General features: G+C 45.9%; 49 protein-coding genes and 3 tRNA genes (2 of these 52 cut by a window edge). 21 read left to right on the top strand and 31 right to left on the bottom strand.

Going from position 1 to position 57671, the window contains the following annotated elements; all coding sequences use genetic code 11:
- Positions 1-834, top strand: the 3' portion of a protein-coding gene (gene codA / locus K5620_RS01460; protein WP_016399810.1) for a cytosine deaminase. The gene continues 423 nt to the left of window position 1, outside the view; 834 of the gene's 1257 nt are visible here — the last part of the coding sequence; its start codon lies off the left edge, out of view; its stop codon occupies positions 832-834.
- 95 nt (positions 835-929) lie between these two features.
- Here the strand turns inward: codA and K5620_RS01455 are convergent, their stop codons facing one another.
- From K5620_RS01455 to K5620_RS01410, 10 genes are all read right to left on the bottom strand, one after another.
- Complete coding sequence (locus K5620_RS01455) at positions 930-1475, bottom strand: lipid-binding SYLF domain-containing protein (protein WP_016399811.1); 546 nt, start codon at positions 1473-1475, stop codon at positions 930-932.
- Positions 1476-1574: 99 nt separating this feature from the next.
- Entirely contained in the window at positions 1575-2606 is a 1032-nt protein-coding gene (gene galM / locus K5620_RS01450) for a galactose-1-epimerase (protein WP_016399812.1), read from the bottom strand.
- A 259-nt stretch (positions 2607-2865) separates the two neighbouring features.
- Positions 2866-3747, bottom strand: coding sequence for a substrate-binding periplasmic protein (locus K5620_RS01445; protein ID WP_016399813.1), 882 nt, complete (start codon positions 3745-3747; stop codon positions 2866-2868).
- Between the two features lie 148 nt (positions 3748-3895).
- Positions 3896-4762: a type 2 periplasmic-binding domain-containing protein gene (locus K5620_RS01440; protein WP_016399814.1), complete on the bottom strand. Its 867-nt coding sequence runs from the start codon at positions 4760-4762 to the stop codon at positions 3896-3898.
- Positions 4763-5185: 423 nt separating this feature from the next.
- Positions 5186-5262: transfer RNA gene (locus K5620_RS01435), tRNA-Pro, on the bottom strand.
- A gap of 252 nt (positions 5263-5514) precedes the next feature.
- Positions 5515-5590: transfer RNA gene (locus K5620_RS01430), tRNA-His, on the bottom strand.
- Between the two features lie 30 nt (positions 5591-5620).
- Positions 5621-5697: transfer RNA gene (locus K5620_RS01425), tRNA-Arg, on the bottom strand.
- Between the two features lie 163 nt (positions 5698-5860).
- A complete protein-coding gene (locus K5620_RS01420; protein ID WP_016399816.1) occupies positions 5861-7399 on the bottom strand; it encodes a glutamate synthase-related protein in 1539 nt (512 codons plus the stop codon).
- A gap of 133 nt (positions 7400-7532) precedes the next feature.
- Complete coding sequence (locus K5620_RS01415; RefSeq protein WP_016399817.1) at positions 7533-7985, bottom strand: DUF3291 domain-containing protein; 453 nt, start codon at positions 7983-7985, stop codon at positions 7533-7535.
- A complete protein-coding gene (locus K5620_RS01410; RefSeq protein WP_016399818.1) occupies positions 7976-8485 on the bottom strand; it encodes a GNAT family N-acetyltransferase in 510 nt (169 codons plus the stop codon). The genes K5620_RS01415 and K5620_RS01410 overlap by 10 nt, the downstream gene beginning before the upstream one ends.
- Before the next feature lie 439 nt (positions 8486-8924).
- Here K5620_RS01410 and K5620_RS01405 point away from each other — a divergent pair, with 439 nt between their 5' ends.
- Positions 8925-10262 carry an MATE family efflux transporter gene (locus tag K5620_RS01405; protein WP_016399819.1) on the top strand — a complete coding sequence of 446 codons (1338 nt, stop codon included), beginning with the start codon at positions 8925-8927 and terminating at the stop codon, positions 10260-10262.
- A 56-nt stretch (positions 10263-10318) separates the two neighbouring features.
- On the opposite strand, the gene K5620_RS01400 is transcribed toward K5620_RS01405, so the two are convergent.
- From K5620_RS01400 to K5620_RS01390, 3 genes are all read right to left on the bottom strand, one after another.
- Positions 10319-11290 (bottom strand): aldo/keto reductase, encoded by a 972-nt coding sequence (locus K5620_RS01400; protein ID WP_016399820.1) that lies wholly within the window; start codon positions 11288-11290, stop codon positions 10319-10321.
- 141 nt (positions 11291-11431) lie between these two features.
- Positions 11432-12709: an NAD(P)/FAD-dependent oxidoreductase gene (locus tag K5620_RS01395; protein ID WP_016399821.1), complete on the bottom strand. Its 1278-nt coding sequence runs from the start codon at positions 12707-12709 to the stop codon at positions 11432-11434.
- A 39-nt stretch (positions 12710-12748) separates the two neighbouring features.
- Positions 12749-14119, bottom strand: a complete 1371-nt coding sequence (locus K5620_RS01390; protein ID WP_016399822.1) for a glutamine synthetase family protein — start codon at positions 14117-14119, stop codon at positions 12749-12751.
- A 234-nt stretch (positions 14120-14353) separates the two neighbouring features.
- On the opposite strand from K5620_RS01390, the gene K5620_RS01385 reads away from it, so the two are divergent.
- From K5620_RS01385 to K5620_RS01355, 7 genes are read left to right on the top strand one after another with little or no spacing between them, the layout of a single operon-like run.
- Entirely contained in the window at positions 14354-15685 is a 1332-nt protein-coding gene (locus K5620_RS01385; protein WP_016399823.1) for a glutamine synthetase family protein, read from the top strand.
- A 32-nt stretch (positions 15686-15717) separates the two neighbouring features.
- Entirely contained in the window at positions 15718-17076 is a 1359-nt protein-coding gene (locus K5620_RS01380) for an aspartate aminotransferase family protein (protein ID WP_016399824.1), read from the top strand.
- Positions 17077-17122: 46 nt separating this feature from the next.
- Complete coding sequence (locus tag K5620_RS01375; protein ID WP_016399825.1) at positions 17123-18232, top strand: extracellular solute-binding protein; 1110 nt, start codon at positions 17123-17125, stop codon at positions 18230-18232.
- A 60-nt stretch (positions 18233-18292) separates the two neighbouring features.
- Positions 18293-19432 carry a putrescine ABC transporter ATP-binding subunit PotG gene (gene potG / locus K5620_RS01370; RefSeq protein WP_016399826.1) on the top strand — a complete coding sequence of 380 codons (1140 nt, stop codon included), beginning with the start codon at positions 18293-18295 and terminating at the stop codon, positions 19430-19432.
- The gene (gene potH, locus K5620_RS01365) at positions 19429-20352 is read left to right on the top strand and encodes a putrescine ABC transporter permease PotH (RefSeq protein ID WP_016399827.1); all 924 of its coding nucleotides are present in this window, start codon (positions 19429-19431) and stop codon (positions 20350-20352) included. Before potG ends, potH begins: the two co-directional genes overlap by 4 nt.
- A complete protein-coding gene (locus tag K5620_RS01360) occupies positions 20352-21197 on the top strand; it encodes an ABC transporter permease subunit (protein WP_016399828.1) in 846 nt (281 codons plus the stop codon). Before potH ends, K5620_RS01360 begins: the two co-directional genes overlap by 1 nt.
- 27 nt (positions 21198-21224) lie before the next feature.
- A complete protein-coding gene (locus K5620_RS01355) occupies positions 21225-21767 on the top strand; it encodes a cupin domain-containing protein (RefSeq protein ID WP_016399829.1) in 543 nt (180 codons plus the stop codon).
- Between the two features lie 69 nt (positions 21768-21836).
- Here K5620_RS01355 and K5620_RS01350 read toward each other — a convergent pair whose 3' ends face one another.
- Both K5620_RS01350 and K5620_RS01345 read right to left on the bottom strand, forming a co-directional pair.
- A complete protein-coding gene (locus K5620_RS01350) occupies positions 21837-24923 on the bottom strand; it encodes an efflux RND transporter permease subunit (protein WP_016399830.1) in 3087 nt (1028 codons plus the stop codon).
- The gene (locus K5620_RS01345) at positions 24920-25990 is read right to left on the bottom strand and encodes an efflux RND transporter periplasmic adaptor subunit (protein WP_425514908.1); all 1071 of its coding nucleotides are present in this window, start codon (positions 25988-25990) and stop codon (positions 24920-24922) included. The genes K5620_RS01350 and K5620_RS01345 overlap by 4 nt, the downstream gene beginning before the upstream one ends.
- Before the next feature lie 258 nt (positions 25991-26248).
- Here K5620_RS01345 and speB point away from each other — a divergent pair, with 258 nt between their 5' ends.
- Together speB and K5620_RS01335 are read left to right on the top strand one after the other, a co-directional pair.
- Positions 26249-27172, top strand: a complete 924-nt coding sequence (speB, locus tag K5620_RS01340) for an agmatinase (RefSeq protein ID WP_016399832.1) — start codon at positions 26249-26251, stop codon at positions 27170-27172.
- Positions 27173-27288: 116 nt separating this feature from the next.
- A complete protein-coding gene (locus K5620_RS01335) occupies positions 27289-27492 on the top strand; it encodes a hypothetical protein (protein WP_016399833.1) in 204 nt (67 codons plus the stop codon).
- On the opposite strand, the gene K5620_RS01330 is transcribed toward K5620_RS01335, so the two are convergent.
- Positions 27470-28987 (bottom strand): aldehyde dehydrogenase, encoded by a 1518-nt coding sequence (locus K5620_RS01330; protein ID WP_246612305.1) that lies wholly within the window; start codon positions 28985-28987, stop codon positions 27470-27472. The two genes, K5620_RS01335 and K5620_RS01330, sit on opposite strands and share 23 nt — an antisense overlap.
- Before the next feature lie 114 nt (positions 28988-29101).
- Between K5620_RS01330 and K5620_RS01325 the strand changes: the two genes are divergently transcribed.
- The 4 genes from K5620_RS01325 to K5620_RS01310 all read left to right on the top strand — a co-directional run bounded on the left by K5620_RS01325 (position 29102) and on the right by K5620_RS01310 (position 35707).
- Complete coding sequence (locus K5620_RS01325; protein ID WP_016399835.1) at positions 29102-29824, top strand: glutamine amidotransferase-related protein; 723 nt, start codon at positions 29102-29104, stop codon at positions 29822-29824.
- 113 nt (positions 29825-29937) lie between these two features.
- Positions 29938-31344, top strand: coding sequence for an efflux transporter outer membrane subunit (locus K5620_RS01320; protein ID WP_016399836.1), 1407 nt, complete (start codon positions 29938-29940; stop codon positions 31342-31344).
- A gap of 8 nt (positions 31345-31352) precedes the next feature.
- A complete protein-coding gene (locus tag K5620_RS01315; protein ID WP_016399837.1) occupies positions 31353-32516 on the top strand; it encodes an efflux RND transporter periplasmic adaptor subunit in 1164 nt (387 codons plus the stop codon).
- A 47-nt stretch (positions 32517-32563) separates the two neighbouring features.
- Complete coding sequence (locus K5620_RS01310) at positions 32564-35707, top strand: efflux RND transporter permease subunit (protein WP_016399838.1); 3144 nt, start codon at positions 32564-32566, stop codon at positions 35705-35707.
- 72 nt (positions 35708-35779) lie between these two features.
- Here the strand turns inward: K5620_RS01310 and K5620_RS01305 are convergent, their stop codons facing one another.
- Positions 35780-36604, bottom strand: a complete 825-nt coding sequence (locus K5620_RS01305; RefSeq protein WP_016399839.1) for an HDOD domain-containing protein — start codon at positions 36602-36604, stop codon at positions 35780-35782.
- Positions 36605-36776: 172 nt separating this feature from the next.
- Between K5620_RS01305 and K5620_RS01300 the strand changes: the two genes are divergently transcribed.
- Positions 36777-36989: a hypothetical protein gene (locus tag K5620_RS01300; protein ID WP_016399840.1), complete on the top strand. Its 213-nt coding sequence runs from the start codon at positions 36777-36779 to the stop codon at positions 36987-36989.
- Here K5620_RS01300 and K5620_RS01295 read toward each other — a convergent pair.
- Positions 36981-37637, bottom strand: coding sequence for a TetR/AcrR family transcriptional regulator (locus K5620_RS01295; RefSeq protein ID WP_016399841.1), 657 nt, complete (start codon positions 37635-37637; stop codon positions 36981-36983). The genes K5620_RS01300 and K5620_RS01295 overlap by 9 nt on opposite strands.
- A gap of 252 nt (positions 37638-37889) precedes the next feature.
- Between K5620_RS01295 and argA the strand changes: the two genes are divergently transcribed.
- Positions 37890-39221, top strand: coding sequence for an amino-acid N-acetyltransferase (gene argA, locus K5620_RS01290; protein WP_016399842.1), 1332 nt, complete (start codon positions 37890-37892; stop codon positions 39219-39221).
- A gap of 123 nt (positions 39222-39344) precedes the next feature.
- Here argA and K5620_RS01285 read toward each other — a convergent pair whose 3' ends face one another.
- The 6 genes from K5620_RS01285 to K5620_RS01260 all read right to left on the bottom strand — a co-directional run bounded on the left by K5620_RS01285 (position 39345) and on the right by K5620_RS01260 (position 44529).
- On the bottom strand, positions 39345-40364 hold the full coding sequence (locus K5620_RS01285) for a porin (RefSeq protein ID WP_016399843.1): 1020 nt from the start codon (positions 40362-40364) through the stop codon (positions 39345-39347).
- A 211-nt stretch (positions 40365-40575) separates the two neighbouring features.
- A complete protein-coding gene (locus K5620_RS01280) occupies positions 40576-41169 on the bottom strand; it encodes a hypothetical protein (protein WP_016399844.1) in 594 nt (197 codons plus the stop codon).
- A gap of 58 nt (positions 41170-41227) precedes the next feature.
- A complete protein-coding gene (locus K5620_RS01275) occupies positions 41228-41422 on the bottom strand; it encodes a DUF4250 domain-containing protein (RefSeq protein ID WP_016399845.1) in 195 nt (64 codons plus the stop codon).
- A 165-nt stretch (positions 41423-41587) separates the two neighbouring features.
- Positions 41588-41845, bottom strand: a complete 258-nt coding sequence (locus tag K5620_RS01270; RefSeq protein WP_016399846.1) for a GrxA family glutaredoxin — start codon at positions 41843-41845, stop codon at positions 41588-41590.
- A gap of 140 nt (positions 41846-41985) precedes the next feature.
- Positions 41986-43284 carry a condensation domain-containing protein gene (locus tag K5620_RS01265; RefSeq protein ID WP_084681670.1) on the bottom strand — a complete coding sequence of 433 codons (1299 nt, stop codon included), beginning with the start codon at positions 43282-43284 and terminating at the stop codon, positions 41986-41988.
- Between the two features lie 45 nt (positions 43285-43329).
- A complete protein-coding gene (locus K5620_RS01260) occupies positions 43330-44529 on the bottom strand; it encodes an MFS transporter (protein ID WP_016399848.1) in 1200 nt (399 codons plus the stop codon).
- Between the two features lie 101 nt (positions 44530-44630).
- Here K5620_RS01260 and K5620_RS01255 point away from each other — a divergent pair, with 101 nt between their 5' ends.
- The gene (locus K5620_RS01255) at positions 44631-45527 is read left to right on the top strand and encodes a LysR family transcriptional regulator (protein WP_016399849.1); all 897 of its coding nucleotides are present in this window, start codon (positions 44631-44633) and stop codon (positions 45525-45527) included.
- Positions 45528-45565: 38 nt separating this feature from the next.
- On the opposite strand, the gene K5620_RS01250 is transcribed toward K5620_RS01255, so the two are convergent.
- The 3 genes from K5620_RS01250 to K5620_RS01245 all read right to left on the bottom strand — a co-directional run bounded on the left by K5620_RS01250 (position 45566) and on the right by K5620_RS01245 (position 47811).
- Positions 45566-45985, bottom strand: a complete 420-nt coding sequence (locus K5620_RS01250) for an Hsp20/alpha crystallin family protein (RefSeq protein ID WP_016399850.1) — start codon at positions 45983-45985, stop codon at positions 45566-45568.
- A 272-nt stretch (positions 45986-46257) separates the two neighbouring features.
- Positions 46258-46383 carry a hypothetical protein gene (locus K5620_RS21780; RefSeq protein ID WP_016399851.1) on the bottom strand — a complete coding sequence of 42 codons (126 nt, stop codon included), beginning with the start codon at positions 46381-46383 and terminating at the stop codon, positions 46258-46260.
- 984 nt (positions 46384-47367) lie between these two features.
- Positions 47368-47811: a hypothetical protein gene (locus tag K5620_RS01245; protein WP_016399854.1), complete on the bottom strand. Its 444-nt coding sequence runs from the start codon at positions 47809-47811 to the stop codon at positions 47368-47370.
- A gap of 412 nt (positions 47812-48223) precedes the next feature.
- Here K5620_RS01245 and K5620_RS01240 point away from each other — a divergent pair, with 412 nt between their 5' ends.
- Positions 48224-49783, top strand: a complete 1560-nt coding sequence (locus tag K5620_RS01240) for a Re/Si-specific NAD(P)(+) transhydrogenase subunit alpha (protein WP_016399855.1) — start codon at positions 48224-48226, stop codon at positions 49781-49783.
- 14 nt (positions 49784-49797) lie between these two features.
- On the top strand, positions 49798-51195 hold the full coding sequence (gene pntB, locus K5620_RS01235) for a Re/Si-specific NAD(P)(+) transhydrogenase subunit beta (protein WP_016399856.1): 1398 nt from the start codon (positions 49798-49800) through the stop codon (positions 51193-51195).
- Between the two features lie 96 nt (positions 51196-51291).
- On the opposite strand, the gene K5620_RS01230 is transcribed toward pntB, so the two are convergent.
- From K5620_RS01230 to K5620_RS01220, 3 genes are all read right to left on the bottom strand, one after another.
- Entirely contained in the window at positions 51292-52227 is a 936-nt protein-coding gene (locus tag K5620_RS01230; protein ID WP_016399857.1) for a hypothetical protein, read from the bottom strand.
- 1170 nt (positions 52228-53397) lie between these two features.
- Positions 53398-53919 carry a DUF2058 domain-containing protein gene (locus tag K5620_RS01225; protein WP_221075631.1) on the bottom strand — a complete coding sequence of 174 codons (522 nt, stop codon included), beginning with the start codon at positions 53917-53919 and terminating at the stop codon, positions 53398-53400.
- A 122-nt stretch (positions 53920-54041) separates the two neighbouring features.
- Positions 54042-54569: a RodZ domain-containing protein gene (locus K5620_RS01220; protein WP_016399861.1), complete on the bottom strand. Its 528-nt coding sequence runs from the start codon at positions 54567-54569 to the stop codon at positions 54042-54044.
- 95 nt (positions 54570-54664) lie between these two features.
- On the opposite strand from K5620_RS01220, the gene recG reads away from it, so the two are divergent.
- Complete coding sequence (gene recG / locus K5620_RS01215; RefSeq protein WP_016399862.1) at positions 54665-56746, top strand: ATP-dependent DNA helicase RecG; 2082 nt, start codon at positions 54665-54667, stop codon at positions 56744-56746.
- 17 nt (positions 56747-56763) lie between these two features.
- Here recG and K5620_RS01210 read toward each other — a convergent pair whose 3' ends face one another.
- A protein-coding gene (locus tag K5620_RS01210) for a LysR family transcriptional regulator (protein ID WP_016399863.1) crosses the window boundary here: on the bottom strand, positions 56764-57671 show its 3' portion. 34 nt of this gene lie beyond the right edge of the window; only the last 908 of its 942 coding nucleotides appear in the window; the start codon falls outside the window, past its right edge — the gene reads right to left on this strand; the stop codon is at positions 56764-56766.

Genomic DNA, 57671 nt, shown 5'->3' with positions numbered 1-57671 from the left:
CTGTCTTCAGCAATTAATTTACAAATTGTTGCCTTTCCCCAAGAAGGGATCTGGTCTTTTCCCAATGGCAAAACCTTAATGGAGCAAGCCATTAAAGAGGGAGCAGACGTAATAGGCGGAATTCCCCATTTCGAATTTACCCGCGAATATGGGGTAGAGTCGATGCGCTGGGTGGTGGAGCTCGCAAAACAACATGACCGATTGGTAGATGTACACTGCGACGAAATAGACGACGAAGCATCGCGCTTTTTGGAGGTGCTAGCCACCGCAGCCTTAGAGCTTGATATGGGTGAGCGCGTTACCGCCAGCCACACCACCGCGATGCATTCTTACAACAACGCCTATTGTTCTAAATTATTCAGGCTGCTTAAAAAGTCTAAAATAAACTTTGTCTCTTGCCCAACCGAGAGCATTCACCTGCAAGGCCGCTTTGATACCTACCCTAAACGACGCGGCGTAACTCGAGTGAAAGAGCTATGCGAAGCCGGCATGAATGTCTGCTTCGCCCAAGATTCTATTCAAGACCCTTGGTATACCTTAGGCAACGGTAAACTGCTACGAGTATTAGACGCGGGTTTACACATCTGCCACATGATGGGTTACAAAGAGCTATCTAAAGCCTTAGATCTTATTACCAACAATGGCGCCAAAACCCTACAGGTAGAAGCTGAATACGGTATTGAAGTAGGCAAACCTGCAAACTTTATTTTGCTGGAAGGAGAAGACGATTTATCGGTGATTCAACGCCAAGGCGAAGTATTGTTATCGGTACGAAATGGCGAAATACTGATTCAGCGTCAACCAGCTAAGCTAATTAAACGCTGTTCCTTTTAGGCTGACTAAACAACAAGTAATCGGCTAGAAGGTGCTTAACAGCTTACAAAAAACGGACCTAGTAGGTCCGTTTTTGGATAACTATAGCTATATGTTTATTCGGCAGTAAAGTTAAACTTCTGTCCGCCAATACTGGCTTCATACATTAAACCACCTTTAGCTAAGGTAAATACTGCATAACCACTTACATAATGCGCTTTAGATTGAGTTTCGCCCGCGGCTGCTCCAGTACCAGAAGTACCCGCTTGAGCGGAAGCGCCAACGGTTAGAGCCACTGCGCTAGCTTGAGCACCAAACTCGAAGCTACCGCTAGTAAACTCGTCGTAAGCGCGTTTATCTTGAAGGAAAATGATTTGGCTAAACGCTTGCCCACCCAGCTGGAAACCAAGTGTAACTTGGCCCATATTCACGCTGCCTGTAGATGCTCCGCCTCGGTAAACTTTACCTTCGCCGTAAGCGCCACCAATGCCAATGCCACCCTTACCAATGGTAGGAAACACCGCATAGCCATAAGCATTGTTAAAAAATGGGGTAGTTCGATCAGATTTTTTAAACTGCTGAATCGTAGCTTGATAATCGTCTGCGACGGCTTGAAAGCTTAATACAAGCACACCAACGCACAGTGCCAACCATTTCTTCATAAATAAACATCCCTAGATTTGGAGTATGGTGCAAGCAGCATACACGATGTATGTGAAAATCGGTACGCTGCCTAGAAAAACTTCAATATTTAGGAAAGTTTATGCCGTGGGTTGATACAGGCGATAACAGGTTTGATATTGATAACGTTCACCTGGCTTTAACCAACAGCTTTGGTGTGGCCAATCTGGGCGGTTGGGAGAGTCTGGCAGGAATTGGGTTTCTAAAGCAACGCCACTATGAGCCTGATACACTTCGCCATTGTGCCCCGGATTACCAGTTAAGAAGTTACCAGTATAAAGCTGGATCGCAGGTTTATTGGTATACACTTCCATTGCTAACGACGCGTCATCGGCAATAATACGAGCGACTGGCTTGCCTTCACTCACTACCTGCTCTTGCAGCAAGTAACTATGGTCGTATCCGCCCACTAGCTGCTGATCGGGATCTTTCTTAAGGTCTTTAGCAATCAGCTTAGCTTGCCTAAAATCAAAGCCAGTACCTTCTACAGGTTTTAAGCCATCAACCGGAATACCATCTGCTGCTACCGGTAAGTAATGATCTGCTGCAATGTATAAGTGGTGCTGTAATACCGTTGAGCTAGCGGCATTCAAATTAAAATAACTATGGTCGGTAAGATTTACCGGACAGGCTTTATCTACAGTAGCTGAGTAATCCAGTACTAACTGATTATCTTCATCTAAGGTGTAATCAAGCTGCGCTTGCATATTACCAGGAAATCCACACTCTCCATCGGCTGAGCTAATAGTAAAGCGAACTTTGTTGTCTGCCAGCTGCTCACCTTGCCAATCGCGGTGGCTAAAATCGTTGGCGCCATGTAATTGATGCTCATCTTGATTGGCACTTAAGGCATAAACCTGCCCTTGGTACTCAAAGCGCGCTTGCTTGATGCGGTTAGCATAGCGCCCCACCGTAGCACCTAAGTAAGCGTCTTGTTTTAGGTAATCCTCAAAGCTGTCACAACCCAGAACCACTTCACGTAACTCACCGCTACTAAGTTTTATTTTCAAACTGGCTAGAGTGGCTCCCCATGCTAGTACGGTGGCCTTACTCCCCTTAGCATTCCTAAGGGTAAACGTTTGCACTTTTTTATCTTGCTGTGCGAAAGGCATGAAAAACTCCTAAAACTAATTCAATACAATGAGAGTAACAAAAAGGTGGAAAACCTCTGCAACCCGCTAAATAAAGCGATACTAGCCTAGCTTAACGGAAGATTTTTGATGCAGTCCACAGTTCAACATAAGACGCAAAAAACGTAATAGCCTTAACAACAAAAAAGTGAAGTTCATCACCTTTCATACTAGGCGAAATGACAATGTTTTCACAACCAATATTGCTGTTTGAATTAACTAAACAGCCAAATACATGCGCTTACCGCAAATTTTTAACAAGGTTGGGGAGTACCCAAAGTTTATCTTCATCAATCGGCGTCTTTGGATGTAAAGACGGGTTGCGTAGTTTAAACACCAAGCGATTTTCCATTAAATCTGCCAATTTATGGTAATTAAACTTTCTAAATAGTGCGTCGAAACTGCCATCATCAATGGCCAGCCTTAAGCCTTGCTCTAAACGCTCTGCTAAGGCGGTGTTTTCTGGGTTTACGAAGTAATAAATGGGTGCGGGATAACTGAGTAATATTCTTGGCTCTGCAACAAAACCTTCCCGTTGATGCTGTTTTAATTCAGCGTCTATTTCACTAATACCTCGAGGGAAATAATCAAAACGACCACGCTCCAACATGCCAAACAAACCTTCATAGGTTTTGCCCTCAATTACTGGCAAACGATTGTATTCTAGTATCTCGATATCAGGCCAGCCCATACCTTGCCCTGCGCGCATCTGGCCCAATTCACTAAGCTGTTGAATGTCCTTAAATCGACGTAGGTCTTCTCGGCGGATCATCAATACCCGCTGGCCTAATAAGCCCTTCAATAAAGGAATGCGTACAGCCAGCAGTTTTGACTCACGCTCAAGGCTGGTCATTGTCCAAACAATATCGATACAACGCTTACGCTGAACTTGCTGTAAGGCTCGGTCTTGCATCATCCTAACAGCGCAAGTTTGAGTGGTGTAAGAACCGTGGCTCGCTTCTGTTTTGCTTAAGGCTAGCTCTAACAACTCAATGAAGTATTGATGTCGCTGATCTTTGTCGCTTTCTGGCTGAACGTGTCTCACCACTAGGTTTGCCGCATTGGCCCCAGTAACGAGGGTAAAAATCACTAACAGCATTAAACAGCGACGCAGCATTGGCATTATTCACAATTAACTTATCAAGTTAATTGTATGTAATGGATTTACTTAATAACAAATGATTAGATCAATAAAACATCAAAGCATGTAAAACTTCCAACATCCAGCTGATGCTCAGCGCGATTGAACAATAAAAGGGACAACAAGTGGGTTAGTTAAACTTAAGCCAAAGCGGGCTTTGCTCGCTAGGGGTGCTAGCGTGTAAATAGGGGTTATTTAATTTAATCACCGTGCGAGATCTCAGCTCGTTAACGAGATTGTCGTATTGATAGCGAGAAAACAGTGCATCAAAGCTACCATCGCTAAAGGCGATCCATAAACCTTGTTCGATACGCGCTGCTAACTCGCGGTTTTGCTTGCTTACAAAATAATAGATAGGTGCACGATAACTAATTACTAAGTGCGGCTCAGCCACAAAGTTTTCACTTTTATGCTGCTCTAATTCATCAAAGATTTCGTTAATTCCACGTGGGAAATAATCAAAGCGCTGACGTTGTAACATGCCAAACAAACCTTCGTAATTCATGCCTTCAATTACGCCAATATTGTTAGCACGTAGTATTTTGTTGTCTGGCCAGCCGCTGCCTTGACCAGCACTAAAAGCTTGTAAGTCTTGAAGAGATTCCACCTTGGCAAAACGACCAATATCTTGTTGGCGAATCATCAATAAGCGCTGTCCAAGCAGCCCTTTTAGCAGTGGGATCCGTATAGGTAATAAGGCCTCTTCTCGCTCTGCGGTGCTCATTGTCCACACCACATCAATACCGTCGTTATTTTGCAGCTGTAGCAAGGAGCGATTTTGGCTCATTTTGGCCTTATTACTCTCAAGACGAAACGGCCCAAGCTCCTGCTCAGTTTTAGACAAAACCAAGTCGAGTAAATCGATAAAGTAGCGATTTCGTAAATCTTTTTCGCCTTGCGGCGCAATATGGCGTACCAGCTGAGGGCTTAGCTCAGCGGCAATAGATATCGAACAGAGCGATAGACTGGTAAACACAACGAGAAATAGATGTTTCATTGTTGCTCAAGCTGTACTCATTTACTGCTTAGTGTACAAAATATCAGCAAGTGACAATAGCCTTTCAAGCAAATCTTGCGTAAGAGCTCAAGTAAACAGGGCAAGACTTCATGGAAGGCGGCCGATGATAGCCAAAGTTAAAAGGCGAACTCCCCATTCATTGCTCAATTCCAAGCTATAGAAAGCAAAAAGCCTGCTCGATGAGCAGGCTTAAAAGGTGGCCGGTGATGAGCCAAGGTTAAGAGTCGAACTCCTAGCTCTTACTCATTATTCAGTCATAAAAAAAGCCCCGTCATTACTGACGGGGCTTTCTAAATGTGGTCGGTGATGCGCCAAGGTTAAAAGGCGAACTCCCCCATTCATAGCTTAATTCCAAGCTGCAGAAAGCAAAAAGCCTGCTCGATGAGCAGGCTTTTTAGAAGGTGGTCGGTGATGAGAGATTCGAACTCCCGACCCTCTGGTCCCAAACCAGATGCGCTACCAAGCTGCGCTAATCACCGATTTTCTTGATACTTCAGAAGACTAAACCCTCTGGTCCCACTCTATATGAGCTTCGCGACGATGCGCTACCAAGCTGCGCTAATCACCGATTTTCTTGATATTTCAGAAGACTAAATCCTCTGGTCCCACTCTTTATGAGCTTCGCGACGATGCGCTACCAAGCTGCGTTTATCGTCTTAGTTATTTTAGAGCAAGCTCTTAGCAATAACCAAACTATTGCGATAACAACGAAACTCGTTGCATCTAAATAATGGGGTGAGTAATGGGATTTGAACCCACGACAACCGGAATCACAATCCGGGGCTCTACCAACTGAGCTATACCCACCACTGAGTATTTCGAGCGTTTCCGAAGCAATGGCGCACCCGACAGGAGTCGAACCTGTGACCTTCGCCTCCGGAGGGCGACGCTCTATCCAGCTGAGCTACGGGTGCTCAATGCTGGCGGAGGCGTATATTAGGGTTTTCGCTCCGCCCTGTAAAGACATTTTATAAAAAAACTGGTAATTGCTGGCTTTTCCAGCAAGCCTAGAAAAAGCCCTTAATTTCAAGGCTACTTAAGCAACAAATAGCTGCTTAAATAGCCAATAAAACAACACTACACTGCGCTAAAGCCTGCGTAAGCAATACCGCTTAGATGGGCCATTTCTCTATGCCAAGTTGCCAAATCGTCTTTAGTGAATTGATTAAGATGATGATGCCCACATGCTCGCGCCATAACCTGCATTAGCGCTACCGATGCGTCAAAGAAATTAGCTAGTTGCTGAGCCGATTTGTCCACATTTAAACGCTGGCGTAAATCTGCATTTTGCGTAGCAATCCCAGCTGGGCAATTATTGGTATTACAGATCCGCGCTGCCACACAGCCTATGGCTTGCATAGCGCTATTAGATACCGCTACACCATCGGCGCCTAAAGCCATGGCTTTGACAAAATCCATAGGTAAGCGCAAGCCGCCGGTGATGATTAAACTCACCCTGCCACTGGCACCTTGTTGATCAAGATAACGTCGCGCTCTCGCTAAGGCCGGAATGGTAGGCACACTAATATGGTCCCTAAATATTTCTGGTGCCGCGCCGGTACCGCCGCCACGCCCATCTAAAATGATGTAGTCAGCGCTGCTATCTAAAGCAAATTGAATATCTCGCTCGATATGGTTGGCACTTAACTTAAAACCAATGGGAATGCCGCCGCTTATTTCACGCACCCGATCGGCAAAGTGTTTAAAGTCTTTGCTACTGTGTAAATCGGCAAAGGTAGGCGGGGAGATTGCCGGTTGTCCTTCAGCGATGCCGCGAACGAGAGAAATTTTGCCATGGTTTTTATTGCCAGGTAAATGACCTCCGGTACCGGTTTTTGCACCTTGGCCTCCTTTAAAGTGAAAAGCTTGAACTTGAGTAAGTAGTGATTCTTGATAACCAAATTTGGCGCTGGCTAACTCATAAAAGTAACGGGAATTTTGCTGCTGCTCCTCTGCCAACATGCCGCCTTCACCAGAACAAATTCCTGTTCCGGCCAGCTCGGCGCCTTTAGCCAACGCAGTTTTAGCTTCTTCCGATAAGGCTCCAAAACTCATATCAGAGACAAACAGAGGAATCTTTAGCTGCAGTGGCTGTTTCGCCTCTGGGCCAATAATCAGTTCTGTGGCCACAGGTTGATCTTCCATCAAAGGCTTTTTGGCCATTTGTGCCACCATCACTTGGATGTCGTCCCAATGTGGCAGAAGATGCCTAGGTACCCCCATCGAGGTCATTGCTCCATGGTGGCCCAGTTTTGATAAACCTTCACGCGCCAATTGATGAATAAAGGCAACGGTGGGTTCTTCAGTTGTAGGCGTGGCTTGCGGTGCAGCACTGTTAGTTTGAGGCTGTGGGGCTTCTTGGCCTATTTGTTCGGCACTAAACTGCTTATGACTGCCATCACAAAATGGGCTATTCGCAGTGGTTTTACACGCACACAAATAAGCATCACCTCTTTCTTCTGCGGTAAAAGTCTTGGGGCTAAGGCCGGTACCTGCATGGCTACCATCACAAAAGGGTTGCGATTTAGAACGACCACAGCTGCAAAAGTAGTATTGGTCCCCCTTAGTTAAACTCACCTTTTTGGGTTTGTTATCGGCGATAATCGGCTTAGTCATACCCTCTCCTTGCGCAAAAATGGCGGGGCATACTCGCCCTGCATTTACTTAGCTTAGACGCTTTCTATCCAAAGGGGAGCAGCAAAGCCTGAGTAACAAAGGGTGCCAAAGGCTATTAAAAACAAACTTTAGGTTAGCGCTGTAAGGCGTCTTCTGCGCTAAATGTTTTTTTGAAACTAAAGGCCTGAGCCGTATCTCCGTGCTGCCTTAATAATTCTAAACGCTCAAGTGCCTCAGCGGTGCTGGGAACATGGCCATCTTCCACCCACCACAATACGTAAGTTGCCAACGGCGATTTATCAAACCACTCTGCCCGGCGTTTCATAATGTCGATGTGATGGGTTTTAAACATAAAGTGCTGCAAACTAGCTAAGGACTGCCATACCGATAAATTGACAATCATCCTTGGGTTATCAAAAGCTTGCACATCGGTAGCGTTGCCGGTGTCATCTTTAAGCCGCCAAATAAAACCCTCGCTCGCATCAGCAATGGCATTAATGGGATCTAAATTATCGACAAAATCTTTGAGCAGGGGTGAATCTAAATCATCTTTGGCGGTAGCAATATTTAACTGCGCTAGTTGCATGTTTTCTCCTTAGTTTGCTCATTAAGTGTTAGCCGCATTGGCACATCGATAATGCCCTTGGTATCACGCTGTTCTTGCTCGGCAACAAAGCCCCAAGCCTGATACATCGCTTTAGCAGATAACGACGCATTAACCGTAAATTCGCCCTTATTGCCGTTTGCTATACATAGGGCTTTAGCGTGTTTCCAAAGGCGACTTGCTATGCCTTTTCCTTGAGCAAGCTCGGCAACAAAAAGGTGATAAAGGTGACTGTTATCCCGAGTGGCAACCACACCTAATAACTCCACCTTACCTGCCTGTTTTTGCTCGGCGAGGTGATAGCAAAAACCCTCGCGGATATAAGAACGAATAGCCCTTTCGCTCATCGCTCTTAGCAAGCGTTTTGCTCCTTGCTCGGTAAAATCGTCCAGCAAGTAACGACGAGACAAATCGCAAAGTAATTGGCTAATGGCCGCTGCATCCTCCACTTTGGCAGCTCGGATGGTTACATATGAATCCACTTATTTTCCTCGTAAAAACCAAAGCTTGAACTAGGGTCTGTTGATCTTTGGTGTTGAAATTTTGTTCGAGATAAGCGGACTTTAATCGCGGCGAGCACTTAGAAGCCTAGCGAGCTAAGCAAGAAGTGCTTAACAAAGAGTAAAGTTCGCTTATCCGAACCCTTCGGGCAGATTTCTTAGCCATTTATCCAGCGTTAGCGAGTGATTATTAAGCCCACTTAACTGCACACTCTCTGCCTTGCCTAAATGGCTAATAAATTGAGGCAAAAACCATCAGCAAAGATCAACAGACCCTAAGTATTCCAGCAGCATTTGCACAAACAATAAGCATAGCCCTTATTTGTTAGCTTTCCCTCTTGTCTGCTCCATTAAAGTGAATATGATGGGGCTGCAATTCGGTGCTCACTGAGTACTTTCTATTCCCTAACCTTGGTCAATCATGCTTAGTAAAAACATTACCTTACAATTTTGGCGCTATTCCATTCCTTCGGTCGTAGCAATGATTGTGAGTGGCATTTATCTGATTGTTGATGGCATGTTCATTGGCCAAGTGCTCGGTGCAGAAGGGTTAGCAGCCATTAACCTAGCTTGGCCGATTATATTTTTAGTCACCGGTTTAGGTTTAATGGTTGGTGTAGGTGGCGGTGCGTTAATCTCTATTGCCACCGGAGAGGGCAAAACCAGCAAGGCGCAAAGTTTGTTAAGCCACGCCTTCTTGCTCATGTTGATAATGGCGGTGCTGTTTAGTGCCATTTTGGCCTTATTAGGCGCCAAACCCATTACCTTGCAAGGGGCCAGCGGCAATATTCAACATATGGCCGAGAGCTACCTAGGCATTTTAGGTAACGGCGCGCTGGTTGTATTGTTTAGCTGCGCCCTGCCCATCTTGATTAGAAACGACAACTCTCCCAACTTTGCCACCCTATTGATGATAGTGGGCGCATTGGCCAACATCGGCCTCGATTATTTATTTATTGTAAAGTGGGATTGGCAGCTAGCGGGTGCGGCTTACGCCACCTTAGGCGCACAAGCCCTGGTAATGTTCTTGGCCATTTCATACTTTTTCTCTCGCTACAGCAGCTTGAGTTTTCAAGTTAGCGGTTTTAGCTTAAAGCCAAAGTACCTCGCTAATATCAGCAATTTAGGTTTAAGCAGCTTTTTTACTACGGTATACACCGCCTTTATTACCTTGGTGCACAACTACTTATTCTTACGTTATGGCAGTGTGACCGACACCGGCGCCTATGCCATTGTGTTGTACTTAAGCGTTATTTATTACTTTATTGCCGAAGGGTTTGCTAACGGTATGCAGCCTCTCATCTCCTATAACTTTGGCGCTAAACGCTACGACAATGTGCTAAAAGTGATGGCGTTAGGCTTTAGCATTATCCTAGGTAGCGGTGTAGCGGCGGTGTTTTTGATGAACCTATTTAGCGAACTAAGCGTATCGATATTTAACAACGATGACCCTGCACTATTAGACGCCACAGTAAGCGGTATTCGCATACACCTTTGGGCCATGCCATTAGACGGCTTAATTTTTACCGGCGCGGTGGTATTTCAGTCGATAAACCGTGCTAATCGCGCTAGCTTTATTTCGGTCGGCAATATGGCTATTCAACTGCCGTTTATGTTGCTATTGCCCGCAGCCTATGGCGTGGTAGGGATCTGGCTGGTTATGCCGCTATCTACGGTAATACTTAGCGCAGTAGTAGCGTGGTGGCTGGTAAGCTTGGTAAAACAACTTAAAGCAGAGTTCACGCCACCAGCAGCGTAGCTTTACTAACAAAAACGCCGAGCATTAGCTCGGCGTTTTTCTTGAATATGCAGTGTTTAAGGTAAAGCCTTGCCACGCGATGTGACATACAACTGATACCATTGCTCGCGACTAAGCTGCAGTTTAGTGGCGTCACCACAGGCGCGAATGCGGTCTGGGTTTACACTACCAATCACTGGTTGAATCCCAGCTGGGTGGCGCATTAGCCACGCTAGTACAACGGCCTCTGGCGAACTTGAGTTTTGATCGGCGTATTGGCGAACAAGCTGCGCGGTATCACGCTGAGCTTGGCTGGCATTTGATAAATCGGCACCGCTAAACAAGCCGCGGGATAAACTTCCCCAAGCCTGAATTTGCACCTTATTCATAGCGCAATACTCAAGGGTACCAGGCGCAAAACTGTGGCCTTTTACCTGTTCGTCGTTTACTGCAATATTGTGGTCAAGCCAGTCTAGTTTCGACAAACTCATCTCTAACTGATTAGCCACTAGCGGAAAACTCAGCAGCGATTGCAAATGCGCAATTTGTGCTCCACTCATGTTAGATACACCAAAGTGCTGCACTTTACCGCTATCTTTAAGCTCGCTAAGCACCGCGGCCACTTCGTCCATTTCGGCCAAAGGATCTGGGCGGTGCAGCATCATCACATCTATGGTTTCACTTTGTAAGCGGCGCAGCGAATCTTCAACACTTTGACGAATGTAATCTGCCGACCAATCATAACGACCACACCACTGCTCATCACCAAAACGAATTGCTGCTTTAGTTTGCAGAATAATTTGCTCACGCAGCTCTGGGCGCTGCGCCAATACTTGACCAAATACTTGCTCAGCCTTACCTATGGTATAGATGTCGGCGTGGTCAAAATAGTTAATGCCTATTTCTAAGGCCGCATCAATAGCGGTATGCGCTTGGTTTAAATGATCTTGCGTTACAGGTGAGTTATCCCAGTTTCCGCCTAAGCCCATGCAGCCGTATACAAGGCGACTTGCCTTAGGAAAAACCTGATTAATCGGTGATGCAGCCATTACGTGCTTACCTTTATGATTACGAATATTAGGCAAGTATAACGATAAATCAGCGGACGCTAATAGGTTTATAGGCAGAAAATACGAACTATAGTACGAGAAACAAGGATTGAACGGCTGGCGCTTGGCCAGCCGATAGTACTAAAGCAAATCTCGAATTCGGTAATAGGTCATGGCAAGCACTAAGGCAGGAGTACGTAATAAGCGCCCACCGGGAAAAGGCATGTGTGGAATTTTATCGAATATGTCAAAGCGCTCTGAGGTGGCCATAATCGATTCCGCCATTAGCTTACCCGCCAAACCAGTGGCTGCAATGCCATGGCCCGAGAAGCCTTGAGCAAAATACACATTTGGTGCTATTCGGCCAAAGTGCGGCGCACGGTTAATAGTGATGCCTACATTACCCCCCCAGGCAAACTCCACCGCTTCATCGCTTAATTGAGGGAATACCCAATCCATGCGTTGTTTCATGGTTTGCGCTAAATTACGTGGTTCAATTCCCGAATAACTCACTCGGCCACCAAACAACATGCGGTGATCGCCAGAGCAGCGGTAATAGTCCAGTACAAAGTTGATGTCGCATACCGCCATGTTGTTGGCAATCAGTTCGCGTGCACGCTCTTCACCTAAGGGTTTCGTGGCACAAATATAAGTACCTACCGGCATTACCTTGCTTTCTAACTTACTGTTTAACCCTTCCATATAAGCATTACAGGCCAACACCACGTGTTGGCAACTAACGCTGGCTTGCGCAGTATGAAGCTTAACCTTAGCGCCGTGTTCAATTTTGATGACCTTGCTGTCTTCATAAATGCTAGCGCCAGCATTTTCAGCAGCCTTTACCAAGCCTAAGGTGTAATTCAGCGGATGTAAGTGACCGCTGTTTGAATCAAACATCCCACCTAAATAACGTGGGCTTGTTAACTGGCTTTCGAGCTTGTCTTGCGACCAGAATTCTAAATGCTCATAGCCGTAATCTTCACTGAGTTGTTGCTGCCATTCTTTTAGCTCGCGAACATGGCGATCTTTAATCGCAACGTGAATTTGGCCATCTTGCCAATCACAATCGATTTGGTGTTTGCGAATGTTGTCTTTAGTAACAGCTAGCGATTCAACCGAGAGGTCCCAGAGTTTTTTGGCATCATCTTTACCCACCAATTTCTCTAGGGTGGACTGCTCACTGGCCCAGCCAAAAATAGCTTGCCCGCCACTTCGTCCCGAGGCTCCCCAGCCTACTCGGCTGCCTTCTAGCAAAATAACCTTATAACCTTGGCTAGCTAACTCTAGTGCGGTGCTAGCGCCGGTTATACCTGCCCCTACTACACATACATCAGCTTGATGCTCGCCTTGCAGTTGCGGATAGTCCAACTGTAGGTTGGCACTTGCTGCATAATATGAATTTGCATGTTGCGCTTTCATTTTCTCACCTTAAACATAAAAACAAATCTGCTATTCGCACTACACCATTTGCTGATACCACTGCTGTTCTAAAGGTGTCACTTGCGCCTCAAAGCGCTGCCACTCATTAAGTTTGTTGGCATGGTATACATGGCTAAAATCTGCACCTAGTAACGACCACAAGGTGGAGTGCTCAAATTCGGCTAAGGCCTGCTGCCAAGAGCTCGGCAAAGCAGGGGCTGGTACTTTACTGGCATCGCCGCTCACTGCTTTAGGGCAATCAAGCTGTTGTTCTATGCCATGGGTAATCCCGGCTAATAAGGCCGACATAACAATATAAGGATTACAGTCGGCACCTGCTACGCGGTGCTCGATGCGGGTATTTTCAGTGCTGCCAGAAGGTATGCGCAAGGCAACGGTACGGTTGTCCCAGCCCCAATCGGCTTGCAATGGCACAAACATATCGGGTTGGAATCGGCGATAAGAGTTGGCATTAGGTGCTAACAAAGCAATGGCCTGGGGCATGGTGTCTAATAGCCCGGCCAAGGCGAATTCCAGCAAGCTTTGTTCAGTGGAAAAGCGGTTGTGGCCCTGCTTGTCTAACATACTAATGTGCACGTGGCAGCCGTTGCCAGAATGCTCGGCATAAGGTTTGGCCATAAAAGTGGCTAAATAGCCATGTTGTTTGGCTACTGCTTTAATTGCGCGTTTCAATAGAATGGCTTGATCGCAAGCCAGCAGCGGGTCGTGCTGATGCTGCAATGTCACTTCAAACTGCCCGGGAGCGTATTCTGCAATAACGTTGTCGCTGGGAATATTTTGGGTATGGCAGTAATCCTGAATATCACGAATAAATTCATCAAATTCATCAAGTTCATCTAAGGAATAAACTTGGGTTTGCTGCATACGTTGTTGCGATTTTGGCAACAGCGGCGCTTGTGGTTGGCGGTTTTCACTGCGAGCATCAAGTAAATAAAACTCCCACTCAATGGCCACACAGGGAAATAAATTTTGCTGATGCAATCCTTGCAATACTTTACTAAGTAATTGTCGAGGGTCTGCAAAAAATGGCGAACCATCAACTTCATGCATGGTTAATAAAGCTTGCGCGGCATTTTTTTTCCAAGGAATCATCGACAAGCTATGTGGTAGCAAGTGACAAATACGATCGCCATCGCCTTGTTCAAAGCCCAGTCCGGTTTGCTCTACGGTGTCACCGCAAATATCCAGCGCAAATACCGAAGCCGGTAAACACATCCCCTCTTGGGCAATTTTGGCTAAGGACGCCGCTTCTATGCGTTTACCGCGGATCACACCATTCATATCAGATAGCATTAAATCTATGCTCTCTAACTGTGGATGAGCCGCCAAAAAATCCTCTACTTGTTGAAGCATACTGATTGGCTGAATCTGTGGCTGGTGTTTCAACATAATTAACAGTCCCTTGGTAAAAGCGTCCCTTAAACCCTATAAATTTACAACACAGTGTTAAGTATAATGCAAATTAAATTGCACAATAAGCTAAAAAAGGGGCTATATTTAGTTTTTATTTAACACTCTGTTGACTTTGGCGAAAAATCATGACAATTCTAATTAATACGGGGCAAAAATTAAGCTAAACAAGAAAATGCCCCTATTTACTTAACAGATTTATGACAGGTGATTATGGATAACGTCAGGAAGTGGTTTGAGGAAAATCGTATAACCGAAGTTGAGTGCCTCATCCCCGATATAACCGGTAATGCTCGCGGCAAAATCATTCCCGCCAGCAAGTATCTAAAAGAAGGCGGTATGCGCCTGCCTGAATCAATTTTCTACCAAACAGTCACTGGCGACTGGCCCGACGATGATGACTTATTCGATTGGACCGAAAAAGACATGAACCTAGAGCCCGATACCGACAGCCTGCGTTTTGTTCCTTGGGCCAAAGAGCCTACCGCTCAGCTTATTCACGATTGTTACGACAGCCAAGGCGAGCTGATTGGCATGGCGCCACGCTCAGTCCTAAAAAAAGTACTCGCGCTCTACGAAAAAGAAGGCTGGAAGCCAATTGTGGCGCCAGAACTAGAGTTTTTCTTAGTGAAGAAAAACCTCGACTGGGATTACCCACTAGAGCCACCCATTGGACGTAATGGGCGACCAGAAACAGCACGTCAGTCTTTTAGCATTGATGCGGTAAATGAGTTTGATCCGCTGTTTGAAGACATGTACGACTACTGCGAAGCACAGAACCTAGACGTAGATACCTTGGTGCATGAATCTGGTGCAGCGCAAATGGAAATTAACTTTGATCACGGCGAGCCAACCTTAGCCTGTGACCAAGTTTTCCTTTTCAAACGCACCATGCGCGAAGCAGCCTTACAGCATGATACCTATGCCACGTTCATGGCTAAGCCAATGGAAGATGAGCCCGGCAGCGCGATGCATATTCACCAAAGCTTAGAAGACCATAATGGCAACAATTTGTTTGCTAATGAAGATGGCAGCAACAGCCAAATGTTTTTAAGTTTTATCGCCGGTTTACAGCAATTTACTCCCGCTAGCATTGCCTTTTATGCCCCTAACGTGAACAGCTATCGACGCTTAATGTTTGGCGACTCGGCGCCAATTAATTTGCAATGGGGCATCGACAACCGCACCGTGGGTTTACGCGTACCGCTATCAGATAAGCAAAATCGCCGCGTAGAAAACCGCTTTGCCGGCGCCGACGCCAACCCTTATCTAGCCATGGCACTTACCTTAGCCTGCGGTTACATCGGCATGAAAAAACAGCTAACACCTTCTGCAGAGGAAAAAGGTGATGTAAGCGAAGACCGTTACACCCTGCCCGGCACTTTAGAAGAAGCATTAGTTAAGTTAGAGCAATGCGACGAACTCAAAGAAATCCTTGGTGAGCGCTTTGTGAATTGTTACGTGGCAGTAAAACGTAAGGAATACCAAACCTACTTCAAGGTCATTAGTTCTTGGGAACGTGAGTTTTTGTTACTCAACGTATAAACCCAGAGTTAACTCAGCCACAAGGAGGCGAAATGAGCACAGCAACATTGACGATACAACAACAAGACAGCGCCCACTGTTTGCACCCTTTCACTAACTTTAAAGAGTTAAATGCCAAGGGAGCTCGAGTGATAGAACGAGGCGAAGGTGTGTTTGTATTCGACAGTGAGGGCAATAAGTTGCTCGATGCCATGGCCGGCTTGTGGTGTGTAAATCTAGGTTATGGTCGCCAAGAGTTAGTTGATGCTGCAGCCAAACAAATGCAGCAACTGCCTTACTACAACCTGTTTTTTCAAACTACTCACAGCCCGGCAGTTGAATTATCTACCCTGCTAGCCGAACTAACGCCAGAGGGCTTAAATCATGCCTTTTTTACCGGCTCGGGTTCAGAGTGTAATGACACCGTAGTGCGCATGGTACGCCACTATTGGGCCAGCAAAGGCCAGCCCAATAAGTTAGAAATAATTAGTCGCAACAATGCCTATCATGGCAGCACCATGGCAGGAGCAAGCCTTGGAGGCATGGGCTTTATGCACGCCCAAGGTGGCTTGCCATTGCCCAATATTAGCCACATCGATCAACCTTATTGGTTTGAAGAAGGTCAAGGCCAAGATCCGCAACAGTTTGGTTTAGAACGCGCCCAGCAATTAGAGCAAAAAATTCTAGGGCTAGGCGAAGATAAAGTAGCGGCATTTATCGCCGAGCCTATCCAAGGTGCCGGTGGCGTAATTATTCCACCCGACTCTTATTGGCCTGAGATTCAACGCATTTGCGACAAATACGATATTTTATTGATAGTAGACGAAGTGATCTGTGGATTTGGCCGCACTGGCGAATGGTTTGCCTGCCAAACCTACAACATTAAGCCAGATTTACTGTGTTTAGCGAAAGGCATTACCTCTGGCTACTTACCAATGGGCGCAGTGATAGTGTCGGACAAAGTAGCTCAAGGCCTAACCGAGGCCGATACCGAATTTGCTCATGGCTTTACTTATTCCGGCCACCCTGCAGCTTGCGCGGTAGCCATTGAAAACATTCGCATCATGCAACAAGAGAACATTATTAGCCATGTACGCGATGACATAGCCCCTTATCTAGCCCAACGCTGGCAAGAACTGGCTAGCCATCCCTTAGTCGGCGAGGCTCGCAGCAAAGGCATGGTGGCAGCCATAGAGCTGGTTGCCGATAAAAACACCCTGCAACGCTTTAGCAAAGAGCAAGGCGCTGGCGGTGTGTGTCGCGATATATGCATAAACAACGGGCTTATCATGCGCGCTTGCGGCGATACCATGATTATTTCACCCCCATTGGTTATTACAAAACAACAAGTCGATCAGTTAATTACACTGGCAAAACAAAGTTTGGATGACACTCTGCAGGCATTGAGTTAATCCGCGAAGCAGTACGAGCAATCACCACAAGGATTTGGAGAACAACATGAAAAACGCTAGCTTTACCCTAACCCTAGCCTCCCTGTTAACTGCCAGCGCATTTACCCTGCAGGCAGCCGAAGAAAAAGTACTTAATGTGTACAACTGGTCTGACTATATCGCCGAAGATACCATCGCCCAGTTTGAAGCCGAAACCGGCATTAAAGTGGTTTACGATGTATTCGATTCAAACGAAGTACTTGAAGCCAAGATTCTTTCTGGCTCAACCGGTTTTGACATTGTGGTGCCAACTTCAGACTTTTTAGCCCGCCAAGTTCAGGCTGGTGCGTTTATCAAATTAGATAAAACAAAGTTGAGTAACTACGCCAACTTAGATGATAAAATCATGTCAATGCTTGATGAAACTGCAGATCCGGATAATCAATATGCAGTGCCTTACCTTTGGGGGACCACAGGTTTAGGTTACAACGTAGACAAAGTTAAAGAAGTATTAGGTGACGACGCCCCAGTAGATAGTTGGGATCTGGTATTTAAGCCAGAAAACATGGAAAAACTGCAAAGCTGTGGAGTAGCATTTTTAAATGCTCCTACCGAGTTATTTGCAGCAGCGCTGCATTACGTAGGTAAAGATCCAAACAGTGTTGATCCGAACGACTACAAAGACACTGGCGAGGCTTACAAACTGCTCAAATCAGTGCGCCCTTATGTGACTTATTTTCACTCTTCGCAATACATTAACGACTTAGCGAACGGTGACATTTGTGTGGCTATTGGTTGGTCTGGTGATGTACTGCAAGCCTCTGATCGCGCAGCCGAAGCCGATAACGGAGTAGTGGTTGAGTACGTTATCCCGCAAGAAGGAGCCTTAGCCTGGTTTGACCTAATGGCCATTCCAGCGGATGCACCACATAAAGATAATGCACACAAATTCATCAACTTCTTGCTACAGCCTAAAGTGATTTCGGAGATCTCTAACTACGTATGGTATGCCAACCCAACGCCTGCCTCTAAAGAGTTTATTGATCCAGAAATTATTGAACATCCGGGTATCTATCCAAGTGACGAAACCTTGGCTAAATTATATGGAGCCAAGGTAATGCCAGCAAAAGCGTCTCGAACTCTGACACGCTCTTGGACTAAGTTTCTTCAAAACTAAGTAATCACTTGCCACCCTTGGGTGGCAAGTGCGTTTTTGATTCTTTATGGAGGATCCGCAATGGCTGCGGTGTCACACATTTCAAAGCTTCCAGTTGATGGCGAAAAAGCCCCGGAACCTTTGTTACACATTGAAAATTTAAGTAAAGACTACGACGGCGCAATAGCCGTAGACAACGTAAGCCTAACCATAAACAAGGGCGAAATTTTTGCCTTATTAGGTGCATCGGGTTGTGGTAAATCCACTTTACTAAGGTTGTTAGCTGGCTTCGAAAAGCCCAGTGCTGGCAAAATTATTCTCGATGGCCAAGAGCTGATTGGTGTGCCTCCACATCAGCGCCCAGTAAATATGATGTTTCAATCCTATGCGCTATTTCCCCACATGACCGTGGAACAAAATATCGCCTTTGGCCTAAAACAAGACAAGCTGCCCAAAGATGAAATTGGCGCAACCGTAGCTAAGATGCTCGAGCTAGTGCGCATGAAAGACTACGCTCGCCGCAAGCCGCATCAATTATCGGGTGGGCAACGCCAACGCGTGGCACTTGCACGTAGCTTAGCTAAACGTCCAAAACTGTTACTGTTAGACGAACCGATGGGTGCACTAGATAAAAACCTGCGTGGTCAAATGCAGCTTGAAGTAGTGGATATTCTAGAAAAGGTTGGCGTTACCTGCGTAATGGTAACTCACGACCAAGAAGAAGCCATGACCATGGCAAGCCGCATTGCCATTATGAATCGCGGCCAGTTTATTCAAGTGGGCGAGCCAGAAGAAATTTACGAATACCCTAACTCGCGTTTTAGTGCCGAGTTTATTGGCTCAGTAAACGTATTTGAGGGAGTGTTGCGTGACAATGATAACGACAGCGCAACTATCGACAGCCCAGAGCTTGGTTATCCAATTAGCTTAAATCACGGTGTATCATCGGCTCCTGGCGTACCGTTCATGGTGGCTGTTCGCCCCGAAAAAATGAGTATTTTCAAAACCCTTAAGGGGCGCCATAACAATGTATGTCAAGGCAAGGTAGAAGACATCGCCTATCTTGGCGATCAGTCTATTTACTATGTGCGTTTAGCCAGCGGTAAACGGGTCACCGCCGCTATGCCCAATAGCAGCCGCCACCGCAACAATATGCCAACCTGGGAAGACCAAGTGTACTTGTGCTGGCAAGCCGACAGCTGCGTGGTACTCAAAATATGACCATGCTTAGCAACAAACTTAAACAAAGGCTTAATCGCTGGGTGCCAAGTGGGCGCTGCGCCATTATGGCGGTGCCTTACTTTTGGCTATTTTTATTCTTTTTAATGCCGTTCTTTATTGTCTTTAAAATCAGTTTTGCCGAGGCAATGATTGCCATTCCTCCCTATAGTGAGTTAATCACTATGGTGGATGAGCAAGTGCAAATACTGCTCAACTTAGGCAACTATGGCTACTTAATCGAAGACGATCTCTACATTAGCTCCTACTTGCAGTCGGTACGCATTGCCTCAATTTCGACTTTTTTGTGTTTTGTTATTGGCTTTCCAATGGCCTGGGCTATCGTGCATTCAAGCCCTGCTAACAGAAATATTTTGCTGATGCTGATTATTCTCCCCTCGTGGACCAGCTTTTTAATTCGGGTTTATGCATGGATTGGCATTCTTAAAAACAATGGCTTCTTAAACAACATCTTGCTTTACGTAGGTGTTATCGACGAACCACTACAAATACTGCACACCGACACAGCGGTTTATATTGGCATTGTGTATACCTATTTGCCGTTTATGATCCTGCCCTTATACACCGCTCTTATGCGAGTTGATTATTCCCTGATAGAAGCGGCACGTGATTTAGGCGCCTCGACCCTAACGGTATTATTCAAAGTGCTACTGCCGCTAACCAAAGCTGGCATTATTGCGGGCTCAATGTTGGTATTTATTCCCGCTGTAGGTGAATTTGTTATCCCTGAATTACTGGGTGGGCCTGACTCTATTCTTATTGGCAAGGTGCTATGGCAAGAGTTCTTTAATAACCGTGACTGGCCTGTTGCATCAGCCGTAGCCTCGGTGATGTTATTGCTATTAATGGTGCCGATTATGTTCTTTTATCGTTATCAAAAACGTGAATTGGAGGCCAGCTAATGGATGCTATCCCGGTTTACAAAACTAAGTGGAAGTGGCTGATACTTAGCCTTGGCTTGGCCTTTTTATACCTGCCGATTTTAAGCCTTATCGCTTACTCGTTTAACGCTAACCGTTTAGTGACGGTGTGGAGTGGTTTTTCTACCAAGTGGTATGGGGCGCTATTTAACGACTCACTACTAATGAATGGCATTAGCTTAAGCTTACTCATTGGCTTTTTATCGGCCTCTGCGGCAGTAGTATTAGGTACCCTTGCTGCCTTTGTGATGACCCGCTACAGCAAATTTAGAGGTGAAACCAGCTTTGCCTTTATGATTACCGCGCCACTGGTGATGCCAGAAGTGATCACCGGTTTAAGCCTGTTATTGCTGTTTATTTCTTTAGGCCAAGTATTTGATCTATTTAGCCAACGCGGCATGCTAACCATTTGGATTGCCCACGTCACCTTCTGTACTGCCTATGTATCGGTGGTAGTGAGTTCGCGCTTGCGCGAGCTAGATAAAAGCATCGAAGAAGCCGCCATGGATTTGGGGGCGACGCCTTTTAAAGTATTTTTTGTTATCACCCTGCCGACAATTCTTCCTGCCTTAGTGGCCGGCTGGTTATTGGCCTTCACTTTATCTTTAGATGACCTAGTAATTGCCAGCTTTGTATCGGGCCCAAGTGCCACAACCTTGCCGATGGTGGTGTTTTCTAGCGTAAGGTTAGGGGTAAGTCCCAAAATTAATGCCCTAGCTACCCTGATTATTGGTGTAGTATCTGTCGCTACTTTTATTGCTTGGTGGTTAATGGCCAAAGCAGAAAAACGCCGCTTGCTAGAATTAAAGATTAGCAATGCTAAATAGGCGTTGAATTTTGAGGAATAAAACTTAATGGATGTTGGAAAACGCCTTAAAAGTATTCGCCTAATGCGCGGCATTTCGCAACGTGAACTGGCCAAATTAAGCGGGGTCACTAACAGCATGATCTCGCAAATTGAGCAAAACCAAGTTAACCCTTCGGTAGGCTCTTTAAAAAAAATACTTGATGCGATTCCTATTTCAATGGGCGAGTTTTTCACCCTTGAAATGGAAAGTGACGACAAGATTTTCTATAGCGCCGAAGAACTTACCGACCTAGGTGACGGCAAGGTCAAAATGTTATTGGTTGGTAGTAAACACAATGGCCGACAGCTGGCGATTTTACGCGAGATTTACCCACCAGGCGCCGATACTGGCACCGAGTTTATTCAACACGAAGGTGAAGAAGGTGGCATTGTAATCCGCGGAGAAATAGAAATTACCGTAGGCAGCAAATCTAAAGTGCTAAAAGCTGGTGATTCTTATTACTTTGAAACCCGTAAGCCACATCGCTTTCGCAATAAAAGTAAGGAAGAGTGTGAGCTCATCAGCGCCGCGACGCCACCTACTTTCTAAGCTATGTTGAGACTAAAATACTAAATAAAAAAAGCCGCTTTAGCGGCTTTTTTATTCATTGAGGTTTTACTAATGCGCCACTGTTGGCTCACCTGCCGATGGGATTTTGCGTTTGCCTTTGGCAATTATCGAAAAGACCACTGGCACAAAGAAGAATGACAGCATAGTGGTAAGCACCGTACCACCAGCAATCGCCACCGCAAACGGCGGCCAAAAACCGCCACCTTCTAAAATTAGCGGTAAGAAGCCACCCACAGTGGTGATGGTGGTAGAAGTAATATGCCGGGTACAACTAAGCACCCCAAAACATATCGATTCATGATCACCATCGCAAGCCTTAGCATCGGATTTAAGCTCCGCAACAATCACAATGGCCGCGTTAATCGCTAAGCCCACCAAACCTAGTAGCCCAATAATAACGGTAAAACCGAAGGGGTAATCAAATATAAATACACTTAACAAACCCAAACCTGCCGCTTGAATAGCAGTAATCATAATCAAGAAGCTTAAACGGAAGGAGTTAAACGACAGCACCACTACAGTAATCAGTAGCACCGCTATAATGCCGACACTGGCCAATAAATTGCCCACCGCCTCATTACGCTCGGCGCCTTCACCACCAAACTCCAAGCTGTATCCAGCGGGAAGTGGAATATCGGCTTGCTCTAAACGCTCCCGAAATACTTCCAAAACCTGTTCTGGCAGAATATCGGTTTGCAAATAGCCTTCTACGGTATTTACTCGTTTACCGTTCCGGCGTGGAATTTCACCGCGACTGGGGCGAATATCTAGTTCAGCGATAGACGCTAGCGGTATATTCCCGGCTATTTGGCTGGTAAGGGTTATATCACCTAAGTTCTCAACGTGTTTACGTTGTTCATCGGCCAAACGGATCCTTACCGGCAAAGACTCACTCGCCTCGAGCACACTACCGTTAATACGGCCTTGCAGGTTTGCCTGTAACTGACCAGCAATATCAGTTAATACAATGCCGCTTAAGCGAGATGCTTCTTCATTAACTTTTAACCACACCTTGGGTGTACCCGCCAACAAAGTAGCGCGCGTATGAGTAACGTGTGGGATCTCGGAAAGAATGCGGCGGTATTGATCTCCCAGTTCTTTAAGTTTATCTAGGTTTGGCCCGTAAACCCGTAACTCAATCGGGGCATTAAACGGAGGCCCCTGCTCTAGTTTCCTGACTAAAATTTGCGCTTCGGGATAGAGCAAATCAAACTCGACTTGTAGCTTAGGAATCAAATCATTAGCAGCTCTAAAGTCGTCAGTCTTAATCATTGCTTGGGCGTAGTTTTTGGCACCCTGCTGGCGCAGCATCAAGTTGTAGTAAAACGAGGGGGCATTATTGCCTACAAACCAACTCACCGAGCTGATGCCCTCTTTGGCATATAAATGCTCGGTTAACTTTTCGGTCAAACGTTCGGTGGCGTAGATACTCGATTGTGGTGCCATGTACACTTCAATCTGGAACATGTCACGATCAGACGGCGGAAAGAATTGCTCGGTTAAACTACCGGCGCTGTAGAAACCCAAAATTGGCAGGCTAGATACCACAATAATCGCCAGTTTAGGATAGCGTAGACTAGTACGTAAACAGGCTTTAAAGGCACCGCTTAACCAAGCAACTTGCACGCCTTTTTCGTACCAATGATCGGCGGTTTGTTGTGAAGGCAAAAAGTGCCCCGAAAAAATAGCTACTAAGGTGTGAGAAATAAAGTAAGAACCAATCAGCGAGAAAATCACGCTAAGTGCAATACCACCAACAAACTCACCCGCTGGCCCTGGCATTAATACAATCGGTAAAAACGCAAGTATGGTTGTTAATGTAGAGCCCAGCAATGGCAGCCACAAATGAGCTAAAGACTCTTTTACCGCCTGTAAACCGCTCTTGCCCTGCTGGCGCTTTTGGGCAATGGTGTCGGCCATTACAATGGCGTTATCCACCATAATACCCAAGGCCACCACCAAGCCGGTTACCGACATTTGATGGATAGGCAAGCCATAAAACTTCATACAGGCTAAGGTGAACATTACCGTCAAGGGTAGTGACAAACCAACAATCAGCGCCGAGCGCCAACCTAAGGTAAGCAGCAATACCACCACAATAATGGCAAAACCAATAAGCACGTTAACCACCAGCTCTCCTAAGCGCTTGGCGGTGTAACCATCTTGCTCAAAGATGATGTCGGCACTGACATTACTAGGCAAAATGGTGCGGTAGTCATCCAGTGCTTGGTTCACTCGGGCGCTCCACAAATCAACCCGATATTCAGAGAGCATTCTTATGCCCACTACCACCGCATAATCGCGCTCAACCACAGCAATTTGCTCGGGTGGAGATTTAAGCTGGCGTGTTACCTTGGCCAAATCTCCTAAGCGGAATACATAACCATTTTCGGCGCTGCTTACTGGGATATTCTTAATCCGCTCTAGCGAGTTAAGTTCACCCTCCAGCTCTAGTTGCATCCGTGTATTGTCGTTAGTCAGTTCGCCCGCCGATACCTTAGCATCCGCTCCGGCGATAATTTGCGACACTTGGTCAGTGGTTAGCTGCATGGCGCCCGCTTGGTAGGGTTCAATTTCTACCAGTATTTCTTCTTCACCCTGCCCTTGTAGGTCGACAAAGTCGGTACCTGCCACATTGCGCAAACGGTTTTGTAGCTCTTTAGCATAACGGCCAAGAATGGCTAAGTCGGTATCTCCGGGCCCTGTCCAACGCAGTGCAACCAAGGTGGTAAACGCATAACCTCGGTCATCATCGACTACCGGCTCAGAACTTCCCAAGGGCAACAAGGGGGGGAGTTCTCCCACCAAGTCGCGCACCCTTGCCCATACGGGAACAACATCGATAACTTCATCTTTTAACTCAACTTGCAGCACCGAAAAGCCAGGACGAGAAGAGGATTGAACCCGTTTAATTTCTGGCAATTTGCGAATTTTGTTTTCGATTAATTCGGTCACCAAGGCTTCAACCCGTTCTGCAGACGCACCGGGATATTGAGTCACAATACTGGCAAAACGGCTGGTAATTTTAGGGTCTTCGCTGCGCGGCAAGGTGCTAACAGCCCCCATGCCAGCCACCAAAATAAGCGCTATAAGTAAGGAAATTAAACGCCCATTATTATAAATAGCTGCAATCATTGGCTAAGCGCCTTGCTTGGGTTAACAGTTTGTCCGGGCACGTAACGGTGCATGCCTGTGGCAACGATGGCTTCGCCAGCCTGCAGCGCGCCTCTCACAAAAGCTTGCTCTTCGGTGGCATATCGCACACTTACATCACGGCGCTCTAACTTAAAGCTGCCGTCACTTTGCGCCACAATGGCATATACATTCCACAAGCCTCGCACACCATCGGTAATCGCGCTCACGGGCACCCAATAACCCGGCTCTTTAACGGTTTCCACTACATTTAGATAGGCCAATTGCCCACTCACCAAACTATCGTTATCAGGCAAAGCAAACCGCAGTTGTACGGTGCGAGTAACCGGGTCAACCTGACCACCCGCTGCCACTAAATCTACCGAATAATGACGCTTAGCCACTGTTACCGATTTAGGAGTGACCATATCAACCTGCTCGAGCAAGCGCACCGGCACACCTACTTTTACCTCGTTGGCGCCTTGCTGTAATACCGTCAGCACTGGCTGAGAAGCACCAACTACCGCACCTTCCGACACCGTTCGTTTATCGATAATGCCGTTATAGGGAGCCAGTAATGTGGATTTTTCAATGCGGGTGCGATTAGCTTTAATTGAGGCGTCGATACGCGCTTTATTGGCTTTTAAGGATTTTTGCTGAGCAACCAACTCATCGACACTTTGCGCTGATGCATAACCGTCGCTCTTAAGGGACTTAACCCGTTTTAAGTTAGCTTGAACTAGAGCAGCATCGGCTGCTAATTGTTGTAGTTGCGCTTGTAAGTCTATGTATTCAATTTCTAGCAGTTCGGTGTCTAGCTGCATCAACACATCACCTTGCACAACACGTTCGCCTTCATCTACGAATATTTTGGATATTTTACCTGCTAGTTCAAAGCCAATGTCTGCACGTTGTTTAGCTATAACTTGCCCAACGAACTGCCGTTCAACTGCATAATCCTCACTTAATACCGGCACAAAAGCTTTTACTTGTTGCACATTTACCGCAGTGTCGGCAAACAGTTCATCATCTGCGGCAACAGCATGCTGACTCAATGCATTCACTGCCATCCCCCCCAAAGCAAGGGGTATGAGTAAAAAGGTGAATGAAAATAATGGCCTAGGCATATAAACGTCCGTGTAACTAAAAGTAGTGAGAGCTTCATTCAGTGTAGGAAGAGTGCTCTTTAGTGTCTAGTGTTTGCTTGCTCAATTAGCCCGCTATTTTCTACTAATAAGCTAGCGATGTCATTTTATACAAAACACTTGTAGTAATTAGAGAAGCAATTCACAATGAATTGTTAACTATTTTATAGCAAGGAATAAATAATGAGCACGCTTGCCGATCATCCCGATTACTCGCTGTACTCCAACGCAAATACCTTTCTACGGCAGCGCTTAGATCATCGTCCCGAACAAAGTGATGCCGACGTAGTAATCACCGGTCTGCCTTTTGACTTAGCCACAACCGGGCGCTCCGGTGCACGATTGGGTCCAGATGCCATTCGCCGCGCATCGGTCAACCTAGCTTGGGAAGAAAAGCGCTGGCCTTGGGATTTTAGTTTGCTTGAGCGAGTGAGTTTGGTTGATGCCGGTGACTTAGTTTTTGATTGTGGTGAGCAGGCACAGTTTGTAGAAAGGCTCGAAGTCTACGCCAAGCAGCTGCTGCAAGCAGGGAAAACCATGCTGAGCTTTGGTGGCGATCACTTTGTTACGCTGCCTCTGTTGCGCGCTCACGCACACTATCATGGAAAGTTAGCCTTGATTCACTTTGATGCCCACACCGATACCTACAGCGAAGGTAGCCGCTACGACCATGGCACCATGTTTTACCATGCGCCCAAAGAGGGCTTGATCGACCCCGCTCACTCAGTACAGGTAGGTATTCGCACCGAGTATGAGCGAGTTGGCCACCCATTCACTGTCATCGATGCTGACCAAGCTAATAACTTAAGCATTGAGCAAGTTGTAGCTAACATCCGTAAGCAAGTGGCAGGTTTGCCAGTCTATCTTAGCTTCGACATCGATTGTTTAGATCCCGCCTACGCGCCAGGCACCGGCACGCCAGTTGCTGGCGGCTTAAGCAGCAATCGAATTCTGCAAATCTTGCGTGGCTTAAAGGGTTTAAACCTTGTCGGCATGGACGTAGTAGAAGTAGCGCCCGCTTATGATAATAGCGAAGTGACAGCATTGACCGCAGCGACCATTGCAGTGGAATTATTACACCTTTGGGCTGATAAAAACCGCCCCTAACTATCTCTCTGGCCAATACAGCTATACTTGTAGTGACAAGCTAAGATAACTGGCAACATTTTATTGCCAGTGACATCTTGGCTTAGCCACCTCATTAGAATGTATAGGAGGATGCTATGAGTGATTGTTGTTTATTGCCCAAGGGCACCGACCTGATTAGAGCGGTTAAGTATATCGGCGAGCACCATTGTCATGATGCTCGCTCCTTAAACGATGTAGCGTTTCGTTTTGACTTGAACCCACTCGATCAACAGTTCATTTTAGAACACTTTATCGAGCAGCCCGATCCCATTAACGCTAAGTCAAATCAATCCAAGTAGACTTAAGCTCGGTGTATTTTTCTAGCGCATGCAAGGATTTGTCGCGCCCATTGCCAGACTGCTTAAAACCACCAAAGGGCATGGTCATATCACCGCCATCCCAATTGTTCACAAATACCGTACCCGCGCGCAAGGCACGTGAAGTGCGCACCGCAGTATTAATGTCACTGGTCCACAACCCGGCGGCTAAGCCATATTCGGTGTCGTTGGCTAAGGCAATGCCCTGCTCAAGCTCGTCAAACACTTGTATCACTAACACCGGACCAAATATTTCTTGTTTCACAATATCCAGCTTGGCATCTACATCATCAAAAATAGTTGGCTTGATGAAGTAGCCACCACTTTCCGGTAGAGCTTGCTCACCACCACATAACAGCTTGGCACCCTGCGCTTTTGCTTGATCTATAAATGCCAATACTCGCTGCATTTGTACTTCATCAACCATTGCCCCCATGCTGGTGTTGGGGTCCAGTGGGTTGCCCGGTTGCCAGTTATCAACAAGAGCTAGCATTTTATCTACTAAAGCTTTATGCACGCTACGATGCACGATAAGCCGAGACCCAGCAGTACACACTTCACCTTGATTATAAAAAATCGCAGCAACCGCAGTGGCTGCGGCTTTATCTAAATCGGCAACATCAGCACACACCAGATTCGGGCTCTTACCGCCACATTCCATAAAGGCACGCTTTAAGTTTGATTGCCCAGAGAACTCCACCAATTTTTTACCCACAGCAGTAGAGCCAGTAAAGGTAATGCAATCTACATCCATGTGCAGCGCCAACGCTTGCCCAGCGGTGTGCCCATACCCTGGCAGCACATTAAACACCCCGTCTGGAATACCCGCCTGTTTCGCCAGTTGCGCCAAATACAGTGCACTTAAGGGGGATTTTTCCGAAGGTTTTAAGATAACCGAGTTACCAGTGGCCAAGGCAGGTCCAATCTTCCACGAGGCCATCACTAAGGGAAAGTTCCACGGCACAATGGCTGCCACTACACCCAGCGCCTCTCGTGTGACTAATGCGAGAGCTTCGCTGGTAACTGGCGCGACTTCATCATAAACCTTATCTATCGCTTCACCATTCCAAGCAACACAGCGCGCGGCGGCAGGTGCATCGTAGGACAGAGCGTCTCCAATAGGTTTACCCATGTCTAGGCTTTCTAACAAAGCGAGTTGAGTTTGATGCTGCTCAATGAGTTGAGCAAAGGATTGTAGCTTTTGCTTTCGCTCGGCCGGCGGAAGGTTTGACCACACTCCACTTTGATAGGCTGTTCGTGCTGCGCTCACCGCCAATTCAACATCGGCAGCATCACACTCAGCCACCTCGGCTAGTACTTGTCCGGTCGCAGGGTTAATGCTGCTAAAGGTTATTCCTGATTGCGCATCCACAAACGCTCCGTTAATAAATGCCTTAGTGGGAAATTCCAATTCCCGCGCTTGTTGTTGCCAATAAGCTAGATCCTGCTGCGCCATGTTCCCTCCGGATGAATCCATCAACTGTTACCCAATAATGAACAAAACTACACAAATATTAAATTTTATTCCATACTTGATACAGTTTATTTAACAGCTTATGGTCAATATATAGCTATTCTTTAGGTTTTTACTATGCAAATTGCGATTCTAAATTGTGACCGAGTTGATAAGCAACTTGCTGAAATTCATGGTGAATATCCCGATATGTTCATCAAGCATCTGAGCGAACAAGATTCACAACTACAGTTTGAAGTGTTCAATGTACTTAACAGTGAGCTACCTAAGCTCAATCAATTTGATGGCTTTTTAATTACCGGCAGCCGACATAATGCCTACGATCAACAGCCGTGGATTTTACAATTAGTGGCTTGGGTACAGCAGTGTGAACAATTGCAGCGCCCCTTGGCAGGAATTTGTTTTGGTCATCAAATCATTGCTCGTGCACTAGAGGGCAAGGTTGAAAAATCAAGTGCGGGTTGGGGTTTAGGCGTGGCTAAAAACGCCCTTATTCAAGCGCCCACTTGGGCAGAGCCGACTGAGCAAGAAAGCTTATCCATCTTGGTGAGCCACCAAGACCAAGTAAGCGCTCTTCCAGCACAAGCCCAGTTGCTAGCCAGTAGCGACTTTTGCCCTAACTTTATGTTCCAAATTGGCCAACATACCTTTGCTATTCAAGGACATCCCGAGTTTCCGCTTGCCTACGCAGAAGCGCTTATTGATAAACGGCAAATGATCTTATCGCCTACTCAATTCGTTTTAGCTAAGACAAGTTTGGTACGTCCACTGGATGCAAAACTGGTCTTCTCTTGGATTTTGCAGCTTTATCGCTTGGGTCAAGCTAAACACCAGGTTTAGCCAAAGCAACTGTAAATAAAGGTAAAAGCTTTGCTAGAAGACTCGACAATGCAATCCAAGAAACGTTAAATAACACTAATAGTAAGGATTGAATCATAGGACATGGAATGCACGTGGCTAGTTGGGCTTGGATAACTCTACTTATTGTAAGTTTAAGCGCTTGCAGTATGAACGATACGCCTGCTCATGAACCGCATACTGTGGCCACAACCACCAGCTGGACCAGCGAATATCAGCAAGGTCAATTCAATCAACAGCGATTTGAGCAAGCCTTACCTAGTGACCTCCAAACCTTGATCACTGAAGCGCTAAGCAATAATCCCGCGTTACAACAACAAGGCTTCGCCCTTGACCAACAGCTTTACCAAGTAAAAATCCAAGATTCACAAAGCTGGCCAAATGTTGAAGCCTTCTTAACCGGCCAACGCAGTGGCAGCGATAGTAGCACCGCCACTCAACTGAGCGCAGGCCTAGATATTAGCTGGGAAATTGATTGGCTAGGAAAACTTGATGCCTTGCAACAAGCCGCAGTGTTAGATGCCAAAGTAAGCTTTGAACAATGGCAACAAGCGCAAATTCGCTTAGCCGCAAACACAGCGCAACAATGGTATAACGTGATAGAGGCTCAGCAGCAGCAACAGCTCATTGAAGAGCGTTACAACAACCTCAAAGCCAACCTGCAAATTATTGAAGAAAGCTATCAAAGCGGTTTAAACAGTGCCTTAGATGTTTACTTAGCGCGTGCTGACTTAAGTGCTTCTCAGGCCCAGCTAAACTCTCGAAACAATCAACTCACTCAAGCACAGCGCGAGCTAGAGCTACTGCTGGGTCGCTACCCCGGTGGTGACATCAAAGTAGCTGGGCAACTTAACGTGCCATTAGATGCTATACCAGCAGGCTTGCCCTCAGAGTTATTAATTCGACGCCACGACATTAAGGCAGCTCAATATCGGCTAGCCGCTGCCGACTTAAGGGTGTATGCCGCTTATCGTGACCGCTTCCCTAGCCTTACCCTCACTGCCAGTGGCGGCGCACAAAGCAGCCAACTCAACCAATTACTTAATGGCGAATCATTGGTGTGGTCTTTGTTTGCCGGAGTCACCGCGCCAATTTTTGATGCCGCTCGTCGCGAGAATCAGCAGCTTCAACAATATGCGGTTGCTCAAGGTTTAAACTCGGCATATTTAGAGCAAGTATTGGCAAGTTTTGGCGAAGTGGAAGAAAGCCTCACCCTCGAGCCTAGCCTATACCAAAATGCTCAGCTACTCGCCACCGCGGCCGAAGATTCTAAACAAGCTGAGTCTTTAGCCTTTGAAAATTACTTAGCCGGCTTAAATGAATACGTCACGGTATTGGAGTCGCAGCGCCGCGCCTTTGATGCCCAAAGCAGCGCTATTACTGCGCTTAACTTGCAGCTACAAAATCGTATCGAGCTTTACCTCGCCCTAGGTGGGCATCTCGAACAAGCACAAACCACTCGCGAGGCCTTTGCCTCCGAGCCATTATTTAAACTGGAGTGATGCCAATTATGGCCAAACTGATACGACTTAGCCTGCCTCTGTTGGTGATTATTATTGGCCTACTCATTAGCCAATACATCAAGGCAAACAAACCACAGGCTCAACGTAAACCGCAAGCAGAACTCGCTAAACTCGCGGTGGAAGTGAGTCCGCTCAGTTTGCAAAGTTATCAGGCCAGTGTTAGTTCCTTTGGAACCATTCGCCCGCATACCGAAAGTAACCTAGTCGCCCAAGTAGCTGGCAGTATTACCTATGTATCGGATAATTTTCGTGAGGGCGCTTTTTTTGAAAAAGGCGAAGTGCTACTTAAAATTGATGCCAGAGATTACCAAAATGCCATCACTATCGCCGAAGCCGAGTTACAAACTACCCAACTGCAATTAGCCGAAGAACAAGCCAAAGTAGAACAAGCCCTGCGTGACTGGAAACGCTTAGGCAAAGGCAAACCGGCCAACGATTTAGTCTTACGCAAACCCCAACTGGCCGCCCAAGAAGCCGCCATGGCCTCGGCCAAAGCCAAGTTAACTCGCGCTAAATTAGATTTAGAACGCACCGTGATCCGCGCCAGTTACGCCGGAAGAATTTTGGAAAAAAATGTCGAGTTGGGTGAATACGTTAGCAGTGGGAAAAACCTAGCGAGCAGCTACGCTGTCGATTATTTGGAAGTGCGTTTACCCTTAAGTTTGAACGAACAAAGCGTATTAAATATTCCTGAAAACTATCGTCGCAGTCAAAGCCCAGCCAGTAAACCTCTAGTAGATTTAAGCACTAACTTTGGCGCTAAAGAATACCATTGGCAAGCTAAGGTAGAACGCAGTGAAGCAGCCCTAGATAGCGCCAGCAGGCAACTCTTTGTAGTGGCAAAAATTGATGACCCTTACGGCCCCGCCAACGAAAACAAACCGGCGCTTAAAATTGGCCAGTTTGTCAGCGCGCAAATTCAAGGAAAAACCTTGGAGCAAGTATTTATTATCCCTCGCAGCGCTCTCTATTCGGGGCAACAAGTGATTGTATTGGAAGATGGATTACTACAAAGAAAATCAGTCAATATTCTGTGGCAAGATCAGCAAAGTTATATTGTGAACGGCGGCATTGAAGCCGGCCAAATGTTAGTAACTACGCCCCTTGGCAGGGTAATTAGTGGTACCCCCGCTAAGCCCATAGGAGCTTAAATCATGCAGCAAATTACCCAACCAATCCCCTTAGGGAGAGAACTATTATGCATGGCTTAATTGCTTGGTTCACTCGCAATCATGTTGCCGCTAACTTGCTAATGGTGCTAATCGTCGGCTTAGGTTTATATTCGGCAAAATTTCGCTTGCCACTGGAAGTATTTCCCGAGTTCGAACTAGACATGGTAAATGTGAGCATCGCTTTACCAGGTTCTAGCCCAGAGGAGAGCGAAGAAAGCCTAGCCATTCGCATAGAAGAAGCGATTAGCGACATTGAAGGTATCGACCAAATATCTTCAGTCTCGCAAGAAGGCGCTGCTCGGGTGAGCGCCGAGATTAACTCTCGCTACGATACTCGCGATGTAATGAGCGATATTAAGTCACGTATCGATGCGATTAATACCTTCCCTAGCGATGCAGAGCGCCCAGTAGTAAGCCTTACCCAGCGTAAGCGAGAAACCATTACCGTTGCCGTCTCCGGCGACTTAGCCCATAGCGAATTGCGCTTAGTAGCGGAATCGATTCGTGATGAACTATTGCAGCTACCCGAGCTCACTCAGGTCGAGCTGGATTCTGTAGCCCCCTACGAGATCTCTATCGAAGTCTCCGAGCAAAAGCTGCGCGAATATGGCCTAGAGCTTAGTAAAGTTGCTCAAACCATTAGCCAAGCTTCGCTAGATTTATCTGCAGGTTCGGTGAAAACTCAGGGCGGTGAGATATTACTGCGCACCAAAGGCCAAGCTTATGTAGGTGATGAGTTTGCCAATCTACTAATTATTAGTCGCGCCGATGGCACCCGCATTCGCTTATCAGACATTGCTACAGTGGTAGATGGCTTTGAAGAAACTCCCATCGAGAACCGCTTCAATAACCAACCTGCAGTAATGATTGAGGTGTACCGAGTTGGCGATCAAAGTGCCATTGCCATCTCCGATGCGGTGAAGCAATACATCAGCGATAAGCAGTCTTATTTGCCGCAGGGCATTTCGCTAAACTATTGGCGAGACAGTGCCAAAATCGTAAAAGCTCGTTTAAACACCCTAAAAAACAGTGCCATTCAAGGCTGTTTATTGGTGGCGTTGTTACTGGCAATCTTCCTACGGCCCGCGATTGCGGTTTGGGTATGTATAGGTATTCCCATTAGCTTTATGGGAGGCCTGTTGCTGATGCCAACCATGGATGTCACCATCAACATTATCTCGCTGTTTGCCTTTATCATGGTGCTGGGGATCTTAGTAGACGATGCCATTGTCACCGGTGAGAATATATATACCCATCTAAAAGCGGGTGAGGAGCCCTTGCATGCGGCGATTAAAGGCACGCAAGAAGTTGCTGTGCCGGTTACTTTTGGCGTACTCACCACCATTGCTGCTTTTATGCCATTAATGATGATTGAAGGCGTTCGCGGCAAAATATTTGCGCAAATTCCACTGATTGTTATTCCGGTACTGCTGTTTTCTTTGGTGGAATCAAAATTAATTTTGCCCGCCCACTTAAAACACATCAAACCGGCAAGTAATAATCCGGGGCGTTTTAGCTATTGGCAAAACCGTTTTGCTAATGGCTTTGAAGCGGCTATTTTAAAGTTTTATAAGCCGCTGCTAAAAGCTGCTCTATCTCGACGGCTACTAAGTGCGGCCATCGCCATTAGTATCTTTGTAGTGGTGTTGTCTTTAGCGACAGCTGGCTGGGTACGTTTTATTTTCTTCCCTAGAGTTCCTAGTGAAACCGCCCGTGCCACCTTAGTAATGCCGGCGGGCACCGCCTTTAATACTACCGATGATTACATTAATCGCATGCTCGGTGCCGCCCTAGAATTACAAGAAAAATACCGTGACCAAGAAACTGGCGATAGCGTTATTCTGAATATTTTGGCCACCAGTGGTTCTAGCGGTGGCTCGGGTAGTGGCCAAAGTAATAAAGGCCGAGTGGTATTTGAAATAGAGCCGCCCGAGTCACGCACTAACCCAATTAGCAGTGGCGATTTAGTCAGAGAATGGCGACAACTCATCGGTAGCCTGCCTGGCGCAGAAAGCCTAACCTTTAGGGCCGAAATAGGCCGCGGTGGCTCACCCTTAGATGTGCAATTCAGCAGTAACGATTTTGCGGCGATGGCGCAGGTTGCCGACCTTACCAAGCAAAAACTACAAGAATACCCCGCGGTATTTGATGTTGAAGACAGCCTGGCCGACGGCAAACTAGAGCTACAACTAAACATTAAACCACAAGCCCAAGCGCTAGGGTTGAGCTTAAATGATTTAGCCCAACAGGTAAGAAGTGCATTTTTTGGTTATCAAGTGCAGCGCATTCAACGTGGCCGTGAAGATGTAAAAGTATACGTTCGCTATCCCGCCAGTGAACGTCGCTCACAGTACAACCTCAATAACATGCTTATTCGTACCCCCGATGGGGCCGAGTTACCTTTTAGTGAAGTGGCCAGCGTTACCCCTTCACAAAGCCCAGCCACGATTACTCGCATAGACCGCTTACGCACCCAAAATATCCGGGCCGACGTGAACAAAGAGCAAGCCAATATTGAGGTGATTAAAACTGAACTGCAGCAATGGCTCAGCCAAACTTTGGTGGCCTACCCACAGGTAAATGCTAGTCTAGAAGGCGAAGCCAAAGAACAACGAGAATCCTTTAGCAGTTTAGGCTTTGGCTTGTTGTTTGTACTGTTTGTAATCTATGGCTTGTTGGCGATTCCATTTGGCTCCTATTGGCAACCCTTAGTAGTTATGTCGATCATTCCCTATGGCGCAGTGGGTGCAGTATTAGGTCACATGATTATGGGCATGCCATTAACCATTATGAGCATGATGGGCATGCTGGCGCTGACTGGTGTGGTGGTAAACGACAGCCTAGTATTGGTGGACTACATTAATCGCCAACGTAAAAAAGGGGTGGACTTAATGAGCGCTGTAGCCAATGCCGGCGTGGCCCGTTTTAGAGCAGTAATTCTCACCTCGCTCACCACTTTTGCAGGCTTAATGCCGCTAATTTTCGAGAAAAGTACCCAAGCGCAATTTTTGATCCCCATGGCGGTATCGTTAGGCTTTGGCATTATCTTCGCCACCATGATCACTTTGTTGATTGTGCCAGTTAACTACCTGTTGTTAGAAGACGCCCAACGAGCACTAAAACAAGCCAAGCAGTGGTGGCTACGAGGGTTTGAATCTCCCACTAACTAAACCAAATAACATAGCTCAAACAAAAAAGGGATTAGCTTGGCTAATCCCTTTTTAGTCTAAACAGACTTATGTTTAAGCTACGCTGGTCGCAACCATTTGCTCGCCTTGCTCTACTGCGTCGGCAATAAATTCGGTCACCTTCTGTTTATCAACCCCCACCACTTCACACAAAGGAGCAGGTAAGTTGTTGGCCACCGTTTCACTACTTAAACCGGCGTTAAGCGCATGGTGAGCAAAAATGGCCAAGCGGATTAGTACCGCTGGCTTAGACACTTCTTCAAAATCCATTGGATTAAGCTGCTGCTCAATGGCATCGGTGATTACTGGAGAAAAGTTCCAACGGCGCGCTAGCTCTCCACCAATTTGCGCATAATCTAAACCTAGGGTTTGGCGTTGTGCCGACACCCGCGTTTCCCCAGTTTCTAAGCTCAACTCAATTAAGCCCGCTTCTTCAGGTGTTGCACTGGCTATTAGTAATTCACCAAAGTTGTGTAACATGCCGCAGGTAAACGCCATTTCCGGTTCAATGTCGGTGCTTTTTGCTAAAGCCTGCGCTAGCAACGCCACATACATGGCTTGGCTCCAGAACTGCTGTTGGTCGAAGTTTTTGCTTGGCATCATGCCATTTAAACCCGCAGCAACCACCAATGAACGAACCCGCTTTAGACCTAAACGAATAGCCGCAGCTTCAATAGAGTCAATTTGTTTAATGCCGCGAAACGCCGCCGAGTTGGCCATTTTAAGTACGTTGGCACCCAAAGATTGATCAGTAGCGAGCTTTTTACCCAACTGATGTAAATCGACATTCTCATCGTTAATGCTGGTCAGCAATTCCTGCATAATTTGCGGCATCACTGGCAGTTTTTTTACCTGCTGGAAAAAGGCTTCCAGTTCCATGGATTACTCCCTAAAAAAATAATGTGAAGCACTGCATGCTTTCACTTACCAATTGGTCAAAAATTGAGCGCCATTTCACATTGGTGTAACAAGCTGACTTGTTTATCACCAAATTGACCCACACTGAATCTTATATGCAGAATAGTTTGACCTTATAGGCGCGGAAAATACAGTGACGATCGCACAAAATGGCAGGAAAACTTGGCCGAGCTGTAAACCTATTACTCAAGGTTTGTCAGAACAGGTACTAAAAGAATTAATTTTAGGAAACAAAACCTTAGATTACGGTTCGTGGTTACATTGCTTAGGTGCAGAACGCTTGGTTGACGAGCAAGAATACCCCAGTGCCAGCCAAGCGCATATTGTCAGTGACGCCTTAGCGTAAAAACTGCTCCGGTACTTCGCCTAACAACACCATTTCACGCACTTCATTTAACATCACTTGAAACCAAGTAAATTGATGTTGATGTTCTTCGGCGCTAAAACCGATTGTTCCCGCCATAAAGTTTCGAGTGAAACCATACAAATACAAACAAACACTGGTTAGGGCTTCATCATCCCACTTTGAGCCGTTTTCAATAAACGAACGTTTACTGTGGAGTATTACAATCTCGCGGTGCCAATACTCTAAGGCTTTAAAATCTTGATCATGAGTGAACAGTTCATGAAAACTCACCAACATAACATCGGTTTCTGGTAGCTGATTAATCAGAAACTGGGTGCTGTCTTTGTACTCTACGATGTTACCAACAACTTGTTGAAAGTTGTGCTCTGCAACAACCAGCTGGACCTTTTCAAACCAACGCTTAGCGAGGGCAAAAAAGATCGCATCTTTGTTCTTAAAGAAACGGTATAAAGAAGCAATGTCGATCTCGGCATATTGAGCAATAAGGTTGGTATTTACCGATGCCATACCTTGCTCTTTGATAAGAGACAAGGTGCTATCTAGGATGTGCTCCACTAGTCGCCTGGTTCGCTCTTGGCTTGGCTGCTTACGCATCGCCAGATGCTCAGGTACGACATAGTTTTCCATATTCACCCTCTCATTGATAAAAATATCATCTAAATTCCATCAGCTAATCCAGATTAAATGAAGCCTAGCTGAGATAATACAGCAGCTTATACTCCACATAGCTTAACTAAACAACTCTTGCATAAGATAACTGTGTATAAGTTTTGTCATGAAGAAAAACATATTGCTCGACAATGCTAAGGAATATGCAACAATACACAAATATCTGACTCATTAGTCAGATCTAGTAGCTAGTTATTCACGGAGAAGAATTTGGACCGCTCGGCCGAAGATTTAGTCAACTGGTTTCGTCAGTCGGCGCCTTATATTAATGCCCACCGAGGCAAAACCTTTGTTGTAATGCTTAGTGGCGAAGCCAGCAGCAGTGGCAATTTTAGCAACATCATTCAAGATATCGCGCTACTTAAAACCCTTGGGGTGAAAATAGTATTGGTATGCGGCGCTCGACCACAAATCGATGGTCTGATTGCAGCACATCAACATAGTTGTTTGTTTGCTGGTGAACAGCGTATCACCGACGAGCGTAGCCTTAACATCATTAAGCAAGCAGTTGGCCAAATCCAAATGGATATTGAAGCCCAGCTGTCTATGGGTTTGGTGAATTCACCTTTGCATCAGGCGCACATTAACGTGGTGCGTGGCAACTTTGTGGTAGCTCAACCCATTGGCGTAGAAGATGGCATCGACTTTTTGCACACCGGTAAGGTGCGACGCATTAACCATCAGAGTATTAAACGCCAGTTGGATCATGGCGAAATAGTCATGGTGTCGCCATTAGGCGTTTCCGTAACTGGCGAACTGTTTAATATCTGTTCAGAAGACATTACCACCGAAATAGCGGTTTCTTTAAAAGCGGACAAAGTGATTTACTTCTGCCCCGAGCAAGGCATTCACAACGATAAAGGTCAATTGGTAAGCGAACTGTTGCCCGACACGGCTAATCAGCTGATGCGCTCTGAGCCCTTTCTTCGAGAAACCGACAAAGACACGCTTCGCTACTTACGCGCGGCTATCCAGTGTAGTGATAGAGGCATTGATCGTTGCCACTTAGTGAGCTATCAGCAAGATGGCGCGCTACTGCAAGAGCTCTATACCCGTGATGGCAGTGGAACCCAGCTAGTTCAATACAGTTATGAGCGGGTGCGCGAAGCAAGGCTTGATGACATTAATGGCATTATCGAGTTAATAAGACCACTAGAAGAAGAAGGCATACTAGTGCGTCGCTCACGCGAATTGCTGGAGATGGAAATTGAACGATTTACCATTGTAGAGCGCGACGGCATGATCATTGGCTGTGCTGCACTTTATGCCTTTGAACAAGAAAACATTGGCGAACTGGCCTGTTTAGTTAGCCACCCGCAATATCGTCAAGCTAGCCGTGGCGATCGCTTATTGCAAGCGATTGTAAAACGCGCTCGACAACAAGGCTTAAGCAAGTTGTTTGTGCTAACCACTAAAAGCATTCATTGGTTTAGAGAGCGCGGCTTTGCACCTGCCGATTTTGAAGATCTTCCTACCGAAAAGCAGGCTATCTACAACCTGCAACGACGCTCTAAGATCTTAATGATGGATATCACTCACTAAGCCTTATTGCTGAGTAGCCAAAAACAAAAAACCAGCTCTAGATAGAGCTGGTAAAAAGACAAACATACACAAGATAATAAGGAAACACGCTAAGTAGGCGCTTAGCGTGTTGACTACATTTCCTTAGAAGTCGTAGCGTGCTGCGAAGTGGAATTCGTTTTCAGCGTCGTCGATGTTGTTGATTTGGTAAGCAGCTACAATGCGTAGTTGCTTAGTCAGGTCGTAACGACCTTCGATAGTGTAGTAATCAACAGCGTCGTATTTAGCTTGGCCTTCGTTTTCAACTTCAGCTTTGTTCCACATTGCTTGCGCGCGGAAAGCTTTAGTGAACTTGTAACCAGCAACTAACTCGTAACCTGTGTGCTCGTTCTTAGCGTCAGAACCGTGCAATTTAAAGGCTTTGTTGTTTTCACCCATTGAGTAGTTAAGTGCAGCGTAAACACCGTTAGCGTCGTAGTTAACACCAACTAGTGCCATTGTGCTGTCTTTAGCATCGCCATTGTTAGCAATGTTGTAACCAGCACCTAGGCCTAAACCAAAGTCGAAGCCGTAAGCTACAGCGATACCGTAAGCAGAGTTGTCTTGGCTAGCGCCAGTAGTCTCGTCTTTTTGGTTATCGTTAAACTTGTAAGAAGCGTGGATGTCGAAGTTATTGAACTCGCCAGCGTACTTAAGAACGCTGTCTGAACGGCCAATACCTTCTTCACGGCTAGAGCTGATACCAATCGCAGAGTTACCGTAAGGGTTAACGTAGCTTGAATCAGTCCAATCGGCTACTAGCTCTAAAGCACCGTAGTTACGACCGAAAGTTACTTCACCAAAGTCGCCACCGAAGCCAGCGTAAGCTAAACGTGCTTTAGTAGCTGAAGTGTTGTCACCTTCGCCGTTGTTTTCCATTTGTAGCTCGTAGCGACCAAGAGCGTAGCTTGACTCACCAAACTGAGATTTAACTTTAGCGCCAAAACGAACGTATTGGTCAGCACCAAAGTTGTCAGATTTACCAGCATCGTCACCAGCAGTGTAACCAGCGTATACACGGCCATATAGGTCAACAGCGTGTTTTTCATCTTCGTAAACTTTAGCAGCGTTAGCTGAACCAGAAGCAGCGGCAACCGCCAGAGCGATAATAGTAAGCTTTTTCATTTTAATCCCTAAAAAAGTGTGAAGTACATCAAGTAAAAGTTGAACAAATCTTAGGGTTGAAAAATGACAGCTAGGTGACTGAAGTATTAAAGATTAATGACAGCGGAACTTTATTGAATAGTTTGTAAGAGTTTATTTTTTAAGCAGTTTATTTAGTAAGTGCTGATATTTTTCAGCACTTACCAGAAGATTATGTCGTTAGCGGGCGAGGTTAAAATCGGTAATTTAGCCCCAAATTTAAGCCCAATTGGGACCAGTAACTACCCACAAAAGTAACTTGGCAACCAGGGCCACACTCTATCTTGGTACCTTCGTTTACAAAGGTGCTATATAGACGGCCTTCTAGTTTTAAATCGAGGTTTTCAGTGAGGTGGTAAAAGTAACCACCACCTAAGCTAATAGAAAAGCGTTGGGTATCACTACCTGGGCTGGCAGCAAAATGGGTAACACCAGCGCCACCGCTAGCAAAGGTTTCAAAGTTTTCATATTGCCATCGGCGTGATGCGGTTAAATGAGCATATACCACGTCAACATCGGTAGTGGCCGAGTCGTCCATCTCGGTGTTTTGCCAAGACACCAGCGCTCCCACGTAATTTTCGTAAGTCTCACGTTTGCGGTTTTCGCCACGACTAGTAGCAAAATCAAAGGCGGCCATATAAGAAGGAGCCGAACGAACCGAATAGGTCTGTTCAGTGTCTAGGTCGGTCATTTCGCCGCCAAAGGTATAGCCAGCACCAATGCTTACATCCGCGAGTGCGGGCAGCGAAACACAGCACGCCAATAATAATCCTATTTTTCTTAGCATCAGTCACCTCCTGTTAGACACATCAACAGTGTCTAACATTCAGTAACTTAAGCCAAGTTTAAATCGCCTTAAATTGATTGGTTATCACATCGTAATGGTAACCAATGGTTTCTAACCGGCGCGCTAAAGAGCGCTCTTCAAAACCAAAGGTTAAGGCTAGGTCTTCTAGGCTATTGCACTCTAAGCGCAGTTTCTCATTCACAATACCTAATAAGATGTTGGCTTCGAGGTTCAACATATAGCTCGCATCCATAATTAACTCCTCATCTATTGGCTACATCGAGTTAATTTGAGCTTAGTTAAACAATCGTCACTTTTGTAGCTAAGCGCTAGCAACAATGCTGTATTTTTTTGTTTACTTAAGTAGTGGGCAACAAAAAGCCCGGCGAGTGCCGGGCTTTAATGAGGTAATCTTGTATTAGATATCAAACTGTTCGCGCATTAGTGCTTCATACTCGGTACATCCGCCAACGTGTTTCTCGTCAACAAAAATCTGCGGTACAGTTTCAACCGGCTTACCTACAGTTTTTTCAAGATCGGCTTTTGAGATGCCTTCAGCATGAATATCAACATAACGGTAGTTATAGTCTTCGTGTGCTTCGCTTAATTGCTCGGCGATCTGCTTGGCACGAACACAATAAGGGCAACCAGGACGACCAAAAATTACTGCAAACATCTTAAACTCCAAAACCAATGTGAATTAGCCCTACTATAGCGGCTAGCTACTAAATAAAAAAATCGAATATTTCACTGTTAGCGATAGGTACTAGCTATCAAATCTTATAGACCTCGTCTGTTAGCGTTATCTTTCATCACTCAACGCTCTTCAATTAAGCCTAACAAACCTTGTTTAAGCAAACTGCTAAAGTCGTTACGCATTGCTTGATCAACCATCGGTTCAACACAATTAACCGTAAGACTTAATCCGCCAGCGACACTTTGCGCGCCAAGCCAAAATATGGCCCCTACCAAATGCTGCGCGGCAGTAAAATAGTATTGCTGGGGAACTAAACCAGAATCTTCCAAAGAGTCAAACACCGGCTCTAAAGGCCCAAGATTAGATAGGTGTAAACAATTGAACCTGCCTGCTACTTGTTGTATTTCATCATCGGCACGGCGTGGTGCCTGCGCCTCCCACCAATTGTCGTTACACGACACCAAGTGCAGACCAGAGTCGACTTTCTCTTTATAGGCCTGTTTAATTTTCTGAGCGCGTTGCCAAAAGCCTTGCGATGAATCGCTAGCCACTTCAAACGAAAACATAGAAACATAACAAGCTAGTTCTTGCTGATTTACCGGTGGTTCAACTATTGGTCGAACATTGGCATTACCGCCTGCACTTACTTTACTCACTGGTGAACGAGCAATCTTTGCGGCTACTTCAATCGCTGCGCAATAAAGCGTAATGGTAAGGCTCACTTGATGCTTGCGGCTTATCGCCAATAAACGCTGCGATTGTTGCTGGCTAAAATTCAACAGCTCCAGTTTATTCTGTTGGTTTTGCGTTAAACCAGCTTGGTTTAGCCATACTCCAGCCTGAGCCGGACTAATGGGAGTGGCAAAAGGGTTATCGTCAGGCGAGTACTCATCCATGGCCAAGGCTTGGTGAACGCCAGCGCGAATACTTAAGCGCTGAATATCTGGCACTTTTTGTTGAGCCACTTGCTGGTGCCGCTCTAACCACTCAGCTAACAAAGAAGCTGACGACAAGCCATCACAAATACTGTGATGCATGCTAATCACCAGCGCCGATTGCTGCTGACCTAACAAAACCGATACCCGCCAAAGCGGACCGCCAACGTTGAGCGGAGTATTAGTTTGTTGCTGCATGGTGTCTCGCAGTGCTTGAGAAAATGGCAGCTTGCTTTCATCAATTTCTGCCACTTCAAGTTCTGGCTGGCTAGAACACTCTTGCCACTGCCATTGCTGCGCCACTTGTTTTAAACACAGTGACAAAAACGGGTGGCGAAGTTGCAATAACTGATGGATTCGCGGAATAAAGTGAGTGTTTATCTTACCTGTCACTGTCACCGCATTCACCACCAACATGGCACCCGTGCTGGTTAATTCGGCAAACAAAGACTCGGTTTTTCCCAATTGGCGAATCGTCATCATAACCCCCTAAAGCAAGTAAACTGCAGATAACTCAATAAGCAGCAATCATTGCATAGTTGGCGCTTTCACTTTCACTATCTGGATCACCATGTTGAGTATTAAGGCTAAAGCCATCACGCTAAATATGATCGCCATCGCACTTGGGCTCGGCATAAAGGCGGTGGTTAAGCCACCAACGGCTAAGGCGGTAAGGGTCATCTGCGTTGTGCCACTTAGGGCAGACACCGTGCCAGCTTGCCCCGAAAAGTGGCCAAACAAACCAGATTGAGAAATAGGATAAATAGCCCCTACGCTAATGCTGATCAAACTCATCGCTACAATCACCCAAATTAACGTGCTTGCATGAGTGAGCAATATAAACGCTGCAATAAAAGGCAGCACCGACGCTAGCAGCAAAATGTGTTGCTCTGGCCAGCGACCATTAAAGCGGCGAGTAAAAGCACTACCCAAAGCCAAACCTGCAGCCGGGATTATCATCACTAAACCAAAATCATCAGCCGACAAACCAAAGCCATGTTGCAATACAAAAGGTGCGCTACTAATCATGTACATCAAACCAATACTGGCGATCCAAGCAAAGCTAGAGTAATGAATAAAGTGGCGATCGAGGGCCAAGCTTAAGTAGTCGTTTGCCACACGGTTCAAATTTAGCGGCGGGCCAACTTCTGTTTGGGTTTCAGGCAATAGCTTGGCAGCAATAATCAGTAAACTCGCGCCAGCAATCCCAATGATCACAAATAGATAGTGCCAGCCCCAATAAGCCGTCACTATGCCACCAATAACCGGACCTAAAACGGGAATAACCGACGCAGCCATGCCCAACCAAGCAAAACCATGCTTTAGCTCTTTACCGCGATAACTGTCACTAATTAAGCAGCGGGCCAGTATCTGGTTACTGCCTGCGCCTAAACCTTGAATAAGTACACCAGCTAATAACAAATCAAGATGATTAAAGCCCAAAAACGTGAGTAGGTTACCCAGCAGGAAAACTGCCTGCCCCATCCAAAATACCCGTCGCCTGCCATAACTATCGGCTAGCGGGCCATAAAATAGTTGGGATATGCCCAAGCCCAAAATAAACACCACAATAAGGCGCTGCACTAAATGCTCTTCTACCGCAAAATGCGTGGCCATTTCTGGTAAGGCAGGCGCCAGCAAGCCATTGGTTAACTGAGAACAAGCAATAAAGGCAATAGAAAAAAACAGCGGGACTCGCGAATAGCTCACTAATAAACTCCAATACATCAGCGTTCTTCATTGTAAATCAAAGCCAAAAGCGGATAATCATTCATCAAAGACATGATTTGTTTCCCAGCAGGAAACAATTTAATCAAAAGAGGCCGAATATGGATTGGTTGAACGCGGTGCAAACCTATGTAGCAGTAGTAGAGAGCAGCAGCTTTGTGCAAGCAGCGCAGCAACTCAACATTACTACCTCAGCCTGCAGTAAACGCATCTCTTGGTTAGAGTCTCAATTGCATTGCCAATTGCTATTACGTACGACTCGCAGGGTGCGCACCACCGAGCAAGGCCAGCAGTTTTATTTGCAAAGTTGCGATTGGTTAAGCCAGTTCAATAATATGCGCCAACAACTTGGTCCCTCTAGTCTTGGCTTAACTGGCAGCCTCACTATTGGCGCTCCTGCGGTATCGGGCAGTTTATTTGTGACGCCCTTAATAGCTTCATTTTTACCAAAGCATCCGCACCTTAATATAGAGTTATTAGAAGTAGAGCCAGGGGAAATTCCAGATTTATCACTCGACATTGTAGTAACGCGCCAGCTAGACAATTTTGATAGCACTAGCTATCGCATGCTGCATCTATTTAATTACGCAGTAAAGTGTTTTGCCAGCCCTACATTTTTAGCCGGCTGCGGTTCAATACAAAGTGCAAAGCAACTGCAAGCTCTGCCGCTATTGTTGGTGCAAGGGCAAATCAAAGCAGGCGGAGTAAAACTAAATGAAGGCACTGTGCTTAACCAAGCTTGTCGCTTTGTTACTCACGACCCAATGGCAGCCATTCAAGCAGCTGTTCACCATATGGGCGTAGTGTTGGTCTCGGAAGATCTGGTACAACAACATCTATTAGACGGGAAGTTAGTTGAAGTGCTACCCGGCTTATTGTCTGAGCAACGCAGCGTATGCGCCTATTATCCAGCTCAGCGTTTCGAAAACCCCAATATCAGCGCCTTCTTACAGCACTTACGCGAACAAAGCCAAGCCGCCAGCAATAACCATCAATAACCGGCAGCTTGTGTTACTCAGCCAAGGTGGCACTCCGCTTAACTAATTTCTATTTGCTGCTTTTCACTCACCTTAGCAACAGCTTTGGGCGCTTTAAGCATTAACAGGCCGTTGACTAATTCAGCGCTAATATCCTCAGCTTGAATTGCTTTACCAACATTAATGTTTCTGCGGAAAAAGCCACTACGGCGTTCTTTACGCAGTACACTGTCACCCTGCTGTTGATGTTGCTGCTCAATTTTGGCTTGAATGCTCAACACACCATCGTGTAGCTGCACATCAATATCTTCCTTAGCCACACCAGGTAACTCGGCAACAAATAAGTAGCTATCTTCTTTGTCGATGATATCGACACGCGGTTGGAAAAAACCGTCATCACGCATGGTAAATTGTGGGCTAAAAAGCTGCTCCCATAAATGGTCTTCTCCAAACCAATGATCTCTAGGTAACATGTTCATAATAAGCTCCTTAGTTAGGACCAACACTAAACAACAGCTTACTCAATTTTATTTTAGTAGAGACAACCTGGCCTAACAGGAAGTTAAGGCCAAAATAACCAGCGAGTTTGACCTAAAGCAAACTCATCGATAACTATTATTTTGAGGCTAAGAAAAGGTACAAATTATGCGGTAGGAGGCGGGCATAAAAAAACCGCTAGCCAAAGCTAGCGGTTTAGGATGTAACAAGCGTTAGTTCGAGTCACGAGTTAAAAAGGCAACTACGGGGTAGTTTACTCGGCCGCTTCAACATCTGATTCGCATTCTTTTGCTTCAATATCTTCACTGATTGGAAGGCGCACAAAAAAACCTTTACCAGTTGCAAAACAACGCATCGTTTGTTGTTGGTCTTGTTCCATTTAGATAAATCTCCTAAGTTGTTGCAAGGGTGAAAAAGTTAAATGTTATGTTTAATTTCTCGTTATATTTTGCTTATTGCCACTTGCGTAAGTAAGGCTAGCTAGTGAATAAAAATTGCACAAGAAATAATCAGTAAAAATTCCATTTAGCCAAACATTTCTTGATCTAGCTCAGTCTTGCGGGAGGTAATCTATAGGCTTTTGCTAGAAATGTGAAGTACTAATTTACCACTTTGGGGATGCAAGCCAAATCCACAAAAAATAATACCCATAAAAAACAACAGCTTAAAAACAAGGCAAAATATAAGAAAATATTACTTATAGCTTTTTGGCATGTAGAAAATGTGTTTTACATCTGTTTGGCTATATTCGGGTTAAGCCGAGAAAATAACAATAGATGAATCAGTTACTTACACCGAGCTATCATTCAAATAAAGTCTAGTGAATAATTATTCAAAATAGTAACTAATGACATAAAGGACAGTTGCAAAACTAGAGCGCAGGCCGCTCACAGGCTAGGCTTAGCGCTTTTTGATTTTTACGAAATCGAAAAAAAGCCATAATGCAATAATGGTTGCCGACACCACCACGCCATATTCTAGATAAAGGTGGATATAACCGAGAAAAAAGCTTACTGCGGGTAAAACTAATACAAGCATTAAGGCCAACAACAAATAGCCCAAGATAGTCTCCTCTTTTTTATTAGATTATATCCTGAGAAATTCCCGCCAAGCTACTGCAAAATAGGTAATTTAGAGCGATTTCACTGAGATGTTAACTAGGGCAAGAAATAGCAAAATAAAAACGTAATTCGGTAATGCAAAAACCTTTACCGAATAAAGTAGATAAGCATATTAGATATTTTTTTGGCGCTGATGGTAGTCACTGTGAAAGTAGCGCTATTACACGGCAAACGGTGGAACAAACCAGAGTATCAATCACCAATAAACAAGAGCTTATTGGCATCCTCTACTCAGCGCTGGGTTACTCAAAGTAAGATTTAAGTTGCAGTTGTACGTGGCCATCTTTCCATACTGTGGTGTCTATTTGCGTTTTGCAAATTGCACACAGCGTTTTGTTCGACAAGGTTAAGTGGCCCGACAAACGGTTACCTTTGGCACGAAACAACAAATTATTTTGCGCTTGCCAGCGCACCCCACCACGCCAATTAGCACGCCATTGCGGCACTTGCTGGTAACGTAAAAACTCAGATTGCTCAGTAGTATTAGTAGGAAGCTGGTTACTGCTAGCGCTGCCAGCACTAAAATGCTGCTCTTGTAACCAATTAATATCATTGAATAGATCACTAGCAGCTTGAGGTTGTTCGAGCTCGTTCTCAACACTAAAGTCGAGCGCCAGTTTAGGCTTTGCCTGAACCATGTTTGCCCACACCAATACTGCAATCATTAACGATAATGCAATACCCATAACAACCTCCAACGCACCGTTAGTTTAGTTAACTACTTCCTCTTATGGTTTGGTTTACATCTCGCACCTTGCCAAGCTTGGTCAGGTGCTTTTATTAAAGAGTAGTAGACGCAATGGGTTCTTGCTATTTCCATGCCACTACTAAGCTTTTACACAGGTGCGCGTTACATTCTGCTAACTTTATTCAACCTAGGCATAACCTATCACACCGATAAACTTTACAAATTGGTTTGACCAATGGAAATAAGCGATACTTTTGTGCGAAGTTACTTGACTGTTAGGCCGTAGTTTTCTTTCATACACACCAAATGCGAAAAATTAGCTAACATGCAGTAGCTAACAAACATTTAATATGCAGCGACGTGTTGCCAACACAGCAACTCAACATAACAACCATTAGCAGGAACACACTATGCAAATCGGAATACCTAAGGAGATCTTCGACCAGGAGAGCCGGGTAGCCGCCACCCCAAAAACCGTAGAGCAGTTGCTTAAACTAGGCTTCTCTGTGGCAGTGGAAAGCGGTGCAGGAACAGCAGCCAGCTTTAATGATGATGCTTATAGCGAAGCAGGCGCAGAAATTGTAAGCAAAGAGCAAGCATTTCAAGCTGACCTCATCTTTAAGGTTAACGCTCCACTAGACGGAAGCGACAACACCACCGACGAACTTTCTCTTATAAAGGAAGGCGCAACGGTAGCCAGTTTTGCATGGCCTGCACAAAATCCAGAATTGCTTGAAAAATTTAAAGCAGCCAAGGTTAATTTATTAGCCATGGACATGGTGCCACGGATTTCTCGTGCTCAATCTTTGGATGCACGTAGCTCGCTAGCCAACGTAGACGGCTACCGCGCAGTGGTAGAAGCAGCTAACCACTTCGGCCGCTTCTTTACCGGTCAAATTACTGCTGCGGGTAAAGTACCACCCGCTAAAGTATTAGTAATTGGTGCAGGTGTAGCCGGTTTGGCTGCCATTGGTACCGCTGGTAGCTTGGGCGCCATTGTTCGTGCCTTTGATACTCGCCCAGAAGTAAAAGAGCAAATTAACTCTATGGGCGCAGAGTTCCTAGAGCTTGATTACGAAGAAGAAGATACTGGCAGCGGTGACGGCTACGCAAAAGAAATGAGTGCAGCCTTTATTGAAGCCGAAATGGCCTTGTTCCGCGAACAAGCCAAAGATGTAGACATCATTATTACCACCGCATTAATTCCAGGCCGTCCAGCACCTAAGCTGATTTTGGCCGACATGGTTGAATTAATGAAGCCAGGTAGCGTAATTGTTGATTTAGCAGCAGCCACTGGCGGTAACTGTGAGTTAACCGAGCCTGGCGAAATTGCCGTTAAGCACGATGTAACCATTGTGGGCTTAACTGATATTTCTCGCCGTTTGCCTGCTCAAGCTAGCCAACTTTACGGTACCAACTTAGTAAACCTACTTAAGTTACTTAGCCCAGAGAAAAATGGCGAAATCAACATCGACTTCGAAGACGAAGTTTTACGTGGCGTAGCCTCGGTTAAAGATGGCGAAATCACTTTCCCACCACCAGCGATTCAAGTAAGTGCTCAGCCTCAAGCCGAAGCACCTGCTGCAGAGCCGGCTCCAGTGGAAGAAGAAAAACCAAGCAAGCCTTGGCTAAAACCAGTGCTAGCAGCAGCCGGTGCAGCCGCTTTTGCTTGGGTAGCCGACGCAGCACCAGCAGACTTTGTACAGCACTTCACTGTGTTCTTGCTGGCTTGTGTAGTGGGTTACTACGTAGTTTGGAACGTAACACATGCCTTGCACACTCCATTAATGAGTGTAACCAACGCCATTAGCGGCATTATTATTGTGGGCGCCTTAGTGCAGATGAAAGCCGACACCTCCTGGGTAGTACTACTGCTCTCGGGTATCGCCGTGCTTATCGCCACCATTAATATCGCCGGTGGTTTTACTGTGACTCAGCGGATGCTGAAAATGTTCCGTAAAGACGACTAAGGAGAAATAGTCACATGTCTCAAGGTATAGTTTCTGCAGCGTATTTAATCGCTGCCCTATTGTTTATCTTCAGCCTAGCCGGCCTAAGTAAACAAGAAACCGCCCAGCGCGGTAACATCTTTGGCATCATAGGTATGGTTATCGCCGTACTAGCCACATTAGCTAGCACCCAAGTAACCGGTGGTAGCTGGATTATTACCCTAGCCATGGGTATTGGTGCCGCTATTGGTATCCGTTTAGCACTTAAAGTTGAAATGACCGAAATGCCAGAGCTGGTTGCTATTTTGCACAGTTTCGTAGGTATGGCTGCAGTATTGGTTGGTTTCTCAAGCGCTATCGACCACGGCTCGTTAATTGATTCAGTTACTGGTTTAATTGACCCAGTAGCAAAATCTATTCACGACGTAGAAGTATTCCTAGGTATCTTTATTGGTGCAGTAACCTTCACCGGTTCGGTAGTCGCCTTTGGTAAACTTCGCGGCCTTATTAGCAGTGCCCCTAAAGCCCTACCAGGCGCTCACTGGTTAAACTTAGGCATGATTGTAGTATCAATCTACCTAGGCAGTGTATTCATGGACAGCGGCTCTATGTGGCCACTGGTTATCATGACCTTTATCGCCTTTGTATTTGGTTACAACCTAGTATCTGCAATCGGCGGCGCCGATATGCCAGTGGTTGTATCTATGCTTAACTCATACTCTGGTTGGGCAGCAGCAGCGGCAGGTTTCATGCTAGGCAACGACTTGCTAATTGTAACCGGTGCACTAGTAGGTAGCTCGGGTGCAATTCTGTCTTACATCATGTGTAAAGCAATGAACCGCTCGTTCATCAGCGTAATTTTAGGTGGTTTTGGTAGCGAAGGTGGCACAGTAGCTACCGACGTAGACCAAGGCGAACATACCGAAGTACAGGCTGAAGAAGTTGCCGAGATGCTAAAAGATGCTAACGAAGTAATTATCGCCCCAGGTTACGGCATGGCAGTAGCACAAGCCCAATACCCAGTAGCCGAAATTACCAAAAAACTGCGTGATAAAGGCGTGAACGTACGTTTTGCTATTCACCCAGTAGCAGGTCGCTTACCTGGCCACATGAACGTATTGTTAGCCGAAGCCAAAGTACCTTACGACATCGTAATGGAAATGGACGAAATTAACGAAGACTTCGCCTCTACCGACGTAGTACTAGTAATTGGTGCTAACGACACGGTTAACCCTGCAGCTAAAGAGCCAGGCAGCCCAATTGCTGGTATGCCAGTACTAGAAGTATGGGACGCGAAAAACGTGATTGTATTTAAACGTTCAATGGCGACTGGTTATGCCGGTGTTCAAAACCCATTGTTCTTTAAAGAGAATACAGACATGTTGTTTGGTGATGCTAAAGAAACAGTTCAGAAGATCCTTTCTCATATCTAAGCAGATAGCTTGTTAAATATGAAAGCCGCTCATTGAGCGGCTTTTGTTTTAATATGGGAAGTTGAATTAGTGACTAAAATTGTCAGCTACAATAAATCATTTCTGATCTTTAGGGAGCTTCATGGTTATATTCGATAGCACTACAACATCTTGATGCATTTTCTGAAGCCTTTGTATAATTAGCGCGTAAATTTTCACTTTTACAGACGGGTCCGAGCATTCTCCTGTAGATTGAAATGTTGTCAGTGTCTGCTCAACTATCATTTCAACTGATCCTTTAAGAACTTTAGATTTCTCATGGTATACATTCGAGCCTTCATCCCCAATTATGTATGTTAAACGATTGACGGAATTAAGGCTGTCAAACAGCGGGTGCTCAAGATTCAGGCACGCTCGGTCTATTGACTCAATAAGCATCTGATTACTAACAATATCATCTATAAGGTTGTCGTATTGAGAAACTATAGTTGCTGGAATTTCTTTAGCATACCTAGCCTCATGAAGTTTCCATTGAGTTAGCTCCTTTTTCCAGCTAACTATAACTTCACGCTTATCAATCAAAGTAGAAAGCATTACAGTATTGTCCGTAGTAGATTCTACTGTAGGAGTAGTAACTGATTTCCCAAGAAAGTAGATTGCTGCATCACCACTAAACTGCTCACACATATCCAAATAATAGCTTCTTCTCGAAGCCGAACTTTCCGATTCTTTCACTATATAAGGCCACAAATAGCTAGATAGCTCTACCAGATTGTTATCTCCTTCATAGGCGGCTAGTTTATCTTGCAGATTTTTAGTTGCAGACAGAAAACGCGCATTTGAAGAATGAAACTGCTTTGAGTTGACATGAAGGCTATCGTATAAAAGATTGCATTCTGCAATCTTAGAATCACTGTCATTGATAGCGCGAACTAATGTATCGTGCATTGCTAACACTAAGGTATCTGGTGATTTCACTTCCTCATTTGAAGTACAACTAGTAATAAAAAAAACAACCAGATTTAAAATCGTTAATCTAAACACGGACTTCATATTTATCCTTAAAAAACTCGGGTATTGTTTGTGTTGTCTACCTGAAAAAGAATCTTAAACACAATCCTTTGTTCGGTAGTACAATTCTCGAACATTCATTACTAAAAAGAAATTTATCAAAAATTTAAGTTCTAGCGCTAGCTTTACTTGCCGATTTCGCCCTGACGGCGACTTCCTTTTTCTTTGAACAGCCAAAGAAAAACTAAGGAAAAAGAAAGGCTGCCCCAGCATCATCTTCTTCCTGCGTTGCTCACTCACAGCGGCGTCAAAACAACTCGCTACGCTCAAACAGGTTTTGCCTATACCCGCAGCTCGCTTGCGCTACTCGGCGATGATGAGGGGGAAGGAAGATCAAGAGCCCACGGCGGGCCGCTCTCGATCCCCATCATTCCCGCTGAGTATCGCAGTAAATCAACGAAATAAGCCGAGGACAGTTTGAGCGCAGCTAGTTTCCGTAGGCGCATTGATTTATGAGAAACGCAATATTCAAGAGAATGCGGGGCGGCCTTTCTTTTATACACTTTTCTTTGGCCGCACAAAGAAAAGTGTATCGCAGGCAAGGCGAAACCAATGCGCACAACTAGCTTATTTAAAACAAGTTTTACCTTTACCCACCACTCGATTGCGCTACTCGCGATGATGAGGGGGAAGGAAGATCAAGAGCCCGCAGCGGGCCGCTCTCGATACCCATCATCTCCGCCGAGTAGCGGAGTAAACAAGGGATTAAACCGAGGACTGTTTGAGCGTAGCGAGTTTCCGAAGGTGCCCTTGCTTACGAGCAACGGAGGATGTAAGGAGATGCGGGCTGCCTTTCTTTTGTGTACTTTTCTTTGGCAGAGCAAAGAAAAGTACATCGCCGTCAAGGCGAAACCTGAACCAACACCCAGCATTAGCTCAAATTAAAGCTAATAAAGCCTCAAGCACGCAGTTCTGCTTCCAATGCACCATCATCGCCGCCAAGGCGAAACCAAAATCAACACCAAGCAGTGGCTCAAAATAAAACGAATGAAGCCTCAAGCATACTGTTATGCTTTCAATACACCATCATCGCCGCCAAGCCAAAACCTGAGCCCACAAAGTACATCGCAAGCAAAATGGTTAACGAGAAGAGGAAGCTTACAAATACAAAAAAACCGCTAATTAGCGGTTTCTTCTCAAACTAACATCCCATTACCACATCAAATCATCTGGGATTTGATAATCAGCATATGGGTCATCTTCATCAATTACATCTTGGCTTGGGTCGTTAATTAGCACTACTACGCTTTCATCACGCTGGGCAATCTTTTCCGCCACAATCGTAGGGACTACTTCATAAGCTTCGCCCAGAGTAACAATGGCTAAACGGCCGTTACTAAGCTGCTTGCGCAGTTCTTCGGTAACATAAATCTTTTTAATTAGGCCTTCATGGGTGAAGTTGTAAGCTTCTTCGCCACGCTTTCTGTCTAACATGTTCATCTCAATCAATTGCTTGATTTGAGCGGCAACGGCTTTTTTGGCTTTCTCGGCATTTTGTTGCTGAGCTAATTCGGCGTCACGCTGTTGTTGGTCAAGCTTGGCTTGCTCGGCAGCTGCTTTTACTTCTTTGGCCAAGGTGCGTGATTTTTTATTGGTTTTGCCTACTTTTTTGGCTTTTTTCTTGTCAACTAAACCAGCTTTAAGCATCTGCTCTTGCAGCGATAACTTGGCCATAGCAAATCTATACCTTTGAATTCGATGGGTGGATTTATAATGCAGCACAACGGCCACCAAAGGCCTAGATAATACGTGAAGCGGCTACAAATTTGAACCTATAGCGAACAAGTTAACCTGGCCTACTCGGCTTGTGGCGCTAGGGTTAACGACAAAGGTTGATCTTGCGGATAGCCCGACAAATCAATCTCGCTACCATTAAGTTTTAAGCTAAAACCCTCGATTTGAGAAAAGTACAAGGATGCTGGGTGCATTACCTGCCAAGTGCGCAGATCACCCATGCCTAACCAGCCATCAAATACCACTTTATCGCGACCATCAATAAGCAGTAATTCGGCTCGGTCGTCGGCTTCAATTTCTAGCTCTATAACTTGCTCTGGCTTTAAGGCTTCTGGTTGCCACAAATCGCTAGGTGCGACCCAATAGTAGGTTCTTGCACCTTGCCAACGATGGGGTAACTGAGCAGGCGGACGAATTGGGTAAATAGGTCGAATTGGACGTTCAATAGGATGGCTAGGGATTGGGCGCTCTATGGGTTGCTCGGGTTTGTGTAGCTGCGCTGGGCGAGCGGCCTGTTCCGCCATACAGGCTTCTATAACGCCAATGGCTAACAGCAAAGCCAAACCTATATTACAAAGAAACCTTAGCATTTCTCGCCCCAACCACAGTTAAACCCTTGATTAGTAATAATAGCCGAAAAATTCATATATACTCTTGGTACATGATCATATTTACAGTGGTTTAAGTGGAATTAAGCAGCCTGCCCATCACCGCACTTAAAGGAGTGGGTGACAAACTTGCCGAAAAACTCCTACGCCTACATATTCGAAATGTTGGCGACTTGCTGCTGCACCTCCCCCTGCGTTATGAAGACCGCACTCGCGTATGGCCAATTAACGACTTACTGCACGGCGCGCATGTTTCGGTGCATGGCGAAATTACCAAGGTGGAAACCATTCACGCCCGTCGCCGTATGCTAACGTGTCGCATCAGCGATGGCAGCGGCAGTATTACCCTGCGCTTTTTCAACTTTAATAACGGCCAAAAGGCTGCCATGCAACAGGGTAAGTGGATGCGTTGCTTTGGCGAAGCTAAGCGCGGTAAGCATGGTTGGGAAATGATCCACCCGGAATACAGCATTGTTGCTGATCCTAGTGCACCGTTAATGGATGAAAAGCTTACCCCGGTTTATCCCACTACCGAGGGTTTAAAGCAGCTCAATTTGCGTAAACTCAGTGAGCAAGCTTTTAAGTTACTAGAGCAATATCCCTTGGTAGATTGGCTACCAGCCGCATTACGCCCCCACGGTTTAGATCTTAACCAAGCCTTAATGCAGCTGCATCGCCCCGATCCAGATACCGAGCTCAGCTTATTAGAAGAAGGCCGACACCCTGCCCAGCAGCGTTTGGTATTAGAAGAACTAGCCGCCCACCAGCTCAGCATGTTAAAGCTACGTCAAGAGCAACAGCGCCAAGCAGCCATTGCTTTACCGCTAGCCAGTGACCTAGAACAGCAATTTTTAGCCCAGCTCCCCTTTAAACCAACCAATGCCCAACAACGGGTGGTGGCCGAAATTAAAAGCGATACCCAGCAGCCACATGCCATGATGCGTTTGGTACAAGGCGATGTAGGCAGTGGCAAAACCTTAGTAGCAGCAATGGCGGCTTTGCAGGCTTTAGCGAATGGTTACCAAGTGGCACTGATGGCGCCCACCGAAATATTGGCTGAACAGCATGCGCTTAATTTTGCCAAGTGGTTCGCGCCCCTAGGCATTAAAGTTGATTGGCTTGCTGGCAAACAAAAAGGCAAAGCTCGCAACGAGGCTATGGAGCGCATAGCCAGCGGCGAAGCGCAAATGGTAGTGGGCACTCATGCCATTTTCCAAGAGCAAGTGCAATTTGCCAAACTCGCCTTAGTGATTATCGACGAGCAGCACCGCTTTGGGGTGCACCAACGCATGGCCTTACGCGAGAAAGGCGCCGCTGTAGATGGCAGCAACACTTTACCACATCAGCTAATTATGACGGCTACCCCTATCCCTCGCACCTTGGCGATGACGGCCTATGCCGATTTAGAGCTGTCGATTATTGATGAGCTGCCGCCCGGGCGAACCCCAATTAAAACCGTGGCCCTGCCAGATACTCGTCGTGAGCAAGTGATCGAACGGGTGTATCAAGCTTGTCACAATGACGGGCGCCAAGCTTATTGGGTTTGTACCTTAATTGAAGAATCAGAAGTCCTGCAGTGCCAAGCAGCCGAAGACACCGCCGATACCTTACAAAAACAATTACCCGATTTACGCATCGGTTTAGTGCATGGCCGCATGAAACCGCAAGAAAAGCAGTGGGTAATGGAGCAGTTTAAAAACCATCAACTTGATTTACTGGTGGCTACCACCGTGATCGAGGTGGGTGTGGATGTACCTAACTCCAGTTTAATGATTATAGAAAACCCCGAACGTTTAGGTTTAGCTCAGCTCCACCAGCTACGTGGCAGAGTGGGTCGTGGCCAAGTAGAAAGCCACTGCGTATTGATGTACCACAGCCCCTTATCTAAAACCGCCAGTTCACGTTTAAGTGTATTGCGCGACAGCACCGACGGTTTTGTAATTGCCCAACGCGATATGGAAATTAGAGGCCCTGGCGAACTACTTGGCACCAAGCAAACCGGTTTAGCCGAATTTAAAATTGCCGACTTAGTACGAGACCAAGCAATGATAGGCGAAGCGCAGCGCCTAGCTAAACAACTTCTTCAGCAAACACCGGTTGCTATTGAACCCTTAATTGACCGTTGGTTAGCCGGCCGCGAACAATTCGCTCAAGCTTAGCAACATATGACACTCTGTTAGTTGATGCTAAAGATCTCATCGCGGCATTTTTCCACCAAAATCTCCTGTAACCATAGGTACAAAGGATTTTGCCGATTGCGGTAGTGGAACACATAGCCGGTATCATACTTCAATGCCAAACCTTTAAACTCTTCACTTAGCTGCAACTGCCTAATGCCAGGAATATCTTCTGGCGGGTAATAGGTCACGCTGGGGTAAACTAAATCACTCACCCGCAATACATCCATAATCGATCCCGGCAGTTCAGAACGAAAACCAATAGTCACCTCTACGCCATGGGCTGCCAAAAACTTTTCTGCTTCGGTGCGCGCCGCACTCCAACCCGGAACATGAATGAGCGCGGTAGCGTAGCTTTCAAAATCTTGCGGGGTGACAATGTCGTCACCAATTGGATGAGCATCGCGCGCATAGACATAAATAGGCTGGCGCCATAAACGACGTTGCACTAGCTCTTTCGAGCCTTCTACCGGCAACAAACACAAACCAAAATCAATTTGCCCACGCTGAATCAACTCACAAGTATCGGCTCCCCAAGTAGCTACTTGCAGACGTAGATCCGGCGCATGCTGCTGCAATGCAACAAACAAACGCTTAGCTACCGACGCTAATAACATTGGGTGCATAGCAACTTTTAGTACGCCTTCTAACTTAGCTGGGTCAAAGTCATTATGGTGGTCAACAACGTTAGCAAGCTCGGCTAAGATGCTTGGCAAGCTAAGCGATAACTGTTCGGCTTTTGGGGTGGCAATAAGCCCATGTTGAGCGCGTACAAAAAGCTCATCTGCAAAATGCTCTCGCAACTTTTGCAAGCTGCGGCTAATCGCTGGCTGACTAACATTCATACGTTCGGCAGTACGGCGCGTATTAAGCTCTTGCGCCAACACCACAAACACTTTTAATAAAT

It is taken from the genome of Agarivorans albus, assembly GCF_019670105.1.
Classification (GTDB): Bacteria; Pseudomonadota; Gammaproteobacteria; order Enterobacterales; family Celerinatantimonadaceae; genus Agarivorans; species Agarivorans albus.
This window is presented reverse-complemented; position numbering and strand designations above follow the sequence as displayed.

Coding starts and splice junctions, on each gene's coding strand:
- K5620_RS01455 (WP_016399811.1), bottom strand. CDS start 1,475: ATGAAGAAATGGTTGGCACTGTGCGTTGGTGTGCTTGTATTAAGCTTT.
- galM (WP_016399812.1), bottom strand. CDS start 2,606: ATGCCTTTCGCACAGCAAGATAAAAAAGTGCAAACGTTTACCCTTAGG.
- K5620_RS01445 (WP_016399813.1), bottom strand. CDS start 3,747: ATGCCAATGCTGCGTCGCTGTTTAATGCTGTTAGTGATTTTTACCCTC.
- K5620_RS01440 (WP_016399814.1), bottom strand. CDS start 4,762: ATGAAACATCTATTTCTCGTTGTGTTTACCAGTCTATCGCTCTGTTCG.
- K5620_RS01420 (WP_016399816.1), bottom strand. CDS start 7,399: ATGACTAAGCCGATTATCGCCGATAACAAACCCAAAAAGGTGAGTTTA.
- K5620_RS01415 (WP_016399817.1), bottom strand. CDS start 7,985: ATGCAACTAGCGCAGTTAAATATTGCTACCGCCAAAGATGATTTAGAT.
- K5620_RS01405 (WP_016399819.1), top strand. CDS start 8,925: ATGCTTAGTAAAAACATTACCTTACAATTTTGGCGCTATTCCATTCCT.
- K5620_RS01400 (WP_016399820.1), bottom strand. CDS start 11,290: ATGGCTGCATCACCGATTAATCAGGTTTTTCCTAAGGCAAGTCGCCTT.
- K5620_RS01395 (WP_016399821.1), bottom strand. CDS start 12,709: ATGAAAGCGCAACATGCAAATTCATATTATGCAGCAAGTGCCAACCTA.
- K5620_RS01390 (WP_016399822.1), bottom strand. CDS start 14,119: ATGTTGAAACACCAGCCACAGATTCAGCCAATCAGTATGCTTCAACAA.
- K5620_RS01385 (WP_016399823.1), top strand. CDS start 14,354: ATGGATAACGTCAGGAAGTGGTTTGAGGAAAATCGTATAACCGAAGTT.
- K5620_RS01380 (WP_016399824.1), top strand. CDS start 15,718: ATGAGCACAGCAACATTGACGATACAACAACAAGACAGCGCCCACTGT.
- K5620_RS01375 (WP_016399825.1), top strand. CDS start 17,123: ATGAAAAACGCTAGCTTTACCCTAACCCTAGCCTCCCTGTTAACTGCC.
- potG (WP_016399826.1), top strand. CDS start 18,293: ATGGCTGCGGTGTCACACATTTCAAAGCTTCCAGTTGATGGCGAAAAA.
- potH (WP_016399827.1), top strand. CDS start 19,429: ATGACCATGCTTAGCAACAAACTTAAACAAAGGCTTAATCGCTGGGTG.
- K5620_RS01360 (WP_016399828.1), top strand. CDS start 20,352: ATGGATGCTATCCCGGTTTACAAAACTAAGTGGAAGTGGCTGATACTT.
- K5620_RS01355 (WP_016399829.1), top strand. CDS start 21,225: ATGGATGTTGGAAAACGCCTTAAAAGTATTCGCCTAATGCGCGGCATT.
- K5620_RS01350 (WP_016399830.1), bottom strand. CDS start 24,923: ATGATTGCAGCTATTTATAATAATGGGCGTTTAATTTCCTTACTTATA.
- K5620_RS01345 (WP_425514908.1), bottom strand. CDS start 25,990: ATGGCAGTGAATGCATTGAGTCAGCATGCTGTTGCCGCAGATGATGAA.
- speB (WP_016399832.1), top strand. CDS start 26,249: ATGAGCACGCTTGCCGATCATCCCGATTACTCGCTGTACTCCAACGCA.
- K5620_RS01335 (WP_016399833.1), top strand. CDS start 27,289: ATGAGTGATTGTTGTTTATTGCCCAAGGGCACCGACCTGATTAGAGCG.
- K5620_RS01330 (WP_246612305.1), bottom strand. CDS start 28,987: ATGGATTCATCCGGAGGGAACATGGCGCAGCAGGATCTAGCTTATTGG.
- K5620_RS01325 (WP_016399835.1), top strand. CDS start 29,102: ATGCAAATTGCGATTCTAAATTGTGACCGAGTTGATAAGCAACTTGCT.
- K5620_RS01315 (WP_016399837.1), top strand. CDS start 31,353: ATGGCCAAACTGATACGACTTAGCCTGCCTCTGTTGGTGATTATTATT.
- K5620_RS01310 (WP_016399838.1), top strand. CDS start 32,564: ATGCATGGCTTAATTGCTTGGTTCACTCGCAATCATGTTGCCGCTAAC.
- K5620_RS01305 (WP_016399839.1), bottom strand. CDS start 36,604: ATGGAACTGGAAGCCTTTTTCCAGCAGGTAAAAAAACTGCCAGTGATG.
- K5620_RS01295 (WP_016399841.1), bottom strand. CDS start 37,637: ATGGAAAACTATGTCGTACCTGAGCATCTGGCGATGCGTAAGCAGCCA.
- K5620_RS01285 (WP_016399843.1), bottom strand. CDS start 40,364: ATGAAAAAGCTTACTATTATCGCTCTGGCGGTTGCCGCTGCTTCTGGT.
- K5620_RS01280 (WP_016399844.1), bottom strand. CDS start 41,169: ATGCTAAGAAAAATAGGATTATTATTGGCGTGCTGTGTTTCGCTGCCC.
- K5620_RS01275 (WP_016399845.1), bottom strand. CDS start 41,422: ATGGATGCGAGCTATATGTTGAACCTCGAAGCCAACATCTTATTAGGT.
- K5620_RS01270 (WP_016399846.1), bottom strand. CDS start 41,845: ATGTTTGCAGTAATTTTTGGTCGTCCTGGTTGCCCTTATTGTGTTCGT.
- K5620_RS01265 (WP_084681670.1), bottom strand. CDS start 43,284: ATGATGACGATTCGCCAATTGGGAAAAACCGAGTCTTTGTTTGCCGAA.
- K5620_RS01260 (WP_016399848.1), bottom strand. CDS start 44,529: ATGTATTGGAGTTTATTAGTGAGCTATTCGCGAGTCCCGCTGTTTTTT.
- K5620_RS01255 (WP_016399849.1), top strand. CDS start 44,631: ATGGATTGGTTGAACGCGGTGCAAACCTATGTAGCAGTAGTAGAGAGC.
- K5620_RS01250 (WP_016399850.1), bottom strand. CDS start 45,985: ATGAACATGTTACCTAGAGATCATTGGTTTGGAGAAGACCATTTATGG.
- K5620_RS21780 (WP_016399851.1), bottom strand. CDS start 46,383: ATGGAACAAGACCAACAACAAACGATGCGTTGTTTTGCAACTGGTAAA.
- K5620_RS01245 (WP_016399854.1), bottom strand. CDS start 47,811: ATGGGTATTGCATTATCGTTAATGATTGCAGTATTGGTGTGGGCAAAC.
- K5620_RS01240 (WP_016399855.1), top strand. CDS start 48,224: ATGCAAATCGGAATACCTAAGGAGATCTTCGACCAGGAGAGCCGGGTA.
- pntB (WP_016399856.1), top strand. CDS start 49,798: ATGTCTCAAGGTATAGTTTCTGCAGCGTATTTAATCGCTGCCCTATTG.
- K5620_RS01230 (WP_016399857.1), bottom strand. CDS start 52,227: ATGAAGTCCGTGTTTAGATTAACGATTTTAAATCTGGTTGTTTTTTTT.
- K5620_RS01225 (WP_221075631.1), bottom strand. CDS start 53,919: ATGGCCAAGTTATCGCTGCAAGAGCAGATGCTTAAAGCTGGTTTAGTT.
- K5620_RS01220 (WP_016399861.1), bottom strand. CDS start 54,569: ATGCTAAGGTTTCTTTGTAATATAGGTTTGGCTTTGCTGTTAGCCATT.